The sequence below is a fragment of the Parafrankia colletiae genome (assembly GCF_001854655.1).
GTDB lineage: Bacteria > Actinomycetota > Actinomycetes > Frankiales > Frankiaceae > Parafrankia > Parafrankia colletiae.
On sequence record NZ_MBLM01000144.1, the window covers coordinates 1 to 57,671 of the forward strand.

At 72.0% G+C, this 57,671-nt stretch carries 46 protein-coding genes and 5 pseudogenes (1 of these 51 running past the window's edge); 26 read left to right on the plus strand and 25 right to left on the minus strand.

The genetic code is table 11. From position 1 onward, the window contains the following. From CC117_RS40675 to CC117_RS39335, 3 pseudogenes are all read left to right on the plus strand, one after another. Positions 1–115: pseudogene (locus CC117_RS40675) on the plus strand (IS5/IS1182 family transposase); the annotation flags it as partial. A gap of 119 nt (positions 116–234) precedes the next feature. Further along, positions 235–795 (plus strand): annotated as a pseudogene (locus CC117_RS39330) (acyl-CoA dehydrogenase family protein); the annotation flags it as partial. A 143-nt stretch (positions 796–938) separates the two neighbouring features. Next, positions 939–1,100 (plus strand): annotated as a pseudogene (locus tag CC117_RS39335) (SfnB family sulfur acquisition oxidoreductase); the annotation flags it as partial. Between the two features lie 399 nt (positions 1,101–1,499). Here the strand turns inward: CC117_RS39335 and CC117_RS35270 are convergent. After that, positions 1,500–1,790, minus strand: a pseudogene (locus tag CC117_RS35270) (IS6 family transposase); the annotation flags it as partial. A 311-nt stretch (positions 1,791–2,101) separates the two neighbouring features. On the opposite strand from CC117_RS35270, the gene CC117_RS25245 reads away from it, so the two are divergent. After that, positions 2,102–3,043 (plus strand): polysaccharide deacetylase family protein, encoded by a 942-nt coding sequence (locus CC117_RS25245; RefSeq protein WP_071088369.1) that lies wholly within the window; start codon positions 2,102–2,104, stop codon positions 3,041–3,043. A 776-nt stretch (positions 3,044–3,819) separates the two neighbouring features. Here the strand turns inward: CC117_RS25245 and CC117_RS25250 are convergent. Then, entirely contained in the window at positions 3,820–4,680 is an 861-nt protein-coding gene (locus CC117_RS25250) for a LysR family transcriptional regulator (protein ID WP_071088371.1), read from the minus strand. 98 nt (positions 4,681–4,778) lie between these two features. On the opposite strand from CC117_RS25250, the gene CC117_RS25255 reads away from it, so the two are divergent. Beyond that, a complete protein-coding gene (locus tag CC117_RS25255) occupies positions 4,779–5,624 on the plus strand; it encodes a TauD/TfdA dioxygenase family protein (RefSeq protein ID WP_071088373.1) in 846 nt (281 codons plus the stop codon). A gap of 610 nt (positions 5,625–6,234) precedes the next feature. On the opposite strand, the gene fahA is transcribed toward CC117_RS25255, so the two are convergent. The 6 genes from fahA to CC117_RS25285 form a co-directional block, all read right to left on the minus strand. Continuing rightward, positions 6,235–7,461 carry a fumarylacetoacetase gene (gene fahA, locus CC117_RS25260; RefSeq protein WP_071088375.1) on the minus strand — a complete coding sequence of 409 codons (1,227 nt, stop codon included), beginning with the start codon at positions 7,459–7,461 and terminating at the stop codon, positions 6,235–6,237. After that, positions 7,458–8,438, minus strand: coding sequence for a hypothetical protein (locus tag CC117_RS25265; RefSeq protein ID WP_084132763.1), 981 nt, complete (start codon positions 8,436–8,438; stop codon positions 7,458–7,460). Before CC117_RS25265 ends, fahA begins: the two co-directional genes overlap by 4 nt. Beyond that, entirely contained in the window at positions 8,435–9,637 is a 1,203-nt protein-coding gene (locus tag CC117_RS25270; RefSeq protein WP_071088377.1) for a homogentisate 1,2-dioxygenase, read from the minus strand. Before CC117_RS25270 ends, CC117_RS25265 begins: the two co-directional genes overlap by 4 nt. 59 nt (positions 9,638–9,696) lie before the next feature. Next, positions 9,697–10,902 (minus strand): 4-hydroxyphenylpyruvate dioxygenase, encoded by a 1,206-nt coding sequence (gene hppD, locus CC117_RS25275; protein WP_071088379.1) that lies wholly within the window; start codon positions 10,900–10,902, stop codon positions 9,697–9,699. A 101-nt stretch (positions 10,903–11,003) separates the two neighbouring features. Next, positions 11,004–11,684 (minus strand): response regulator transcription factor, encoded by a 681-nt coding sequence (locus CC117_RS25280; RefSeq protein WP_071088381.1) that lies wholly within the window; start codon positions 11,682–11,684, stop codon positions 11,004–11,006. Then, positions 11,681–13,162, minus strand: a complete 1,482-nt coding sequence (locus tag CC117_RS25285; RefSeq protein ID WP_071088383.1) for a sensor histidine kinase — start codon at positions 13,160–13,162, stop codon at positions 11,681–11,683. Before CC117_RS25285 ends, CC117_RS25280 begins: the two co-directional genes overlap by 4 nt. A gap of 355 nt (positions 13,163–13,517) precedes the next feature. Between CC117_RS25285 and CC117_RS25290 the strand changes: the two genes are divergently transcribed. Continuing rightward, positions 13,518–15,833 carry an MMPL family transporter gene (locus tag CC117_RS25290; protein ID WP_071088385.1) on the plus strand — a complete coding sequence of 772 codons (2,316 nt, stop codon included), beginning with the start codon at positions 13,518–13,520 and terminating at the stop codon, positions 15,831–15,833. Between the two features lie 103 nt (positions 15,834–15,936). On the opposite strand, the gene CC117_RS25295 is transcribed toward CC117_RS25290, so the two are convergent. Beyond that, complete coding sequence (locus CC117_RS25295) at positions 15,937–16,959, minus strand: aldo/keto reductase (RefSeq protein WP_071088388.1); 1,023 nt, start codon at positions 16,957–16,959, stop codon at positions 15,937–15,939. Positions 16,960–17,125: 166 nt separating this feature from the next. On the opposite strand from CC117_RS25295, the gene CC117_RS25300 reads away from it, so the two are divergent. The 3 genes from CC117_RS25300 to CC117_RS25310 all read left to right on the plus strand — a co-directional run bounded on the left by CC117_RS25300 (position 17,126) and on the right by CC117_RS25310 (position 20,343). Further along, the gene (locus tag CC117_RS25300; protein ID WP_071088458.1) at positions 17,126–18,475 is read left to right on the plus strand and encodes a hypothetical protein; all 1,350 of its coding nucleotides are present in this window, start codon (positions 17,126–17,128) and stop codon (positions 18,473–18,475) included. Next, positions 18,472–19,902: an acyl-CoA reductase gene (locus tag CC117_RS25305; RefSeq protein WP_071088390.1), complete on the plus strand. Its 1,431-nt coding sequence runs from the start codon at positions 18,472–18,474 to the stop codon at positions 19,900–19,902. The genes CC117_RS25300 and CC117_RS25305 overlap by 4 nt, the downstream gene beginning before the upstream one ends. Before the next feature lie 72 nt (positions 19,903–19,974). Further along, complete coding sequence (locus CC117_RS25310) at positions 19,975–20,343, plus strand: FKBP-type peptidyl-prolyl cis-trans isomerase (RefSeq protein ID WP_071088392.1); 369 nt, start codon at positions 19,975–19,977, stop codon at positions 20,341–20,343. Here the strand turns inward: CC117_RS25310 and CC117_RS25315 are convergent. Both CC117_RS25315 and CC117_RS25320 read right to left on the minus strand, forming a co-directional pair. Continuing rightward, positions 20,336–20,959, minus strand: a complete 624-nt coding sequence (locus tag CC117_RS25315; RefSeq protein ID WP_116287900.1) for a Maf family protein — start codon at positions 20,957–20,959, stop codon at positions 20,336–20,338. The genes CC117_RS25310 and CC117_RS25315 overlap by 8 nt on opposite strands. A gap of 66 nt (positions 20,960–21,025) precedes the next feature. Continuing rightward, positions 21,026–22,510 (minus strand): MFS transporter, encoded by a 1,485-nt coding sequence (locus CC117_RS25320; RefSeq protein WP_071088394.1) that lies wholly within the window; start codon positions 22,508–22,510, stop codon positions 21,026–21,028. A 55-nt stretch (positions 22,511–22,565) separates the two neighbouring features. Here CC117_RS25320 and CC117_RS25325 point away from each other — a divergent pair, with 55 nt between their 5' ends. Next, a complete protein-coding gene (locus CC117_RS25325) occupies positions 22,566–23,057 on the plus strand; it encodes a winged helix-turn-helix transcriptional regulator (protein WP_071088396.1) in 492 nt (163 codons plus the stop codon). Between the two features lie 125 nt (positions 23,058–23,182). Here the strand turns inward: CC117_RS25325 and CC117_RS25330 are convergent, their stop codons facing one another. Beyond that, positions 23,183–23,626: a response regulator gene (locus CC117_RS25330; RefSeq protein ID WP_071088462.1), complete on the minus strand. Its 444-nt coding sequence runs from the start codon at positions 23,624–23,626 to the stop codon at positions 23,183–23,185. Between the two features lie 89 nt (positions 23,627–23,715). Next, positions 23,716–24,312: a CGNR zinc finger domain-containing protein gene (locus tag CC117_RS25335; RefSeq protein WP_198541980.1), complete on the minus strand. Its 597-nt coding sequence runs from the start codon at positions 24,310–24,312 to the stop codon at positions 23,716–23,718. Positions 24,313–24,342: 30 nt separating this feature from the next. Here CC117_RS25335 and CC117_RS25340 point away from each other — a divergent pair, with 30 nt between their 5' ends. Continuing rightward, positions 24,343–25,053 (plus strand): maleylpyruvate isomerase N-terminal domain-containing protein, encoded by a 711-nt coding sequence (locus tag CC117_RS25340; protein ID WP_084132765.1) that lies wholly within the window; start codon positions 24,343–24,345, stop codon positions 25,051–25,053. Positions 25,054–25,100: 47 nt separating this feature from the next. Here CC117_RS25340 and CC117_RS25345 read toward each other — a convergent pair whose 3' ends face one another. The 4 genes from CC117_RS25345 to CC117_RS25360 form a co-directional block, all read right to left on the minus strand. After that, positions 25,101–25,970, minus strand: a complete 870-nt coding sequence (locus tag CC117_RS25345) for a patatin-like phospholipase family protein (protein WP_071088400.1) — start codon at positions 25,968–25,970, stop codon at positions 25,101–25,103. A gap of 131 nt (positions 25,971–26,101) precedes the next feature. Next, positions 26,102–27,814 (minus strand): alpha-amylase family protein, encoded by a 1,713-nt coding sequence (locus CC117_RS25350; protein ID WP_071088402.1) that lies wholly within the window; start codon positions 27,812–27,814, stop codon positions 26,102–26,104. Further along, complete coding sequence (locus CC117_RS25355) at positions 27,811–28,860, minus strand: TIGR03885 family FMN-dependent LLM class oxidoreductase (protein WP_071088405.1); 1,050 nt, start codon at positions 28,858–28,860, stop codon at positions 27,811–27,813. Before CC117_RS25355 ends, CC117_RS25350 begins: the two co-directional genes overlap by 4 nt. 78 nt (positions 28,861–28,938) lie before the next feature. Further along, entirely contained in the window at positions 28,939–30,075 is a 1,137-nt protein-coding gene (locus CC117_RS25360) for a carboxylate-amine ligase (RefSeq protein WP_071088466.1), read from the minus strand. A 247-nt stretch (positions 30,076–30,322) separates the two neighbouring features. Here CC117_RS25360 and CC117_RS25365 point away from each other — a divergent pair, with 247 nt between their 5' ends. From CC117_RS25365 to CC117_RS25375, 3 genes are all read left to right on the plus strand, one after another. Further along, positions 30,323–30,733 carry an EthD domain-containing protein gene (locus CC117_RS25365; protein WP_071088407.1) on the plus strand — a complete coding sequence of 137 codons (411 nt, stop codon included), beginning with the start codon at positions 30,323–30,325 and terminating at the stop codon, positions 30,731–30,733. A 79-nt stretch (positions 30,734–30,812) separates the two neighbouring features. Then, positions 30,813–31,853: a pyridoxamine 5'-phosphate oxidase family protein gene (locus CC117_RS25370; protein ID WP_071088468.1), complete on the plus strand. Its 1,041-nt coding sequence runs from the start codon at positions 30,813–30,815 to the stop codon at positions 31,851–31,853. Between the two features lie 103 nt (positions 31,854–31,956). Further along, positions 31,957–33,057 (plus strand): winged helix DNA-binding domain-containing protein, encoded by a 1,101-nt coding sequence (locus CC117_RS25375; RefSeq protein ID WP_071088409.1) that lies wholly within the window; start codon positions 31,957–31,959, stop codon positions 33,055–33,057. Here CC117_RS25375 and CC117_RS25380 read toward each other — a convergent pair. Next, the gene (locus CC117_RS25380; protein ID WP_071088411.1) at positions 33,032–34,141 is read right to left on the minus strand and encodes a type III polyketide synthase; all 1,110 of its coding nucleotides are present in this window, start codon (positions 34,139–34,141) and stop codon (positions 33,032–33,034) included. The two genes, CC117_RS25375 and CC117_RS25380, sit on opposite strands and share 26 nt — an antisense overlap. A gap of 318 nt (positions 34,142–34,459) precedes the next feature. Here CC117_RS25380 and CC117_RS25385 point away from each other — a divergent pair, with 318 nt between their 5' ends. The 4 genes and pseudogenes from CC117_RS25385 to CC117_RS25400 form a co-directional block, all read left to right on the plus strand. Continuing rightward, positions 34,460–35,056, plus strand: coding sequence for a DUF6529 family protein (locus CC117_RS25385; protein WP_071088413.1), 597 nt, complete (start codon positions 34,460–34,462; stop codon positions 35,054–35,056). Positions 35,057–35,069: 13 nt separating this feature from the next. Then, the gene (locus CC117_RS25390; protein WP_071088415.1) at positions 35,070–35,519 is read left to right on the plus strand and encodes a Rieske (2Fe-2S) protein; all 450 of its coding nucleotides are present in this window, start codon (positions 35,070–35,072) and stop codon (positions 35,517–35,519) included. 14 nt (positions 35,520–35,533) lie between these two features. Beyond that, positions 35,534–36,139: an FHA domain-containing protein gene (locus CC117_RS25395; protein WP_071088417.1), complete on the plus strand. Its 606-nt coding sequence runs from the start codon at positions 35,534–35,536 to the stop codon at positions 36,137–36,139. A gap of 190 nt (positions 36,140–36,329) precedes the next feature. After that, positions 36,330–37,547: pseudogene (locus tag CC117_RS25400) on the plus strand (MFS transporter); the annotation flags it as partial. A 72-nt stretch (positions 37,548–37,619) separates the two neighbouring features. On the opposite strand, the gene CC117_RS40680 reads toward CC117_RS25400, so the two are convergent. Further along, the gene (locus CC117_RS40680) at positions 37,620–38,552 is read right to left on the minus strand and encodes an MBL fold metallo-hydrolase (RefSeq protein WP_407673584.1); all 933 of its coding nucleotides are present in this window, start codon (positions 38,550–38,552) and stop codon (positions 37,620–37,622) included. 315 nt (positions 38,553–38,867) lie between these two features. Next, a complete protein-coding gene (locus CC117_RS25410; RefSeq protein ID WP_071088420.1) occupies positions 38,868–39,338 on the minus strand; it encodes a VOC family protein in 471 nt (156 codons plus the stop codon). Positions 39,339–39,548: 210 nt separating this feature from the next. Here CC117_RS25410 and CC117_RS38240 point away from each other — a divergent pair, with 210 nt between their 5' ends. The 4 genes from CC117_RS38240 to CC117_RS25430 all read left to right on the plus strand — a co-directional run bounded on the left by CC117_RS38240 (position 39,549) and on the right by CC117_RS25430 (position 44,237). Beyond that, entirely contained in the window at positions 39,549–40,178 is a 630-nt protein-coding gene (locus tag CC117_RS38240) for a hypothetical protein (RefSeq protein WP_071088422.1), read from the plus strand. A 954-nt stretch (positions 40,179–41,132) separates the two neighbouring features. Further along, positions 41,133–42,320, plus strand: coding sequence for a glycoside hydrolase family 26 protein (locus CC117_RS25420; RefSeq protein ID WP_071088424.1), 1,188 nt, complete (start codon positions 41,133–41,135; stop codon positions 42,318–42,320). A 46-nt stretch (positions 42,321–42,366) separates the two neighbouring features. Then, entirely contained in the window at positions 42,367–43,185 is an 819-nt protein-coding gene (locus CC117_RS25425; RefSeq protein WP_241830413.1) for an AraC family transcriptional regulator, read from the plus strand. 116 nt (positions 43,186–43,301) lie between these two features. Further along, positions 43,302–44,237: a glutathione S-transferase C-terminal domain-containing protein gene (locus CC117_RS25430; protein ID WP_071088425.1), complete on the plus strand. Its 936-nt coding sequence runs from the start codon at positions 43,302–43,304 to the stop codon at positions 44,235–44,237. 55 nt (positions 44,238–44,292) lie between these two features. Here CC117_RS25430 and CC117_RS25435 read toward each other — a convergent pair whose 3' ends face one another. The 3 genes from CC117_RS25435 to CC117_RS25445 form a co-directional block, all read right to left on the minus strand. Next, complete coding sequence (locus CC117_RS25435) at positions 44,293–46,143, minus strand: serine/threonine protein kinase (protein ID WP_071088427.1); 1,851 nt, start codon at positions 46,141–46,143, stop codon at positions 44,293–44,295. An 89-nt stretch (positions 46,144–46,232) separates the two neighbouring features. Beyond that, positions 46,233–46,916, minus strand: coding sequence for an adenylate/guanylate cyclase domain-containing protein (locus CC117_RS25440; RefSeq protein WP_071088429.1), 684 nt, complete (start codon positions 46,914–46,916; stop codon positions 46,233–46,235). Positions 46,917–47,040: 124 nt separating this feature from the next. Further along, positions 47,041–48,477, minus strand: a complete 1,437-nt coding sequence (locus CC117_RS25445) for an FAD-binding oxidoreductase (protein WP_084132769.1) — start codon at positions 48,475–48,477, stop codon at positions 47,041–47,043. Positions 48,478–48,682: 205 nt separating this feature from the next. Here CC117_RS25445 and CC117_RS39970 point away from each other — a divergent pair, with 205 nt between their 5' ends. Next, positions 48,683–52,747, plus strand: coding sequence for a BTAD domain-containing putative transcriptional regulator (locus CC117_RS39970; protein WP_071088431.1), 4,065 nt, complete (start codon positions 48,683–48,685; stop codon positions 52,745–52,747). On the opposite strand, the gene CC117_RS25455 is transcribed toward CC117_RS39970, so the two are convergent. Continuing rightward, complete coding sequence (locus CC117_RS25455) at positions 52,672–53,469, minus strand: hypothetical protein (protein WP_071088433.1); 798 nt, start codon at positions 53,467–53,469, stop codon at positions 52,672–52,674. The two genes, CC117_RS39970 and CC117_RS25455, sit on opposite strands and share 76 nt — an antisense overlap. 81 nt (positions 53,470–53,550) lie before the next feature. After that, positions 53,551–54,747, minus strand: a complete 1,197-nt coding sequence (locus CC117_RS25460) for an RNA-guided endonuclease InsQ/TnpB family protein (protein ID WP_071088435.1) — start codon at positions 54,745–54,747, stop codon at positions 53,551–53,553. A gap of 253 nt (positions 54,748–55,000) precedes the next feature. Between CC117_RS25460 and CC117_RS25465 the strand changes: the two genes are divergently transcribed. From CC117_RS25465 to CC117_RS25475, 3 genes are all read left to right on the plus strand, one after another. After that, the gene (locus CC117_RS25465; protein ID WP_084132771.1) at positions 55,001–55,303 is read left to right on the plus strand and encodes a hypothetical protein; all 303 of its coding nucleotides are present in this window, start codon (positions 55,001–55,003) and stop codon (positions 55,301–55,303) included. Between the two features lie 165 nt (positions 55,304–55,468). Further along, positions 55,469–56,719: a malic enzyme-like protein gene (locus CC117_RS25470; protein WP_241830414.1), complete on the plus strand. Its 1,251-nt coding sequence runs from the start codon at positions 55,469–55,471 to the stop codon at positions 56,717–56,719. A gap of 250 nt (positions 56,720–56,969) precedes the next feature. Further along, positions 56,970–57,671, plus strand: partial view of a sulfite exporter TauE/SafE family protein gene (locus CC117_RS25475; protein WP_071088440.1) — the 5' portion only. It continues 183 nt past the right edge of the window; the window shows 702 of its 885 coding nt (coding positions 1–702); its start codon is at positions 56,970–56,972; its stop codon lies off the right edge, out of view.

A 57,671-nucleotide genomic window follows, 5' to 3' on the forward strand; every position in this document is an offset into this window, starting at 1 on the left:
GGGTGGGTACCGCCGGCTGACCGTCCGCTACGAACGCAACGGCCGGAACTTCCTCGGCTTCCTCTGCCTCGCCGCCGCGATCACCTGCTGGAAGAAACTCCCGCACTCGACGTGAGACACGCTCTTAGGCGGCGTCATGGCCGCGCATCACGGGCGGGGCATCACGTGTCGGCGGTCCTGCCGCCTCTCGTGGGGTGATCGTTGCGGATTGGCGGCTCGCCGATGAGGGCTCAGATGGGTACTCCCGTGATCGGATCGGACGCGGAGGCGGTCGCTGTCGCGCGGCGCTACGCGGAGTCGATCGCCGGTACGGTGATCGAGCGGGACCGGTCGGCGGCCGTTCCGGTGGACGCCCTGCAGGCGCTGGATGCCAGTGGCCTGCTGGGCATCACGGTGCCGGTCGATTACGGCGGCGCGGACGTCTCGCCAGTGACCCTCGCCGAGGTCGTCCGGACGATCGCCGCCGTCGATCCGGCCCTCGCCCAGATCCCCCAGGGCCATTTCCTGTTCGTCGACGTGCTGGCTCTGTGGGGGAGCACGACACAGCGGCAGCGGTTGTTCACCGAGATCCTCGCCGGCGCCCGCCTCGGAAGCGGGCTCGCTGAACGCGGTGGCCGGCACGCGCAGGACCTGCACACCCGGCTGCGCACCGATGGGGCCGGACTACGCCTGGACGGGAGCAAGTACTACAGCACGGGGTCGATCACCGCGCGGTGGATCGGCGTCAGCGCGCTTGACGAGTCCGAGCACCTGGCGCTGGCGTTCGTCGAACGCGACGCCCCCGGGGTCACCGTGGACGACGACTGGAACGTCATGGGCCAGCGCGCCACGGTGAGCGGAACGACGACTCTGCGGGCCGTACCGGTCGACCCGGCGCTGGTCATTCCCTACCACCGCGCCTTCGGGGTCCCGCAGCAGCTGGTGCCCGGGCCCAGCTCGTGCACGCCGCGATCCAGATCGGCATCGCCGGTGGCGCGCTGCGGGACGCCGGCGCGTTCGTCCGCACCCGGGCCCGGCCGTTCTTCGAGGCCACCCGTGGTGGCTGGGCGGAATCGGCGGCGCAGGATCCGCACACGATTCTGCGCTACGGGCGGCTGGCCACCAGGGTGCGCGCCGCCGAGGAGCTGCTGCGCTGGGCCGCTGGCCGGTTGCACGAGATCGGACGGCGTCCCGGGGACGCGCGCAGGCCGCCGACGGCTCCCTCGCGGTGGCCCAGGCAAAGGCGTTCGGGAGCGAGGTTGCCGCCGAGGTGGCCGCCGCCCTACCGGCCCCGCGACCGGCCGACGCCTAGCGGACGCGTTGCCCGCTTCGCCGGGCCTGCGCCAAGCGGCGCTTCCGCAGGCCGGCGACAAGGCCCGGTCTGCGCGGGAGACCCAGGAACTCGGGACGAGCGAACCCCAGGACACCCGATCAAAACGGCCCGAGTGAACAGCGGTCCGGTCAGCGGCGGGCCGGGTAAGGAGCGGGTGTGGGGTTCTACGATGACCAGATGCTGCCACTCCGTGCTGGTCAACGGCCCGGTACAGGTAGGTCCGGCGGCCGGCGACCTTCACATACGTTTCATCGACGAACCATCTGTCGCCGGGACGGTGCCGGTTGGGCCGGGCCGCGTCCATGAGCAAGGGCGTGAGGCGCTGTACCCACCGGTAGATCGTGACGTGATCGACCTCGAGGCCGTGTTCGGCCAGGAGCTCCTCGACGTCCCGGTAGGGCTGGGCGTACCGCAGGTACCAGCGGACCGCCAGCCCGATCATCTCGGGCGGGAACCAGAACCCGGCGAACTCCGACACCGGAGCTGACGGAACGACCGCATCTCGACCCATCACTTGATCATGCCCGACCGTCGGCACGAGAACCTGCCCCGGCCGGATGCAGCAGAGCCCTTCAGTTCGATCTTTGTGGTGGGCAACAGTCTGCGGCTGCGGCGATTCAACCCGCAGGGTGCCTGGCGAGCGTCTGTCAGCGCGGCCTGTCAGCGGTCGGATCGAGGCTCAACGGCGTCGATGCGGTCGGCAGTGGCACATTACTGTTACAGCGATGGCCGGGCGACGGTACGACTGATCGCCGTGGAAACGGAGGACGGTTGTCCCTGAGTCGCCGTGTGCTGCTGGCGATCCCGCTGCTCGCGGGTTGCGCCGGCCAGCCAGGCACCGCGAACCCTGCGTCGAACTCTGACGTCCCGCCGAGCCCGACGCCGTTGCTCACCGAGGCGGATCACTCGATGGCCATCGCGTCCTCGGCCAGCAGCCCTGCGCCGACCGCTGGCACGGTGACCCGCAACGAGGTGATCGCCCGCTATGGTCAAATCCGGCCCTCAACGTGGGGCCTGGACGTTCCCGGTGTGACCACGATGTTGCCCACCAGCGACAGGGTGATCGCGTTGACATTCGACGCGTGCGGTGGTCCGCAGGGCAGCGGTTACGACCAGGCGCTGATCAGTTTTCTCCGCCGACACGAGGTGCCGGCCACCCTGTTCCTCAATTCCCGCTGGCTCGATGCCAACCCCCAGGTGTTCCGCGACCTCGCCGCCGACCCACTGTTCGAGATCGCCAACCACGGCACCCAGCATCGTCCGCTGTCGGTGTCTGGCCAGTCCGCCTACGGAATCACCGGTACGCATGATGTTGGCGAGGTTTTCGATGAGATCGACGGAAACCGAGGCAGGCTCAGCGTGGTCCTCGGCCATCCACCGCGGTTCTTCCGATCGGGCACGGCGCACTGCGACGACGTAGCTATGAGGATCGCGGCCGATCTTGGTGAACATGTCGTCAACTTCGACGTCAACGCTGACGCCGGAGCGACCTTCACTCCAGACCAGGTCGCACACGCCGTGCTGACCGCCCGGCCGGGTTCAATCGTCATCGGTCATATGAACCACCCCTCCGGCGGTACCGCCGAGGGGATCGCCAGCGCGATACCCCGGCTAACGGGCTTCGGCTACCGCTTCGTCCGTCTATCCGAATACATCGCCTCCGACGGAACCTTTCCTGAGTCGGCGATCCGTGCCATCAGTCCAACCCGCCGGAACCGGCCCTACGAGTAATCGCGGGCCCGTGCATCCTCCAGGTCACTGGATATCCTGTTATCTGGCAGGCTGACTTCATGGAACCGAGGGCGACAACATCCGCCGCGGACGCTGAGGCCTCCCCGTCCTTATTTCTGGGAGTGACTGGAATGGGCTGGCTGGGCGACGTCGAGTTGGGGTCTCCCGTCCGGTTCCCTATCCGCATGTCGGTCCAGCGAAGTGATTGAAAGCGGGCGGCATCCCACCATRCAATCCCGGTCATCATGGCCGATTCGTTCCCGCTACCCGAGCGTGCCGCCCAACGTGGACGTCCGGGCTGGTGGTCGGGGCCACGGCCTACTGGCCCCGATCACTGGTGTCATCCCGGGGTCGTGGCCCGCGCTCCGTATGCGGACGCACGACGGCGTGGCCGCGCGTTTCCGCTGGTAGACGGCCTGTCCCTGCGGTCGGGGATGGTGATCGTGGGGCCGGGATGGTGGGGTAGCGGTTCGGGTTGTACCCGGTTCTGTCCACCGTCTCCGACCTGCAGCTATACCGTAGAAATGATCTCCATCGGCCAGTCGAAGATCATTGTATGGCAATGGTGTGGCAGCGAGCAGTATGTTTTCGTGGCGGACGGTTATGAGCAAGGATGCCGTGACCTGCGGGAACATGTCGGCCTGACTGCCCGCTTTCAGGCCGCGATCAATCTTTCGTGTGCTGCCGAAAAGGGTTCGTCCACCTGCTAGCTCCCTGTCCAGCAACGTGCTGGTCACTCGGGACACCCGCGTGGCCCCTCCAAACTGTCGAGATTCTCAGGGTGTCAGCATGCGGAAGAACGCCTCAGCGGCGGGGGAGCCGTGGGGTCTGCGGATTGCGGCGAGGTCGGGCCTGATGTCGGGGCGGACCCGGCGAGCCACGACGCCGTCGGTGTTGATGCGGGCGTGGCGTGAGCCTGAGATGAGCGTCGCGCCGAGGCCGCCCCGGACCAGTTCGATTGCGGTGCTGTGGTCGGTGCATTCCGCGGCGATGGTCGGTTGCCGGGCGAGGTTCCGGAAGAACGCGTCATGCCTGGCGCGTGCGGAGGTCCCGGACAACGGAACGACGAGCGGCACCTCCGCGAGGTAGCGCACTGTCACCGATTCGCCGGGGGGCGCCAGTTCGTCGGGGAAGAGCGCGAGTAGTTGCTGGGTGCCGGCTGGGGTGTGTGGGAGGTCGGGTGGTGCCTCGGTGCCATGGATGACACCGATGTCGCATCTGGCGTTGCGGACGGCTTCGACGACGGCCCGGTCGTCGGCTGGCTGTTCGACCAGGATCTGGACGCCAGGGTGACGATGATGGAACCGGACGACGAGATCGGCGGTCTCGACTGCGGCGGTCCGGACTCCTATGACGCTGAGTTGGCCGCTGAGCAGGCCCGCCACCGCCTGTACCGCTGTTCGGGCACTGATCACCTCGGCGAGTGCTCGGCGTGCCGGTGCGAGGAGTGCCTCGCCCGCAGCGGTCAGGCGGGCTCCGGCCGAGTTGCGGTGGAAGAGCCTGGAGCCCAGCTCCTTCTCCAGGCGCGCGACGGCATGTGACAGTGCCGGCTGGCTCAGGTGTAGCGCGTTGGCGGCCTCCGTGAAGGTGCCGCTTTCGGCGATCGCGATGACRCATCGTAACTGATGAAGTTCCATGATCTATAAATATCGTGCATGGACATCGGAGGCAACTTCTATTGGACGAATGGAGTGTGTGGAAGAGACCCTCGGAGCCCAAGACGAAGGAGGCCGATGTGGATGTTCTTCCTGTGTCCGGTGCCCTGGGAGCCGAGATCCGTGGTGTCGACGTTCGTTCCCTGGATCGCGGCCAGATCGCCGAGGTTCGCGACCAGCTACACGACTACGAGGTGATCTTCTTCCGCGGTGCGCGACTGGGGCCCGAGGAGCACGTGGCAGTCGCCGAGAGCTTCGGTGAGGTCGCCGTCTTCCCCCTGTCCCGGTTGCGGGGGGCGACGGAGCCGACCCTCCAGGTGATCAGTGACGGACCCGAAAGCCCGCCCGAGGCTGATTACTGGCACACCGATGTCACCTGGGCGGCGGAGCCCCCGAAGTACGCCCTGCTGCACGCCGAAGTCGTGCCCGAACGTGGTGGCGACACCCTGTGGGCCTCGATGACCGCGGCGTACGAGGCACTGTCACCGACGATGCAGCGCCTGCTAGCCGGTCTGGACGTGGTGCACGACTGCGAGAGTTTCATCGAAGGTATGCGCAGGAAGGGCGCGACTTTCGATACCGAGCTGCTCGCGGGGCGGCTGCGGGAGGCGTTCCCGCCGGTCAGGCACCCGCTGGTACGGACCCATCCCGAGACCGGCCGGCATGCGCTTTTTCTGGGTGGCCGGTTCATGCGACGCATCGACGGGATGAGTGAGGAGGAGAGCGGGGCGCTGCTCGGCCTACTGGCCCGGCACATCGACGATCCCCGTTTCCACTGCCGCTGGCGCTGGCAGCCCGGTGATCTCGCGGTCTGGGACGAGCGCAGCACGAACCACCGCAGCGCCGCCGACCACTTTCCCCAGGTCCGCGTGGTGCGCCGAGTCGAGATCACCGGTGATCGCCCCTTCTTCAAAACCGTGGCATGACTGAGTCCGCGACACGCCGTGGCTCTTTTAGTGCTACAGCCGCACTTGCGGAGATCTTGCTGCGCGTCGGTGGTAGTGGGATGTGCGGGCACGGGCTTGGTGGCGGCGGCGCCAACGGGACCATGCCATCGGGCGAAGGCCGGTGAACAGGATGTGCGGTCGCCATCAAGCATCTGGATGGCGACCGGGTGATCGGAAACCCCTTCGGCAGGGCTGAGGAGGGAGCATCCGATCGACGGCTCTGTTCCATATTCGGTGGTGACGGAGTGTTAGTCGAGGAGGGTGCGGTGGCGGAACAGGGTGAATTCTGCTTGGCCGCGCATCTGGCGCCTGATCCGCTCGGTCCTTGGGTCTCCGTCTGACCGGATTCTGATTCGTCGCTCGTGGCCGGTGCCCTGTCGGAATGTCTCGTGTCGGTCGGGGCGGGAACGTACGTCTACGGACGCTGAAACGACGGCCAGTTCGGTCTGATAGGCGGAAGGTCGGCGGGTGGGCGATCTACGGCAGAGCGCCGCTTGACCTGCGCGGGGTGCCGAGACCGACTGGCCGGGCTGCATGCGCCCGGATTCCGCGCTGTCCGTCTCGCCGCGGAGCACGCGGGTGGCGACTGTCAGGGCATCGGCCGGGGCGGCTGGACCCGGCCGGTGACCGCACCGAGTGAGACGGTCCCGCCGTGAACTCCGGTGGCCGTGGCGGTGATGCTGACGCGGTCGCCGTCCTGCAGGAAGGTGCGGACGGAACCGTCGGGCAGCTCCAGCGGTTCCCGGCCGCCCCAGGTCAGCTCGATGAGCGACCCGCGCTGATGCTGCTCGGGGCCGGAGACCGTCCCGGACGCGAACAGGTCGCCGGTACGCAGCGAGGCCCCGTTGACGGTCAGGTGCGCCAGCTGCTGGGCCGGCGTCCAGTACATCAGCCCGAAGGGCGGGCGGCTGACCACGTGTCCGTTGATCCGCACCTCCATCTGGATGTCCAGGCCCCACGGTGCCGTCGCGGCGTCGTCCAGGTAGGGGAGCAGCGCCACCTCGCGGGGAGGGGGCGGGATCCGGGCCGCCTGCAGCGCCGTGAGCGGCACGACCCAGGGAGAGACCGAGGTCAGGAAGGACTTTCCCAGGAAGGGGCCGAGCGGCACGTACTCCCAGGACTGCAGGTCACGCGCGGACCAGTCGTTGACAAGGCACACTCCGAACACGTGCTGGTCCAGCTCCTCCAGTGCTACCGGCCGGCCCAGCGGCGACGGTGTCCCGACGACGAACCCGATCTCCGCCTCGATGTCCAGCTGCAGCGACGGCCCGAACGTGGGTGGTCCGTCCGCGGCGCCCCTGCGCTGGCCATGCGGGCGGGCCACCGGCGTGCCGGACACCACCACGGTTCCCGAGCGCCCGTGGTAGCCGAGGGGCAGGTGCAGCCAGTTGGGAGTCAGCGGCGCACCGCCAGGACGGAACAGGTGGCCGAGATTCTCCGCATGGTGCCGCGAGCTGTAGAAGTCGACGTAGTCGGCGATCGCGACCGGCAGGTGCAGGCGCGCCTCCTCCACCGGAACGAGGTGCGGTTCGACCAGGGCACGGTGCCGCTCCTCGGTCAGCCACCCGACCAGATCGGCACGTAGCGCCTGCCACCGTCGCGGCCCCAGTGCCAGGAACGCGTTCAGCGATCCCGTGGCGTGGACGGGGTCGTCGGTCAGACCGGCCAGATCCAGCACCCGGTCACCGATCGCCACCCCCGTGCGAGGCCGGCCATCCCGCTGCGTGGAGAAGACGCCGTACGGCAGGTTCTCCAGGCCGAACCCGTTGTCGGCGGGAACGTCGCTGTCCAGCCAGCTCGCGGCGGGCGCTGTCATCCGGCGCTGTTCGCGCTGTTCGCGCCGTCTGACCGCAGCAGCCCGAGGGCGACGAGGTCACCGACCGGCTCGGCGATGCTGCAGGTGCCGAAGGAGGTGAACAGCGCCCGGGCCCGCTCGGCGTCGGCAGCGGACCACGCGCCGATCTCGTCCACCAGCACCGCCCCGTCCCGGCAGCCGAGAAGGTCGGCGACGGCGACACTGCCGGCGCCGGTGACGGCGGCCCGTGCCGCGACGAGGATGTTGAGAAAGCCGTGGTGCTCGAAGCCGGTGGCGGCGTCCGTGTGCCGCACCGCGTGATGCAGCCCGGCTGTGCATCGGAAGCGCAGGTTCCGGGCGGCGCATTCCACGACTGCCCGGGCCAGCTCACCCCCGCCTGGGAAGAGGTCGGCCCGAGGGCCGCCCGTACGCAGCTTGAGCTGACGGCCGGCGGCGGCCAGCTCGTCCAGCGGACGGCCCTGCGCCGCGTCGCAACGCACCTCGATCGACGCGGCGACGCCCGCGGGCAGGCCAGCCGCCGCCAGGAGGGCCAGCGCGTCACGCAGCGACGTCGACTCCGCCCTCGCGCCCGCCCCAACCCCCGCCACGTCGACTCCCGCCACATCGACCCCGACCACCTCGACCCGGGTCGCCCCGGGTGGGGAGAGGTGGGTGAGTGCCGGCGGCCGCAGCTGTGTCACGACCGCGGGTAGCTCGCTTACGGTTGTCGTCACCACGAGCGCCACCGGATCCGGGGACTCCCGTGGCCCCGCCCGCCCCAGCGTCTCGACCAGCTCGCCGAGGCGGGCCGCCGGGACGACGAACCTACCCACCATCGTCCGCAGGGCCGCGGGGCGGGACCGGTACGCGGCGAGCGCCGCGTCCATGGGTGCATCGCCCGGTGGGAACAGGGCGGCGTCGTCGAACAGGCCGGCCAACAGCCGGCTGACGATGCTGCCGCTCGGGGGGCTGGCCAGCCCGGTGCGCGGATTCGTCATGTGTCCGTCCCAGGGCGGGACCAGGACCAGGCGTAGTCCCCGTCGTCGACGGCCAGCGCGCCCTCACCCAGATCGAGCGGGTGGAAGGTGTCGACCATGACCGCGAGCTCGTCGACGTGCTCGACGCCGAGAGAACGCTCGACCGCCCCGGGCGTGGGGCCGTGGGAATGCCCGCCGGGATGCAGCGAGACCGAGCCCCGGCCGATGCCCGATCCCCGGCGGGCCTCGTAGTTCCCGTCGACGTAGAACATCACCTCGTCCGAGTCGACGTTGGAGTGGTAGTACGGCACGGGGACCGCTTGCGGGTGGTAGTCGACCTTGCGGGGGACGAAGTTGCACACCACGAAGTTCCGGCCTTCGAACACCTGATGCGTCGGTGGGGGCTGATGCACCCGCCCGGTGATCGGCTCGAAGTCGGCGACGTTGAAGGCGTACGGGTACAGGCATCCGGCCCAGCCGACGACGTCGAAGGGGTGCTGGGGGAACACGTGCACCGTTCCCGCCAGGCCGTCCCGGCCCAGGCGGTGCCTGACGTGGACCTCGACATCCGTACCCTGCACCAGCATCGGTTCGACCGGCGCCCGCAGGTCACGCTCGCAGTACGGCGCGTGCTCCAGGAACTGCCCGTACCGCGACAGATAGCGGCTCGGCGCCGCGATGTGGCCGCTCGCCTCGAGCGCGTAGAGGCGCAGCGGATCCGGCCCGGTGGGCACCCACCGGTGGATGACGGTCCGGGGCAGCACGACGTAGTCTCCGGGCCCGACGTCCAGCGTGCCGAACGACGTCTCGACCGTCGCGCTGCCGCCCTCGACGAAGACACACTCGTCCCCGACCGCGTTGCGGTAGTACGGCGACGCCACGGAGGCCACCACATAGGAGATCCGGACGTCGCCGTTCCCCAGCAGCAGCCGCCGCCCGGTGACCGCGTCGGCGGCCTTGTGCTCCTGGCCCGGAAAGAGCTCCGGTAGCCGCAGGTGCCGGGGCCGCAGCGGCATGTTCGCGACCAGTGTCTGGTCCGGCAGCTCCCACACCCACGCGCCGACGATCGCCGAGGGAACGAACCGGTGGTAAAGCAGCGAGGAATCGGACGAGAATCCCTCCGCGCCGACGAGCTCCTCGCGGTACAGGCCGCCATCGGGCCGCCGGAACTGCGTGTGACGTTTCGGCGGGACGTCGCCCACCTGCCGGTAATAGGCCATCGGGCCACCTCCCTCCGTCGGTCCTGCCTGCCTGCCCTGACCGCCCCTCCGGCCCGGTCTCAGAAGTTGCCACGCAACTGCTGTTCGCGCTCGATCGCCTCGAACAGCGCCCGGAAGTTCCCCTTCCCGAACCCGAGGGAGCCATGCCGTTCGATCAGCTCGAAGAACACGGTCGGGCGGTCGCCGACCGGTTTCGTGAAGATCTGCAGGAGATATCCGTCCTCGTCCCGATCGACCAGGATCCCGCGCCGCGCGAGCTCCTCGACGGACACCCGGACCGAGCCGATCCGGGCCCGCAACGCCGGGTCCTCGTAATACGAGCTCGGGGTCGACAGGAAGTCCACTCCCGCGGCGACCATCGCGTCATACGCGGCGATGATGTCGTCCGTGGCAAGCGCGACGTGCTGCGCGCCCGGACCGCCGTAGAACTCCAGGAACTCGTCGATCTGCGATCTGCGTTTTCCGACCGCGGGCTCGTTCAGCGGGAACTTCACGCGGTGGTTGCCGCTGGCGACCACCTTGCTCATCAGCGCGGAGTACTCGGTGGCGATGTCGGCGCCGACGAACTCGGCCATGTTCGTGAAACCCATGACCCGGTTGTAGAAGTCGACCCAGTGGTCCATCCTGCCGAGCTCCACGTTGCCGACGACGTGGTCGACGGCCTGGAACAGCCCTCTCGGAGCACCCGGCCGCYGGACCAGCGTCGAGCTCCGCCGTTCGTAGCCCGGCAGGTAGACGCCCTGGTAGCGGGACCGGTCCACCAGGGTGTGCACCGTGTCCCCGTAGGCCGCGATCGTGGCGAGCCGGACGAGACCATGCTCGTCCCGGACGTCGTGCGGATCCTCGACGACCGTCGCGCCGCACGCCCGGGCATGGTCGACGCACCGGTCGACGTCCGGCACCCCGAGAGAGATGTCGACGAGGCCGTCACCATGCCGCCGCTGGTGCTCCACGAGCGGACTGGCTGGATCGTAGGCGCCCTTCACCACGAACCGCGCCGCTCCGGAAAGCAGTACAAAGGCGCGATGGTCGACATTCCCGGTCTCCGGCCCCGAGCAGGCCACCAGCTCCATACCGAAAGCCGACTGGAAGTAGTGCGCGGCCTGCACCGCGTTGCCGACACACCAGACCAGCGCATCCCACCCGGAAACGGGGAACGGGTCCGCGGAACCGTCGTACTCCACCAGGCCGACCAGCTTCCTCAGCTGGTCCAGGTCAAGGTCGGCGAGGCGTTCCAGGTCATTTGTTCCCTGATCAACCGACATGTCGACGACCCCTCGTCCGTGAGCTGCGCCGTCAGGCCATCACAGGTCAGGGGAGTTTTCAAACGCGGCATTCACGCGTGGCGGCGAGGCAGCTCAACTGCTCAGCCGGCGCGGGCGTCGCCGGGCGGCTGGACGAGGTTCGCCTGGTAGGCGATCACCACCAGCTGGGCGCGGTCGCGGGCGCCGAGCTTTGTCATCGACCGGTTGATGTGGGTCTTGACGGTGAACGGGGAGAGGAACAGCGACTCGGCGATCTCGTCGTTGGACAGGCCGGTCGCCACCAGGCGGACGATCTCGGCCTCCCGGTTGGTGAGCCGGTCCAGCGCACCGGCTGCCGGGCTGGCGGACAGCCGGGGCCGGGCGACGTAGTCGGCGATGAGCTGGCGGGTGGCGAGGGGGGAGAGCAGTGCCTCGCCGCGGGCGACGACCCGCACCGCGTTGATCAGCTCCTCGGGCTCGACACCCTTGCCGAGGAACCCGCTCGCGCCGGCCCGCAGCGCCTCGAAGACGTACTCGTCCAGCTCGAACGTGGTCAGCACCAGTACGTGGGTGTTTGCCAGCCGCGGGTCGGTGGTGATCGCCTGGGTGGCGGCGATGCCGTCCACGCCGGGCATGCGGATGTCCATGAGCGCGACGTCGGGCGCGAGCTCGCCGGCCAGCCGGATCGCCTCGGCACCGTCGGCGGCCTCGCCGACGACTGTCATGTCGGGGGCGGCGTCGATGAACACCCGGAATCCGGCCCGGACCAGAGGCTGGTCGTCTGCCAGCAGCACCCGGATCATGCCCTGCCTCCGGAGCGCCCGGTCCGGCCGGCATCCGTCGCGGGGGCGCTGCTCGGCAGTGCGACGACCACCGCGCCCGTGTCGGGTGCCTGGTCTGCGTCGTGATCGGAGCTGGTGCTGGTGCCCCCGCTGGAGTCGGCAGGTGGCGGGAGGGGGAGCCGGGCCGAGATCGTGAAGGAGCCGTCGCTGCCCCGGCCGGCGTGGAGCTGGCCGCCGAGCGCCGCCGCGCGCTCCCGCATGCCGATGATGCCGTGGCCGGCGACGTAGCCGGACTCGGAGACCTGTTCCGTCCCTAGCCTGTGTTCCGTTCCTGCCCGCTGGTCCGTCCCGGGTCGGCGGTCCGGCTCCGTTCTGAGGTCCGTTCCCGGTCTGTGGTCCGTAGGAGGCTGGGGGTCCGCCCCGGCGACGTCGACCGACGTCCACCCACCTGTCTTCGCGAGGTCGGCGGGTGGGTCACCGCTGTGGACCTGGATGCGCAGGCCGTGCTGCTCGTAGGCGAGGCTGACGTGGGTGTGCCCGCCGCCACCGTGCTTGTAGGCGTTGGTCAGGCACTCCTGGACGATCCGGTACGCGGCCAGGTCGACGAGCGCGGGCAGTTCCCGTTCCTGCCCGGTGGCGGCCCAGGTCAGCGGCAGGCCGCTGGTGGCGAAGCCGGCGAGGAGTTCGTCAAGGTGGGCCAGCCCGCGGGCCGGGCGGGTGGCGATCGGCTCGTCCGGCTCGCGCAGCACCCGCACCAGCGCGGACAGTTCGTCCAGGACGGTGCGGCTGGCCTCGCGGACATGGCCGAGTGACTCCTCGGCCCGGTCCGGGTCGGCACGCAGGATGTGCGCGGCCACGGCGGACTGCACCTTGATGAGCGCGACGTGGTGGCCGACGACATCGTGCAGCTCGCGGGCGATGCGCAGCCGCTCCTCGGCGACCTGCCGCCGCGCCTCCTGCTCGCGGCCCTGCTCGGCACGCAGCGCCCGGTCCTCGACGGCGGCGATGTAGTCGCGGCGGCCGCGCACCGAGTAGCCGGTCAGCGTCGCGAGGCCCAGCCAGGTCCACACCGGGGCGATGTCGCCGAACGACGGGCTGTTCGCCAGGCTTGCCAGGGTGGAGGCCAGGCAGGCGAGGACGGCGCAGCACCACACGATCGCGCCGCGCCGCCGCAGGGCGATGGTGTAGACGGCGACGCCCATTGCCAGCGGGTGCACCGGGTTCGCCAGGCCCGCGCCCCAACCGACCGCGAGCAGCGCGATCGCCGCGGCGAGGACCGGTAGCGGCCAGCGTCGCCGCGCAATCAGGGCGAGGGCTGCCAGCATCCCGAGGACGACCGACGGAGCGGCGAGGGCGTCCGCGTCGGCGGAGGGGTCTGCGAGGGTGGCGCAGATGCCGACGCCGAAGGTGGCGACCACCACCAGGCAGTCGACGAAGTAGGGCCGGGAGTGGGCGTACATCCGCAGCGACGCCCACGCCGGTGTGAGGCCGGCGGACATTGTGTTCACGCTACCGGCGGTAGCCGCGCTGTCGACCCGCGTCGAGAGTAGGTCCCGGGTACTGCGGACGCAGTACCCGTCTACCGCGCCGGTCGCTCGGTCGGCAGCCCGCACCACCGCCGCTGGGAGTCCTGCCGGGCCGCAACCCCGCCCACAGTAGGAGAACGGTGGTCGCGGGCCCGGTGGGGCCGGCCCGGCAGGTCCGGGACCGGACCGGTCGCCGGGTCTGCATGCGGCGGAGGGAATCGGCCGATGCTGCTGCATCTGCGGCAGTCGCGTACGCCTGTGGCGGTATGCGCAAGTGACGTCGCTGGCTGGATGTGCCAGGGGGTCGTCCAGAAGCAGGGTTGTTCTCATGGCTCTCTATCTCCAGCGGCTCGGCCGCTTCTCCTTCCGGAGGCGAGGTCTGGTCCTCGGCCTGTGGCTCGGAGTCCTGCTCGTCTCCGGGGTGGGCGCCGCCACCCTGTCCGGGCCGACCCTGGACACGTTCACGATGCCGGGCACCGAATCCCAGCGGGCGCTCGACCTGTTGGAGGAACGCTTCCCCGAGGCCGGAGCGGACGGCGCGACGGCCAGAGTCGTCTTCGCCGCGCCGGACGGGTCACCGCTCACCGCGCAGCGCTGGCAGGACGCTGTCGGCTCGGTCGTCAGTTCCCTGGACGGCACGGACGAGGTCGGCTCCATCGCCGATCCCTACAGCGGACAACTCTCCGATGACGGCAGGGTCGGGTTCGCGCAGGTCACCTACAGTGTCGCCGCCGCCGACCTCTCCGATGAGGCCCGCGACACCCTGGAACAGGCGATCGAGCACGGGCGTGCCGCGGGTCTGATCGTCGAGGCCGGCGGCGATGCCACCGAGGAGGAGGGCGGGAGCGAGGCGACCGAGCTGATCGGTCTGGCGGTCGCGGCACTCGTCCTGGTGATCACGCTCGGGTCGCTGGTCGCCGCCGGTCTGCCGCTGCTGGTCGCGCTGGTCGGTGTCGGCACCGCGGTGGCCGCGATCACCGCCGCGACCGGCTTCGTCGAGCTGTCGTCGAACACCTCGACGCTTGCGGTGATGCTCGGCCTCGCCGTCGCGATCGACTACTCGCTGTTCGTCGTCTCCCGCTACCGCCAGGAGCTCGGGCGGGGCCTGAGCCAGGAGGACGCGGCGGGCCGGGCGGTCGGAACCGCGGGCTCCGCGGTCGTGTTCGCGGGCCTGACGGTGGCGATCGCGCTGGTCGGTCTGGCGGTCGTCAACATTCCGTTCCTGACCGAGATGGGCGTCGCAGCCAGCTTCGCCGTCCTGCTCGCGGTCGTCATCGCCCTGACGATGCTGCCGGCGCTGCTCGGTTTCGCCGGTGCCAGGGTCCACCCGCGCCGCGACCGGCGCGACCGGGCGGCCCAGGGCGGCGACTCCCCGGTGCGGCACCTGCCGAGCACACCGACCCGCGCGCGCCGCTGGGCCGCCTGGATCACCCGCCACCCGGTCGCCGTTCTGGTGGCCACCGTGATGGCCCTCGGCGCCGCCGCGATCCCGGCGCTCGACATGCGGCTCGCCCTGCCCGACGACGGCACCGCCGCGCCGGACTCCTCGGCGCGCAAGGCCTACGACCTGTTGTCGGACAACTTCGGYGCCGGCTTCAACGGCCCGCTCACCATCACCGTCGACACCCACCCGAACGCCTGGTCGCCGGCCACCGACCCGCAGGCCGCGGCGGAGGCCGTCGGAGCCGAGATCGGCCGTCTCGACCACGTCGCGAACGTCAGCCCGGCACAGGTCAACGCGGCCGGTGACACGGCGATCCTCAGCGTCATCCCGGAGACCGGCCCGGCCGCCGCCCAGACCAGCGACCTGGTCCGTGCCATCCGCGACCTGCCCGCACCCGACGGCTCCGAGGTCTCGGTGACCGGAAGCACCGCGCTCGCCGTCGACATCACCGACTCGCTCGGCGACGCGTTGCTGCCCTACCTGATGGTCGTCGTCGGCCTTGCGATCATCCTGCTCTGCCTGGTCTTCCGCTCGGTGCTCGTCCCACTCAAGGCGGTCGGCGGCTTCCTGCTCACCGTGGTCGCCTCGCTCGGAGTGGTGGTCGCGGTCTTCCAGTGGGGCTGGTTCGAGGGGCTGCTCGGGATCGAGGGTCAGACCGGGCCGATCATGAGCCTGCTTCCCATTCTGATCGTCGGCCTTGTGTTCGGCCTCGCCATGGACTACCAGGTCTTCCTCGTCACGGGCATGCGGGAGCAGCACGTCCATGGCGCCGGCGCGACCGAGGCGGTGGTCTCCGGGTTCGACCACGGCGCCCGGGTGGTCATCGCCGCGGCGATCATCATGATCAGTGTCTTCGCCGGGTTCATCCTCACTCCGGAAGCACTGATCAAGCAGATGGGTCTGGCGCTCGCTCTCGGCGTCGCCATCGACGCCTTCATCGTCCGGATGACGATCGTCCCCGCGGTCATGGCCCTGCTGGGGCGCGCCGCCTGGTGGATGCCGCGCTGGCTCGACCGCCTGCTGCCCAACGTCGACGTCGAGGGCGCGCGGCTGGTCGACCACGCGGCACCCGCGCAGGCGGCGCCGGATGGGCTGGCGCCGGAGCTGTCCGGATCTCCGGCCGGCTACGCCGCGGTGATCCGCCAGAACGATGGCGACCACGCGGACACCGGACCGGTCGGATCCAGGCTCGGCCGTTGAGCCATCGGCCGGGATCGTGGGAGGCCGCCGCGGATCGGGCGGCCTCCCCCTTTCCATCCTCCTGCTCAGAACGCCCAGGCGACAGAGCGTGCACGTCGGAGCCTCAGCGGCGGCGCAGGGCCGGCTTGCTGAGGACGGCTGGTGCGTACCCGGCGTCCTCCGGGTTGAGGTTCACCCCGGGCGGGACGATCTCGTCGATGCGGTCCAGTGTCGCGGTGTCCAGGACGACATCGGCGGCGGTGAGCTGGCTTTCCAGATGTTCCATCGTGCGCGGACCGATGATCGCGGAGGTGACCGCCGGGTGGCGCAGCACGAACGCCAGCGCCAGCTCGATCAGCGTGATGCCCGCCTCGGCGGCGAGGTCACCGAACGCGATCGCGGCCTCGACCTTGCGCTGGTTCGCCGGCAGGGACAGGTCGTAGCGGTTGGGGACCCGGGCCGTGCGGGTGCTGGTGACCTCGCCGCCGCCGCGCTTGTAACGCCCGGAGAGGAAGCCGCCGGCGAGCGGGCTCCACGGCAGCACGCCGAGTCCGTACTTCTGCGCCACCGGCAGCAGATCGGCCTCGATGCCGCGGACGAGCAGCGAGTAGGGCGGCTGCTCGGTGACGAACCGTTCGCGGTGGCGCCGCTCGGCGACCCACTGCGCCTCGACCACCTCGTGCGCCGGGAACGTCGAGCTGCCGAAGTAGCGGATCTTGCCGGCGCGGACGAGGTCGGTGAGAGCGCTGAGGGTCTCGTCGATGTCGGTCGACGGGTCGGGGCGGTGTACCTGGTAGAGGTCGATCCAGTCGGTGCCGAGGCGCCGCAGGCTGTTCTCCACCTCGGTGATGATCCAGCGGCGGGACAGGCCGCGCTGGTTGGTGTCCGGACCCATGGGCATGAACAGCTTGGTCGCCAGCACGACGTCGTCACGTCGGCCAACCAGAGCCTTCCCGACGATCTGTTCGGACTCGCCGGCGGAGTAGACGTCCGCCGTGTCGATGAAGTTGATCCCGGCGTCCAGCGCCCGGTGAATGATCTTTGTCGAGTCGTCATGGTCCTGGTTGCCCCAGTCCCCGAACATCATGGCGCCGAGGCAGAGCGGGGAGACCCGCACGCCGGTGCGGCCGAGTACGCGGTGGTCCATGTGACCTCAGTATGGGGGTTGCAGGGCAGGTGCGGACAGCCGTCGCACGTGCCGGGCCCGGCGCTTCCCCTCCTGCCGGCATCCGCGAGGACCGCAGGATCTCCTCTTGACATTCGAAACTAGACTCGCGAGTCTAGTTCTGTCGCGGGCGGAGGGAGAGATGCTGGTGAGCAGTGCAGTGGAGCGCCTGACAGGGCTCGTGCGGTCGGAGAAGCGGTTCGACATTCCGTACGCGGAACTACGCGAGGCCCAGGTCGAGGCCCTGAACGAGCGTTTTCAGGAACGCCGGGACCGTATCCGGCTGCTCGCCTTCCGCGCGAAGGAGGAGAAGGTCACCGAGATCCGGTCGCTGGCCGACGCGGTCCCGTTGCTCTTCCCGCACACCGCGTACAAGAGCTATCCCGAAAGCTTCCTCGCCGAGCAGAAATKGGACCGCCTGGGGAAATGGCTCGGCACCGTCTCGGCCTACCCGCTCACCCCGATAGAGACGTCCGACATCACCGATATCGACGACTGGGTCGCGCGTTACGAGGAGAACCGGCACTACATCTCGTGCTCGAGCGGCACGACCGGGAAGTCGGCGATGCTGATCGCCTCGGAGCGGGACATGGACTGGTCCCGCCTCGACACTGTCGGCGTGTTCTCCTGGGGCTCCGGTGTCCAGCCTGCGCAGGACCGCCGGATGATGGGCCTGGCGCCAAGCGCCAGCGTGMCGAAGAACAACATCATCCGGGACGCGCAGGTCGCCGCTTTCGGTGACCCGCGGTTCAAGCCCTTCCGGCTGCCGATTCCGCCGATCACCATCGGCCAGATGACGAAGATGGTGGTGCTGCGCCGGGCGATGGCGGAGGGCACGGCCCGGCCCGAGGAGATCGCCGACTTCGAGGCGACGTCGCAGGAGCGGGCGGAGATCCTCGACAAGTCCTATGTCATCGCCGCCGAGACGCTGGTCGCGGCGCGCGGGGACAAGCTCATGCYCGCCGGGATGTGGAACGCGCTCTACCACATCRCCAAGCTGGTGCGGGATCTCGGCTACAGCGGCGACGACTTCCACCCCGACAACTGCATCTACGTCGGCGGCGGCCTCAAGCGTGCCCAGCTCCCGCCGGACTACCAGCAGTTCGTCCACGAGACCTTCAACATTCCCGCCACCCGCACCTTCCAGAACTACAGCATGCAGGAGCTCAACTCCGGCATGCCGCGCTGCCGGGAGGGCGGCCGCTACCACGTGCCGCCGTGGGTCGTCCCGTTCGTCCTCACCCGGGACGGCGACGCGCTGCTCCCGGAGACCGGCGGCGAGGTCGAGGGCCGGGCCGCGTTCTTCGACCTGGCACTCGACGGCCGCTGGGGCGGCGTCATCACCGGCGACCGGATCTCGCTGGACCACGGCCCCTGCGCCTGCGGGAACGCCGGGCCGAGTATCCGCGACACCATCGTCCGCTACGCCGACCTGGAGGGCGACGACAAGATCGGCTGCGCCGGCACCGTCGACGCCTACGTGAGGGGCCTGTCATGACCACCACCGAAGMCGAACCGGCCGTCCCCGCCCCCACCCCCGCGCAGGATGTCATCCGGGTCGATCACTTCGTCCGCGGGCAGCTCGTGCGCGGCGGGGCGGTGCGCTACCGCTCCCGTGACCTCGGCGTCGAGTTCGCCACCCCCGAGATCTCGCTGGACGCGCTGGTCACCCCGCGCTCGGAGCTGCCCCCGCTGCTGGACGTCAGCACCGAGGAGATCATCGACTTCCTCGTCGCCTGCGGCGAACGACTCGTCCTGGAGGACAACGTCCACCTGCAGGAGGCGGCCGAGCGCATCATCGCGACGAACCCGCTGCCGCGGCGGGTGGTGGAGAACCTGTTCCGCGTCGCCCGGCACCGCCTGACGAAGCGGGCGCTGTGGGGCAGCATCGAGACCAACTTCGCCGACCCGGCGGCGCTCGACGGCTGGGTCGACCGGGTCGACTTCCACGGCAACCACGGCGCGCTGCGCGCCTTCCCGCCGCGGATGATCCACATGTTGGCGGGCAACTCGCCGACGGGCTGCATCTCCTCGATCGCCCAGGGTGCGCTGGTCAAGGCCGTCAACGTCTTCAAGATGCCGTCCAGTGACCCGTTCACCTGCGTCGCCATGCTGCGCACCATGGCCGAGGTCGACCCGGAGCATCCGGTCGTCCGTTCGATGTCGGCGGTCTACTGGCGCGGCGGTGACGAGCGCATCGAACGCACCCTCTACCGCCCGCAGTACTTCGACCGGATCGTGGCCTGGGGCGGCGGCGACGCGATCAACAACGTCATCCGCTACCTGGGCCCGGGTCTGCAGCTCGTCTCGTTCGACCCGAAGACGTCCATCTCGATGGTCGGGCCCGAGGCTTTCAGCTCCGACACGGTGATCGCCGAGGTCGCCGAGGCGGCCGCTGTCGACGTCTCCGTGTTCAACCAGGAGGCCTGCCTGGCCAGCCGTTTCATCTTCGCCGAGGGCGAGCGGGACGGTATCGAGAAGTTCTGCGCGGCCCTGCAGGAACGCCTCGGCGTCGACCGGGAGATCGCCTCGGCCGTGGCGCTGCCGCTGCCCGTCGACACCCGCGACGAGATCCAGATGCTGCAGGTCATGGACGACGACTGCAAGGTCTGGGGCGCACCCGACGGACGGGGCCTGGTCATCCTGACCTCCGAACCGGTCGACTTCCACCCCAGCAACAAGACGGCGAACGTCGTGCACGTCGACTCGCTCGACGACGCCGTCCGCCACGTCAACGTCGCGACGCAGACGATCGGCATGTACCCGCCGGAACGCAAGCGGGCGATGCGCGACCGCCTCGCCAGCGCCGGCGCGCAGCGGGTGGTGCGGCTCGGCGGCGCGGCGAAGCACGTCGAGGGCGGCCCGCACGACGCGATGTTCCCGCTCCAGCGTTTCGTCCACTGGATGTCCGACGAGGACGCCTGACGAGGCCGAGACCGAGACCGAGGCCCGCGGGGTGCCGGCCGGTCGGCGGTGCGGCGCCCATAGGGTGGATACATGGAAAAGCCCGAGATCGACTTCGTCGACCCGACTCCGCCGACCGACCTGGTCGTCAAGGACCTCACCGAGGGGCAGGGAACTGAGGCCACCGCTGGCCGGACCGTCTCGGTCCACTATGTCGGTGTCTCCCACAGCTCGGGTGAGGAGTTCGACGCCTCGTACAACCGCGGCCAGCCGTTCCGGTTCCGCCTCGGTGCCGGTCAGGTCATCTCCGGCTGGGACCAGGGCGTCCAGGGCATGAAGGTCGGCGGGCGCCGTCAGCTCGTCATCCCGCCGCACCTCGCCTACGGTTCGCGCGGTGCCGGCGGCGCCGTCAAGCCCAACGAGACCCTGATCTTCGTCGTGGACCTRCTCGGCGTCAGCTGACCGCCGGCGGCCGAACCCCCGGCACGACACTGCCGGGGTCGCCGAACTCCCGCAGCAGATCGGTGAGGACGCTGACGGGGAGCCCGACAACGGTGTCGTACTCCCCGTCGATGCGGTCCACCAAAGCCCCGCCGGCACCCTGGATCGCGTAGCTCCCCGCCTTGTCCAGCGGCTCGCCCGATGCGACGTACGCGGCGATCTCGTCGTCGCCGAACAGGCGCATCGTGACCGCGGTGGTCGCACTTCGCCCGTGGCAGYGACCCGTCGCCCCGTGGACCACGACGACACCGGTGGTCACGTGATGCGTCCGGCCGCGCAGTTCCCGCAGCGTCCGCGCGGCGTCCTGTTCACTGTCGGGTTTGACGAAGATCCGCCCGTCGAGACCGACGACCGTGTCGCAGCCGACGACCAGCGCCTCCGGTTCGGAGCGGGCCACGGCCAGCGCCTTGCGGCGGGCCACCTGCACCGTGAAGTCCGACGCTCCGTCATAGTCGTGGAGCGTCTCGTCCACGCCGCTGGTGACGACGGTGAACTCCAGGCCCATGCTGGTCATGATGTCGCGGCGGCGCGGTGAGCCCGAGGCGAGAACGATCCGGTAGGCGGGCACGCCGTTCACGCTACCGGCCCCGGGGCCCCCGGCTGCCCGCCCCGAGCCTGGCCAGCCGCCCGCCCTCGAGCCCGGCTACGCGGCCGGGGCGACAGGTGCGGTCGGAGGGGCCGGTGTGGTCGGAGCGGGCGGAGTCGACGGGTGCGCGGCCCGCGCCGGGCGGCGCAGCAGGAGCACCGCCGGGACGATGCCGACCAGGGCGAGACCTGCCGTCACCCACCAGGCCTCCCGGAAGGCGTGCAGCGGTGTCCCCGTGCCCACCGAGGCCTCACCGAGAATCGCGATGGCGACCGCCACACCGAGCGCGAAACCCGTCTGGCGCAGCATGTTGACCACCGCGGAGCCGGTCGCGAACGACTGCGGCGGCAGCGATCCCGAGGCGGTGGCCATCATGGTGGGCAACGTCAGACCGACACCGATGCCGGTGAGGAGCATGCCACCGAGCACCCCGGACACGTAGTTCTGCTCCTCGGTGACCGCGAGCGCCCACCAGGCCACGCCGCCGCCGAAGACGGCGCAGCCGACCGCGATCACGACAGCCGCTCCGTACCGGGCGATGAGCGCACCGGCCACGCCGAAGGCGACCAGCGGCACCATGAGCGGCCCCGGCGCGATCGCGAGCCCCGCCCGCAGTGGGGACCAGCCCCAGTGCCCCTGCTCCCAGAGCACGATCGACAGCAGCATCGCGGCGAACGACGCCGAGAAGAACAACGCCACCAGGGACGCACCGGTGAACGCCCGCCCCGCGAACAGCGAAGGATGGATCAGCGGGGTCCGGCTGGTCGCGCAGTGCGCCACGAACAGCGCCAGCAGCACCACGGCACCAAGCAGCGTCCCGAGCAGGGCCGCGGACGTCCATCCCCAGTCGCCGCCGCGGACGAGCCCCGCCGTCAGCAGTCCGATGCCGCCGGTCGCCAGCACCACCCCGAGCGGGTCGGGCCGCTCCGTCGGCTGCCCCGCCAGCTTCGGCAGCCACCGGCGCCCGGCGACGAGGGCCGCCAGACCGACGGGGATGTTCACCAGGAAGGCCCAACGCCAGCTCGCGGCGACCAGCAGGCCGCCGATCACCGGGCCGATCGCCGCCGCCATGCCGCCGATGGCCGTCCACGCCCGGACGGCTCCCTGACGGCGGTCGGTGCTGTGGGCCGCGAGCACCAGACCCAGCGAGGTGGGTGTCACGAGGGCGGCGCCGACGGCCTGCGCGAGCCGGAAGCCGATCAGCATCTCGACGTTGCTGGCCGCCGCGCAGGCCGCGGACGCCGCCGTGAAGACCACGACTCCGAGCAGGAAGCCGAGATCGCGGCGGTAGCGGTCCGCCAGCCGGCCGAAGAACACCAGCAGCGCGGCGTAGCAGACCGCGTACCCGTTGAGGACCCAGGACAGCGTGCCCAGGTTGGTCTCACCGAGGTCGCGGGCGATCTGCGGCAGCGCCACGTTGACGACGAACAGGTCGAGGTTCACCAGGACCACGCCGGCGCAGACGATCAGCAGCACCCCGCGCCCGGAAGCAGTCCTCGCCGACTGTGGGGTGGCGCCCCGCTCCACCATGAGTTCCGTCATGGAACTCACCCTAGGAGCTTGCAGTTCTATCAAGCAACCCACTAGCGTTGAGTCCATGGAGCGCAAGAGCTTCGCCGGCATGCACTGCTCGGTCGCCCAGACGCTGGAGATCGTCGGCGAGTGGTGGACGATGCTGATCGTCCGCGACGCCTTCCTCGGGGTGACCCGCTTCGACGACTTCCAGAAGCGGCTCGGCATCTCCCGCAACATCCTCAACCAGCGCCTGGCCGGCCTGGTCGACGCCGGAGTGCTGAGCCGGGTGCCCTACCAGGACAACCCCCCGCGCCACGACTACCGGCTCACCGAGAAGGGCCGTGACCTGTGGCCCGTCCTGACCGCGTTGCGTGAGTGGGGCGACCGGCACGCCGCGCCCGACGGCCCGCCCCTGCAGCTGCGGCACACCGGCTGCGGGGAGGTCTTCCACACCGTGCTCGGCTGCTCCGAGTGCGGCGAGCCGGTAAGCCTGCGCGACGTGCGCGCCACCCCCGGTCCCGGCGACCTCGACGGCATCGTCCGCACCAGGCCCCCACGCCGCGACCCCGACTGACGCATCGGCGGCCCTGGACCGTTGCCCCGGCGCCCGGCCGAGCCCAGCCTGAGGCAGTCTGCGTACCGCCGGCCACCCGCCCGCGTACCTTCGCCGAAGGACGACGACCGCCGGCAGCTCCTGGGCTAAGGGGCCTGATGACCAGGGAGTCGGGCGAGCTCCAGATAGAAGCCGTCGATCGCGCGAATCGCGCCGAAGAACTCGTCGAGCTCCTGCGGCTTGCAGACATAGGCGTTGGCATGCAGCTGGTAGCTGGCTGACACGTCATCCGGAGCCTCGGACGTCGTCAGCACCACGACCGGGATGCTCCGCAGCGCCGGATCAGCCTTGATCGCGGCGAGGGTCTCCCTGCCGTCCATCCGAGGCATGTTCAGGTCAAGGATGATCAGATCCGGCTTTCGCAGAGCCGGGTCATGGAGATACGCCATCGCCTCGACGCCGTCAGCGACGGTCTCCACCTCCTGCCCGAGACCGCGGGCAAGGAATGCTTCGGTCACCAGCATCGCATCGCCCGGGTCATCCTCGGCGAGCAGGACCGAATAGGAAGGGCGGGGCGCGGCGGCGACCATCACCGGCATCTCCATGGCTGTAGGTCGGCGGGTGCGCCCACCGACGCACCGTCATCGTCGCACATCGTTCCGGGTGTCGCGGGCGGCAGTCAGGAACGGCGGGCCCGGTGGTGGGCGGCGCGGGCACGGTTCCCGCAGGCCTGGTCCGAGCACCAGCGGCGTCGGCCGGGCCGGGACGCGTCGAAGAACAGCAGCGCGCACTCGTCGCTGGCGCACTCCCGTATCCGCGCGACGTCCGGGCTGCCCAGCAGCTCGACGGCGTCCCGCGCGACCGTGGCCAGCACGGCCTCGACCGGGGTGCGCCCCGGATGGAGCTCCCGGGTGCCCAGGCCGGTGAGCTGCGGGGCCAGGCCCGCGTGCCGGGCGTGAGTGTTGATCGTCCGGAGATCACTGTCGCCGGCTGCTCCGCCGTCGATCGCGGCTCGCGCGGTGCGGTAGACCGCCTCGCGCAGCCGGCGCGCGGACCGCAGCTGCGTCTCGGTGACCGTCGGCGGCTCCGCCAGCAGGCCCGCGGCCACGAACCAGCGGCCAAGATCCTCACCGGCGCGGAGTCGTTCGAAGCTACGGCGCCAGCGCTCGCCCACCGTCGCCGTGTACGCCAGGCAGAGCCGGCCGGAGAGGAACCGGAACTGCAGCTCCCAGTCGGGCAGCTCGCCCGGCGGGAGCACCCGGACAGCGGTTGCCACGCCCTTCATGTAACGACTATAAGTCGTTACATGCGGAGCATCGACGAACCAGCCGTCAGGACGTCCGAGACTCGGCGTGAGGCCTTCGGCCAGGCCACCGCCGCCTTCACCGCGCTGGTGACGAGGGTCGGCCCGGAGGACTGGCAGCTCCCCGCCCTCGGCCAGTGGACGGTGCGCGACCTGGTGGGCCACACCAGCCGGGCCCTGTCGACGATCGAGGCCTACCTGCCGACAGCCGTGCAGGCCACACAGGAGGTACAGGCCGGTAAGCCCGCTGACCCGGCGCTCGACGCGTACGCGTACGAGTTGGCCGGGCCGGCGGACTACTACCTCGCGGCACGGGCCGGCCTCGGGGATCCCGCCGCGGTGGCCGAACGTGGCCGCGCCGCCGGTCGGGCCCTCGGCGCGGACCCGGCGGGCGCGGTGGGCGCGCTCGCCACCCGGGTGCTGGCCCTGGTGGCCGCCACCGCGGACAGCACCCTGGTCCGCAGCCCGGTCGGCACGATGGCCTTCGTCGACTACCTGCCGACGAGGACCTTCGAACTGACCGTGCACGGCCTCGACCTGGCCCGCGCGCTCCCGGGCGACGGCGGGCCGGGGGCCGGGGCCCCGCTCGGCTCGGCCCTGGCCGCTGGTCTCGACCTTGCCGCGGAGCTGGCGGCCCGCGGCCCCGATGCCGCTGACCTGCTGCTGCTCCTCACCGGGCGCGGTTCCCTGCGCTCCGGCCTGAGCGCTCTCTGATCCCCGGCCGCGTCTGACCCCGTCCGCCTCTGGCGCCGCCCGCCCGACTACCGGTCTGCCCCCACGCCTCGGCCTGCCCGAGGGGCATGGCGTGTCGCCTGCTGTCCCAGTGCCTCGCGGATGCGTGCGGCAGCTGCGGCGGCCTGGTTCTCGCCGGACTGATAGGCGGGCTCCCAGTGGGTCCGGTCACCCAGATCGGTGCCGAAGCTGTCCTGCGCGGCATCGTCGGCGGCGATGCGCACGACCGCGGCCGCGCCGGCCGGCCCGCCGGGCGACCCGACTCTGGGCGCCATCGGTTCGATGACCACCACTGGGTCGGCGCCGACGGCGAGGTGGCTGTGGGACCCGCCGGCGAGAGCACCGTCCATGTAGCGGCGGCCGGCGATCAGGACCGGTGGGTAGGCGGCGGGCATGGCGCAGCTCGCCGCGACGGCCAGGGACAACGGAACACCGCTGCTACCGTCCCAGACGACGGGCTGACCGGTCTCCAGGTCCACGGCGGTGATCAGCAGCCGCCGGGCCGGCCAGGCCTCCGCACCGATCACGAACCTCATGTCGGCGATGTGCGTCGCCTCGGGGACCGTCGGAGCGCTGAGCGCGATGCGGCCCGCGCGGCGCCGGGCATCGGTCGGGTCGATCTCAGGATCGCCGAGGGTGGAGAACACCTCCGTCATGAGGTGCGGGTCCGGCCGCACCTGTGGGCCGGACCGCTCGGGCAGGACGGCGAGGCGCCGAGGGTCGCCACCGGTGGCCAGGACGGCCCCGGCGATCGCGCCCGCCGAGGTTCCCACGATCAGACCGGCATCGGCGAGGTCCACCCCGTCCCGGCGCAGCCCGGCTGCCAGCCCGAGCAGCCAGGCCGTGCCGACGAGCCCACCTGGACCCAGGACAACCGCGGCACCATCGGAAAGCGTCATACCGCGACGATGGAACCTCAAGTCCCGTCGAGGTCAAGCCCGGTCCATCCCTGGAATCGACTCGCGGACGGGAGGCCTGCTGGCGGCGGCGGATCGTCCGGGGCCAGCGGCTTCCGGCCGGCGCGGCCTACTCAGTCGTCGGTGCGTTGCCGGCGGGGGTCCATTCCGGCCGTCGTACGGCGCCGGATGCGTAGCCAGCAGAAGCCGTAGCCGGCCAGGTCGAGGTCGACGGCACCGCCGTCACCGGCAGTCAGGTTGCCCCCGAACCCGTCGGAGCCGGCCAGCTGCGTCAACTGGTCGCCGGACTCGACACCGGCGAGCGGGAGGCACGTGGCGACAGGTTCCCGACCGAGGTTGTGCACCGTCACGACGGACTGGCCGTCCAGGTCGCTGCGGTGGACGAACACGGCGGGGGCACCGGGGCAGTCGAGCACGGCGCCGTCGCCCCAGGCGAGTTCCGGGCAGCGCCGGTAGACGCGGATCATCGCGGTGAACCAGGACAGCAACGAGTCGGGATCGTCCTGCTGGGCCGCCACGTTGACCTTCGCCGGAGCGAAGTCGCCCTCGACGACCGGGCCGACGAGGCTGTCGGGCTCGACGGCGGAGAAGCCGCCGTTCGGGCCGCCCGTCCACTGCATCGGCGTGCGCACGGCGAGACGGCCCTCGGCAGCCAGGTTCTCGCCCATCCCGATCTCCTCGCCGTAGAAGAGAGTCGGGGTGCCGGGCAGCGCGAACAGCAGGCTGTAGACGAGGCGCAGGCGCACCGGGTCACCGCCGAGCATCGGTGGCAGCCGCCGCCGCAGCCCACGGTCGTACAACTGCATCGACGGGTCGGGGCCGAACGCGGCGAAGACCTCCCCGCGCTCGTCGTCGCTCAGCTTGTCGAGTGTCAGCTCGTCGTGGTTGCGGACGAAGGTCGCCCAGTGTCCGTCCTTCGGCGCGGCCGGCCGTTCCCGCAGAGCGGTGGCGAGCGCGGAGGCGTCCTCCCGGGCCATCGCCAGATAGAGCTGCTGCATGCCCGGGAAATCGAAGCACATCGTCAGCTCGTCGCCGTCCTCGTCCCCGAAGAACGTGCGCAGCTCCGGGTACGGAAGGTTCACCTCGCCGAGCAGGATCGCCTCGCCGCTGCGACGGGACAGAAAAGCCCGCAGGTCACGCAGGAAGTCGTGCGGGTTCGGCAGGTCCTCGGCGTCCAGCGCCCCGGCGGTCTCCAGCAGGAACGGAACCGCGTCGACCCGGAAACCGGAGACGCCGAGTTCCAGCCAGAAACCGATGACCCGGGCGATCTCGTCGCGCACGTCGGGATTGGTGACGTCGAGGTCGGGCTGGTGCTTGTAGAACCGGTGCAGATAGTACTGGCCGGCTTCCTCGTCGTACTGCCAGACGCTGTCCTCCTTGTCCGGGAACACCACGTCGGACGGGCCGTCCTTCGGTGGCTCGTCCCGCCACACGTAGAAGTCGCGATAGGGCGAGTCCCGGCTGGAACGCGCGGAACGGAACCAGGGGTGCTGGTCGGAGGTGTGGTTGACGACGAGGTCGATGATCACCCGGATGCCGCGGTCGCGAGCGAGACRCAGGAACTCGACCAGGTCGCCGTGGGTGCCCAGACGCGGGTCGACGCCGTAGAAGTCGGTGATGTCGTAGCCGTCGTCGCGGTCGGGGGATGGATAGAACGGCATCAGCCACAGGCAGGTGACGCCCAGTTCGTGCAGGTGGTCGAGGCGTTGGGACAGCCCGCGGAAGTCGCCGCAGCCGTCGCCGTCGGAGTCGGAGAAGGTCTCGACGTCCAGGCAGTAGACGACTGCGGTCTTCCACCAGAGGTCGCCCGTCCTGGTCAGCCTCATGCGTGCGCCGCCCCCGCACGGGCCACTGCCGGCCGCTCCGCCGGCGGACGGGCCGCCGCGGTGCCGGGCCTGCCAGAGGGGCCAGGGGGGTCGGTGAGCTGTGGCAGGACGGACCCGGCGAACACCTCGATGAACTCGTCCAGGTGCTGGCCGACGTGGTGCAGGAAGATCTCCTCGTAGCCGAGCTCGGTGTACCGGGCGAGCTGTTCGGTGTGCCAGCCCAGGTCGCTGGAGATGTTGACGGACTCGGCGACGACCTCCGGCGGCACGTGCGCGGACACCGCGTCGAACGTGTCGACATGATCGATGTCCCAGCAGGCCGGCGGCGCGAACACGTTCGAACGCCACTGGTCGTGGGCGATGCGCGTCGCCTCGCCGGCGTCAGGGGCGTAGCTGAGGTGCACCTGCAGGCGCAGCGGGCCGCGCCCACCAGCGTCGCGGTAGGCGTCGGCGACCGCGCGCAGCCGCTCCTCGGGCCCGTTGACGGTGATCAGGCCGTCCGCCCATTCGGCGCACCACGCCGCCGTCTCCGGACTGACGGCCGCGCCGACGAGTGCCGGCGGCTCGGCGGGCAGCGTCCACAGCCGGGCCCGGTCGACGGTGACGAGTCCGTGATGGGTGACCTCCTGGCCGGCGAACAGCGCACGCAGGACGTCGACGCACTCCCGCAGCCGCGCCGCCCGCACCGGCTTCGCGGGCCACGGGTCGCCGGTGATGTGCTCGTTGCTGGCCTCTCCGGTGCCGAGCGCGGCCCAGAACCGGCCGGGGAACATGGCGGCGACCGTGGCGATCGCCTGGGCGCTGATCGCCGGGTGGTAGCGCTGGCCGGGCGCGGTGACGACGCCGAACGGCAGGTCCGTCGCCTGCATCGCCGCGCCGAGCCAGGTCCAGGCGAAACCCGACTCGCCCTGCCGGGCGCTCCACGGGGAGAAGTGGTCGGACGACATCGCCGCGCCGAATCCGGCCCGCTCGGCCAGCACGACGGCGCGTACCAGCTCGCCGGGCGCGATCTGTTCATGGGACGCATGAATGCCGAAAAGGGTCACGCCGCGATCTTTGCCCGCTGAGCGCCTCCTAACCATCCGCGACCATCCGCGATCTCGGTGCTCTCCGCGCTGTCCGCACTACACCGGCGACCCGCCCGCTGACTCCGGATCGGTCTCCCGCACGATCAGGTCCACGACGTCGGCGATCTGCCCGCGCCGGCGCAGCATGGCACGCTGCCGGTCGGCACCGGTGCCGCGGGCGAACAGGGTGTCCACCATCCCGCCGACCGCCGCCAGGTCACCTGCCGCGGCGAGCGCGGGGGAGATCCGGTCCACCAGCCGGTCGACCATCGCGCGGGCCTTCACCAGCTCGCCGGACACGGGGTCGACCAGTTCCCCCTGGATGYCGTCGCGGGCCGCCCGCCACGTCGCCGCGCGCAGCACCTCCGGACGGGCGTCGGGCACCGGCCGGCCGTCCGCCCAGTCGGCTGCCGCAGTCGTGACGAGGCCACGGGCGAGCGCCGCGAGCAGGACGGCGTCCTCGACCGAGAGGCAGACGTCCGCGACCCTCAGTTCCAGGGTGGGGTAGCGGCGGGAGAGGCGGGCGTCGAAGTAGATCATGCCGTCGTCCATCGCCGCGCCGCTGCGCACGAGCAGGTCGACGACCCGGTCGTACTCCGTGGCGGAGCCGAACGCGGCGGGGGCCCCGGCCGTCGGCCAGCGTGCCCACACCTGGGTGCGGTAGCTGGCGTAGCCGGTGTCCGCGCCCTGCCAGAGGGGGGAGTTCGCGGACAGCGCGGCCAGTACCGACAGCCAGGGTCGCAGCCGGTCGAGCGCGCCGACCGCCTCGTCCGGTGACTCGATCCCGACGTGAACGTGGCAGCCGCAGGTCAGCTGTTCCCGGGCGGTGAGGCCGAACTCGTCCCGCATCCGCTCGTAGCGCGGTTTGTGGGTGAGGGTCGGATCGCCGCGGGTGGGGCTGGTGCCGGTCGCGGCGAGCATGACGCCCTCGGCGCGGGCCGCGCGGGCGGCGGCGCGCCGCAGTGTGGACAGCGACCCCCGTACCAGCGCGAGCGAGCGGTGCGGCGCGGAGCCGCTCTCCACCTGCTCCCGGGTCAGTTCGACGTCGAGGCCGCCGTCCAGCTCGACGTCGAGGTCGCCGCGGCCGCTGCTCCGGGAGAGCACACGGGGAGCGGCGGCGCGCACCGCGAGGCTGTCGGGATCGAGCAGGAGGAACTCCTCCTCGACGCCGAAGGTGCGAGGGCTGGTGGTCATGAAGCACTGCTTCCCCGGCACGACGATGACTAACTGCCGCGCGGCGAAGGGGCCCGGCCGGGCCGGTGCGGGATCACCCGTTCTGTCCGGTACCTGCGCCATCGGTGGCCGTCACCGGGACACCCACCCCTTTCTTTATATTGTAATCCTTGCTAGGATTACGTCCGGCGGAATCCACGGAGAACACTGGTCCCGGTCGGTCGGGGCTGGTTCGCCCGCCGTTTCCGGGAGAGAGAGGGAGTTCCTCTTGTTCAAGCAGATATGTTTCTTTCGCAAGCGCCCCGACATGACGATGGAAGAGTTCCTCGACTACTACGAGAACCATCACACGCAGTTGGCGACAAAATTAGGGAAGCCGGCCATTCCGAACGCGGTGCGCTACGTGCGGCGCTACCTCACGCCGGTCGAGAACCCGGTGACGGGTGAGATCCATGACAGCGGCTACGACTGCATCATGGAGATCTGGWGGAACTGCCGCGAGGATTTCGAGACCTCGCAGCGGCTCATTCGGGACCCGGAGCGCCTGCCGCACACGATGGAAGACGAGAAGAAGCTCTTCGCCACCCACGAGAACCCGATCTGCATCGTCGAGGAACACGATTCCCCGATGGGTCCCGAGGGTGAGACCTACGACTGGGTGCCGGTCGTCCGGAGCTGAGATTCCACCGGAGCGGYAACCGCCCCACAGGGGCCTGCCGCGTCAGCACCCATCCATATGACAGGAGATGGTCAGCGCGATGAGTGGTCTTCACGATCTCCCCGCGGCGGTGTCAGGTCTCATCGAGTCGGGCGTGGTGGCGGAGTTCTCCACGGTGTCCGCGGCGGGCATCCCGATCGACACGCCGACCTACTACTTCCCGGCCGACGACATGTCGACGATCGACCTGGCGACCGGCCTGCCCAACCCCGCCAAGGCCGAGCGGGTGCGGCGCAACCCGAAGGTCGGCCTGCTGATCGAGGGCAGGCCCGAGGAACCGGTCGTGGTCGTGCGCGCGCACGGCGCGGTCCGCGACAGCGACATCCAGGCGAACGCCGTCCGATACCTCGCCGAGACCGGCTACAAGGGAATCAGCCACGGCATCACCTGGGAGGAGGCACGGAAGGCGGTCACCTACTGGTCCCGCATCATCATCGAGAACAAGCCCGAGCGGGTGTACTGGTGGGAGAACCATGCGGCGCTCGACAGTCCGCCGCAGGTGTGGGCCGCCGAACCCGGAACGGTCTTCCCGGCGTCGGATCCGGCGCCCGCCGGGCGCATGAAGAAGTCCGCCTGGCCGGTCCGCCCCTGGCCGGTCGTGGCCCGGGAGGCCGTGGAGGGCGGGACCCCCGCGCACCTGTCGGTACTCGACGACGACGGGTATCCCCTCCCGATGCGCGCGCTCGACTTCTCCCTGACCGATGACGGATTCCTGCTGCGACTGCCTACGGGAACGCCCTGGCAGCTGAAGGGCCGGGCGTCCCTCACCTTCGCCGGTTTCCGCACGTTCGTCGGCGATGCCGGGCCCGACGGTGACCGGGTCCTGTTCCGGGTCGAGCGGGCGCTGCCGCAGCACCCCGCCACCCTCGACACGAAGCAGGTGCTCCAGCCGAGCGAGGACACCCTCGCCAAGGCCCGCGCTCGTCTCGAGCACGAGGCGTCCCGCCGCGGCCAGTCGCTGCCGGTCATCCCGGCGGACCCGCCGGCCCGCACCCGCCTCGCCCTCGCCCGCCAGGCACGCATCGAGAGCGACGCGCCGATCACGGGCATCACCGAGGACCACGGCAACCGCACCACCTGACCGGCAACAGCACCTGACCGGCAGTCCCGTCCGTGGCGGCCGGGCGCGCCGCCGCGGGCGGGACGGGCGTTTTCTGTCGCACCGGCCGTCTACGGTGTTCGGCATGGTCGACAGCCTCACCCGGGTGGATGTACTCGCTTTCCGGACACGTGCGCAGGGTCTGGATCGCGCGTCCACGCCGCTGGCCGAGGCGACCGTGCTGGAGTTCGGGGTCCAGGACACCGGCCCCGACGGTGGGCGCTGGGCACTGGCGGTCCGGGGGGTGGCTGTCGACGCGCTCGGCGAGGAGGCTCTCGCGGTCGCGTGGACCCTGCGCGGCGCCCCACACCTCTACCGCCGGGCCGACCTGCCCTGCATCGCCGCGGCGACCGAGCCGTTCTCGGACGCCGACGCCGGAAAAAGGATCTTCGATGCCGCCCGGCCGTTGCGGGAGGCGGGCATCAGCCCGATCGAGGCCCTGGAGTCCGTGGCCGCGAGGATGCGCACGCTGGTCACCGGGCCGATGGTCAAGGGCGAGGTGTCCGGTCGGCTGGCGGAGCTGATGGAGCCGCCCTACCTGCGTTTCTGTCGGCCCTGCCAGGCCACCCACCTCTACGAGCAGCCGTTCCGGCTGGCCGCACTGCGGGCCGGCCTGGAGCTGGAGCCCGGCACGTCACCGCCGGTCCTGCGGCCGGTCCCCGGGTTCACCCGGGCCGGCTCGGTGCCCGCGCGCTTCGACGTCATCCGCGGGTATCTGCGGCTGCTCGGCCCGGCGACCCCGAGGCATGTCGCGGAGTTCCTCGACTCCCCGGTGAAGGAGGTGAAGGCCCACTGGCCGCAGGATGCGGTCGAGGTCACGGTCGAGGGCGAGCGCAGATGGGTCCTCGCCCAGGACGCGGCGGGCCTGACGGCCGGCCCGGCGCGCACGACCCGGCTGCTGGGCCCCTACGACCTGTACCTGCAGGGCCGGGACAGGCCGCTCCTGGTCGGGGAGCAGGCCCGGGCGAAGGCGCTCTGGCCGGTCCTCGGCCGGCCCGGTGCCCTTCTCGTCGACGGTGAGATCGGCGGCCTGTGGCGGCCCCGGCAGTCGGGCGGCAGGCTCACGCTCCAGCTCACCCTCTGGCAGACGGCGACCCCGGCGCTGCACGCGTCGATCACCGACCAGGCCGAGCGGCTCGCCGCATACCGAAACGTCCGCCTCACCGGCATCGACGTGGAGGAGTGAGAGCGCGAGCAGCCCGGCTGGGCTGGTGGAGAGGGCTGGGTGGGGCCCAGGTGCCGACACAGGTCTCCGCGGTGATGCCGGGGCCGAACCCGGCGATGACGCCCCGCGCCCCGGGGGCCAGGGCGTCCTCCTCGAACATGCGGCGCAGCGCGTCGAGGACGACGGCGCTGGCGATGTTCCCGTAGTCGGAGAGCGTCGCGCGGCTGTGGCGGAAGAAGGCCGCGTCCACGCCGAGAATGTCGCGCAGGTCGTCGAGGATGCGCGGCCCGCCGGCGTGGATGATGTAGAAGTCGAGGTCGGACGCGTCCCAGCCGTGCCGCCGGGCCAGGCCACGCAGGGCCGGGGCCAGCATCGCCATCGTGGTGGGTACGCGCTTGTCCAGCTGGAAGTGGAAGCCGGTGGCCCGGACGGCGTAGGAGATCCAGTCCTCCGTGCCGGGCACCAGGTAGGAGCCGTTGCGCTCCAGCCGCACGCCGTCACCGCCCTGCCCCCGGACGACCGCGGCGGCGACGGCGTCACCGAAAAGCCCGTTGGACAGGAGCGTGCCCACACCGGTGTCGGTCGGCTGGTAGCACAGTGAGCAGAACTCGCAGGCCACAATGAGAACGTTCGCGTCCGGGTAGGCGGTGCAGAAGTCGGCGGCCCGGTTGATCGCGGCACCGCCCGCGGCACAGCCGAGCTGCGCGATCGGAATCTGCCGGGTGTCGTTCCGGAAACCCAGATTGTTGATCATCCAGGCGGTCATCGACGGCATGAGAAACCCGGTGCACGACACGAAGATGATGGCGTCGACATCCTCGGCACCGATGCCTCCGCTGGCCAGGGCAGCGCAGGCCACCCCCGGGACCCGGCTGCGCGCCTCCTGGGCGTAGGCCGTGTTGCGGGCCTCGAAACCCGGATGCCGGAGGGTCTCGGCGAGGGGGCGGACAAGATGACGTTTGCGGACGCCGGTGTTCTCGACGAGCCRCAGCACGAGGCCGAGCTGCGGATGGTCCGCGTGYAGCCCGYGTRCCAGCTCCAGCGTCTGCTCCTGGGAGATCACGTGTTCCGGTACCGCAACGGCTGGGCGACAGAGAACCGGCATGGCAAGAGCGCCTTCCTGGACGGWGCGCCGTCATCCCCGTGGGGAAGGCGCAGGCCGGAACGTCTGGCACGGTCCCGGCGGATCCACAGCGGCAGCTTCCGCGACCCCGATAACAGTACRTACCCTGCGTAGCCTCTCGTACGCACGCTGTTCGATGGTGTGCTCGGAGCTGGCCGGGAGACGGCCGCGTGGAGACATCGTTCCCAACGGCCGCACCTGTTCTCCCCACGGTCTGTCGGACGGATGACTTTGCTTGATCCACCGTGAACCGTTGCTGGATAGTGCGTCATCACATTGACGGTGCAACGAGGGGGGCGGATGGCGCTCGGAACGCAGAAGTCCGATCGGAATACGGGGTCGGATGCGGCGCTCGCGCGTTCGGCGGGGGCCGGGTTCGCCTTGTCTCTGCTCGTGGGCGTCGCAGTCGCGGTGTCACTGGGTGTGTACGCGCGCGTACATGACCCGGCCGGCCGCCCGCTGCTCACACTCGGTTTCTCCGGAACGCTGCCGATGAAGGCCTGGCTGACGACGGCAGCCACTCTCCTTCTCCTTGTTCAGCTGACCACGGCGCTGTGGATGTGGGGCCGTCTTCCCGGCGCCGGCCGCGCCCCGGCCTGGGCCGCCCCCCTGCATCGGTGGAGCGGCACGGTGGCGTTCGTCCTCACCCTGCCGGTCGCTTTCCACTGCATCTGGGCGCTCGGCTTCGCCAGCAATGAGGCCCGGACGCTCGTGCACAGTCTGGTCGGCTGTGTGTTCTACGGCGCCTATGCCGCGAAGATGCTCGGACTGCGCACCCGCCGGCTGCCCGGATGGGCCCTGCCGGTTCTCGGATCCGCTGTCCTTCTCTCCCTGGTGGTGCTCTGGCTGAGCGCATCGCTGTGGTTCTTCACCCGTCCCGACATTCCGAAGTACTGAAAGAGGCCGGTAGATGGCGCAGGAAACTCCGACGCGACGAGTGGTGGTGCCGGGCATCGTCGTCACCGTTGCCGGTGCTGGGGCCGGCTTCGCCGTCGCGTCGACCAGCAGCGCGGCGGACCCGAAGCCTCCGACGGCCGCGGCCAACGGCGGTGGAGACGCACCCGGCGGCGAGGACGGGCCCCTCGTCCAGCTCTCCGACGTTCCGCCGGACGGCGGGGTCGTCCTCAGTGACGCCGGTATCGTCCTGACCAGGGACAGCGGCGACGGCATCCAGGGATTCTCGGCGGTGTGCACCCATCAGGGCTGCCTGGTCTCGTCAGTGGCCCAGGGCCAGATCAACTGCCCCTGCCACGGCAGCAGCTTCGACGCACGCACCGGCGAGCCCGTCGCCGGGCCTGCCAGGACGAAACTGCCCCCGGTAGCGGTGACGGTCCGCGACAACGCCGTGTTCAGGGCCTGAGGAAGGTGACGTCGATGGAACTGGGCAGCATTCGGGTGACCACCCCCGCAGGCTCGGTGGAACTGGCCCCGGACCGTTCCCATGTGATCGGCCGCGGCCGCGAGGCGGATCTGGCGGTGGCCGACGGGAAGGTCTCCCGCCGTCATGCCGAACTCGTTCCGGGGCCGGACGGCTGGATCGTCCGTGACCTGAGCAGCAACGGCATCTGGCGGGACGGCGTCCAGGCGAAGGAGTTCGCCGTGGACGGCGAGGTCCGCGTCCGCCTCGGCGGCAGCAACGGCCCGGAGATCACCCTGCGGGCACCTCGACCGGTCCGGCGTCCGGCGGTGGTCGACAACTCCGAGGCCCAGACCGTGCTCAGCGGTCAGGGGCGAGGGCCCGAACCGGGCCGCGGGCCGGTCCCCGTCCCGGCACAGGCGGGCCGGGCGGCCGGACCGTCGGCGGGACTGGCGGCGGGAGCCCGGGTGCAACCCGAGGGCGGACCGCCGGCGCCGCAGGGCGCGCCCGAGCACGGGGGAGGCCCGACGCCCGCCCTGGCCGGATGGGCGCGGGTGCTGCCGACCCTGGTCTGGCTCGCGGCGGTCGGTTTCGCCCTCGGTGCCCTGGTGGCGCTTTCCTGACCGGTCCTTTCCTGACCGGTCCTCTGTGGGTGAGATCCTCCTCACCGGTCCTGATCGGGTGAGGTCCTCCGGGTCCGGCCCTCGGGTGCCCGCTGCGCGAGATGCTCAGAGGGCGAGCCGAGGGCCGCCGGGCGATCCCGTGCGCCCGGTGGGGGCCTGGCCGCGTTGACCAGCCGCGGCGAGGAGGACCTTGAACCCGTTCCGTTCACTGCGTGTGCGTAACTTCCGGCTGTTCGTCGTCGGGCAGATCCTGTCGGTCGCCGGGACCTGGATGATGGTCGTCGCGCAGGACTGGCTGGTGCTCGACCTGACCGACGACTCGGCGAGCGCGCTCGCCGTCGTCACCGCCCTGCAGTTCACGCCGTCACTGCTGCTGACACTGCTCGGCGGCCGCCTCGCCGACCGGTACGACAAACGGCTCCTGCTCACCCTCGCCAACATCGTCTCCGGCGGGTTGGCCCTGGTGTTCGCACTGCTGGTGCTGAGCGGCGACGTCACGCTGTGGCAGATCCAGCTGTTCGCGCTGGCGCTGGGTGTGGCGAGCGCCGTCGAGATCCCCACCCGGCTGTCGTTCATCAGCGAGATGGTCGGTCCGGAGCTGCTGCCGAACGCCTCGGCGCTCAGCGCCGCCTACTTCAACCTGGCCCGGGTCGCCGGCCCGGCGCTCGCGGGCCTGCTGATCGCCGCGTTCGGCCCCGGGCCGGTGATGGTCGTCAACGCGGTGAGCTACCTGGCGACGGTGGTGGGCCTGCGCATGATGCGGCCCGCGGAGCTGCTGCGGGCCGCCCGCCCGCCGACTCGGGTGCGGGTGGTGGACGGACTGCGCTACGTCGCCTCCCGCGACGACCTGGCGCTGCCCCTGGTCCTGGTCGCCGCCGTCGGCCTGTGCGCAATGAACTTCCAACTGACGCTGCCGCTGCTGGCCCGGACGGTGTTCCACGCCGACGCGGCGGCGTTCGGCCTGCTGACCGCGGCGTTCGCCGGCGGGTCACTGGTGGCGGCGCTGGTCACGACCGGGCGGCGGGAACGGCCGTCGGCCGGGCTGGTGAACGGAGCGGCTGTCGGCCTCGGTGTGGCGATGACCCTGACCGGATGGGCCCCGACGTTCGCGACCGCGGCGGCCGGCCTGTGCGTCACCGGCTTCGGGGTGATCTACTTCGCCCAGGCCGCGAACCACCGCATCCAGCTGGGCAGCGACCCGGTGTTCCGCGGGCGGGTCATGGCGCTCTACTCGACGATCATGATCGGGTCGACGCCGCTCGGCTCACTGCTGGTCGGCGTGCTCGCCGAGCAGGTCAACGCCCGTGCCGCGATGTGGTTCGGCGGCGTCGCGACGCTGGTCGCGGTCGCGGCCGTCCACATCGCCGACCGGCGTGCCCGGAGTGCCCGGCCGGTCCGTGTTCCGTCGCCGCGCCCGGACGGGCACGTCCTGGCTCCGGACGGGCATGTCCTGGCTCCGGACGGGGCAGCGGCGGCGCGGTCAGGCAGCGAGCCGGAACGAGGTGCCGGAACTGCTCGGGACCCAGGCGTCGGGGAGCGCCAGGGCGAGGGCCGCCTGCGCACGCCAGCCGGTGCAGTGGGCGGAGGCGACGAGGTCGGGTGCCAGCTCGGTGAGCGCGCTGACCGTCGGGGGAATGACCGGCTCGAAGGCGGGGCCGCCGAGGTGCAGCCCGCCGATCAGCGCGTGCAGCCGATCGACCCCGGTCAGCCGCAGGGCGTGCCGGGCGATGTTGACGGCGCCCGCGTGCCCGCAGCCGGTCAGGACCAGGAGACCGCGGCCCCGCACGTGCACGACCAGCGCCTGGTCGTCGAGGACGAGCGGGTCGTGCTGCCAGCCGGAGCCGTTCCACCCCTGGTGCGGGGGCGGCATCCCGCGTTCGAAGTCCGTCGTGCGGTCGACCTCGCCGGTGATGAGAACGTGGCCGTCGACCAGCAGTGACGGCTGGCGCCGCTCGATCACCTGGAAACCCTCGGACTCCAGCGCATGCCGGCTCAGCGTCGGCAGCTCGGACGGGTCCAGGCCGGGCGGAGCGAGCCGGCGGCGCGTCCAGACCTGCGGGTGGACGGTCATCGGCAGGCCGCGCACCCCACGGCGGCCGGCGAGCCCGGCAAGGCCCCCGGCATGGTCGAAGTGCCCGTGGCTGAGAACGACACCCTGGACGTCGCCGAGGTCGACACCGAGCCGGTCGGCGTTGCTCACCATGCCGTCCGGCGAGACGCCGGTGTCGAACAGCAGCGTGGTGACCGTGTCGCCGCGGCGGATGCGGACCAGCGCCGAGAACCCGTGCTCGGCCCGCAGCCCCGCCGTCGTGAGCCCGGCCTCGAACTGCGGTGCCTCGACCAGGCCCACCCCACGCGGCGGGCGGATCACCCGTTCGTCGCCGGGCAGCAGCCCATCGTAGGTGTTGTCCATCAGCGCGGTGACGACGACCTCGTCGACCGGGACCAGCGCGACCGGGTCCACGGCCGCGCCGGGGGCGGGCCGGGGCCGGCTGGTACGGGCACCAGCCAGGTCACCGGACGGATCGTCGTCGCACACACGCGCCTCCTCGGACTGCTTGATCGTGGTCGGGCAGGACTWCGGCACATCCGCCCGGACCCGTGCTGAGACCAGGCGTGGCGCACTGGCAGGCGGTCAGGTCACCGAACGACATTCTGAAGCCGCGTCGGCCTCTTCGCGCGAAGAACCGGAGCCACGGCCCGGACCCACAGCCGCCGCACGGGGTGGCTACGGATGATCGGTTCGGGCCTGATAGCCGGGCGCGGGTGTGCCAGGTGGGTTGTAGACGCCGGGCTTCGCGTCCGGGTTCGGCACGCAGACCTCCGCCTCCAGCCCGTCCGGGTCGCGGAAGAACAGGCTCAGGACGGGGCCGAAGTCGGTGACGAAGCCGTCGGTGGCGCCGCGGGCCATCAGCCGCTCCCGGATCAGGTCGAACGCGTCCGTCGAGGCGGCCTGCAGACCGAGGTGGTCGATGCGGCCGCGGCCGAACATCGGTGTCTGCCGCTGCGCCTCGGTGTTGTCGCTGATCTCGAAGATGTTGAGCTCGGTGAGCGGACCGATGGAGAGAAGCGACAGGGTTCCACCGGGCATCCTCTCCTCGTGGTCCACCGTGGCCTCGAAGACGTCGCGGTAGAACCCGTGCAGCCGCTCGGCGTCGTTCGTCAGGATCGCCACGTGGTTCACGCCGTTCAGCAGCATGGACGTTCGTCCTTCCGGATCCGGGTGGTGCGGGGAGAACCTTGCGGTAGCAGAATCTCACGCGGTCCGCGCACGTCGGGCCGGGTCGATCAGCAGAGCACACCGGGAAACGCCGGACCGTCGTCCGACGGGCCACCAGGACGCGCGGGACCCTGTCGGTTCGGCGTCCTTTCCTCCCGGTGGGCTGGTCGCTCGCGCTACAACGCTGACATGTCGCGTGTGCTCGCCGGCCTGGCCGCTGTCCCGGTGCTGCTGATCGGGGGCGTCCTCACGGTCGCCTTCCTGCTGCCGGCCGACCGGATGTATCTGCTCGGGCCCATGATCGCCGGCGCGATGATCATCACGATGGTCGTGCTCCTCACGCTGCTGCCGCGGGTGATCCGCTGGCGGATGGCCGAGATGTTCGGCGGCGAGCTCTCGCCGCTGCTCGGGCACGGCGGCTTCTCCGGCGGGCGGCGTGGCGGAGCGGGCGGCACGTTCCCGTTCCCCTTTCCCTTCGCGGCCGGCCTCTGGGATGCGCCGGTCGGCGCCGGCGAACCCGGGGGCGCGGACGATGGCGACCTCCGCGGCGGCTGCCGCCACGGCCACCACGACCACGGCGGTCACCACGACCACGGCGGTCACCGGGACCACGGCGGTCACCGGGACCATGCTGGTCACGGCGGTTCCGCCGGCCATCACGGCCACGACCACGGCTGGACGGGGCCGGCTTCCTGGGTCGGCGGCTCGGACAGTTTCGACAGCTCGTCGAGCAGCAGCTCCGGCAGCTCGTCCAGCTGCGGTTCCGACAGTTGGTCGAGCAGCAGCTCCGACAGCTCGTCCAGCAGTTCCTCCTGGTGACAGGCGTCCCTGCGAGAACGGCTCTGCGAGAACGGCTCGGTGAGGGCGCCTCGGTGAGGCGGCGTCGCACAGGCGCTTCTGGGTGGGCGTCTACACCCGCGGCCCGGTGGGCGCCATCCCCGCGCCCGACCTGGATCGTCCGGCGGGGCCGCTGACGGGCGTGCACCGCCCGGTCCGCACGCTCGTAGCCACCTCCTCGCGCGGGTAGCGTCAATAGATGATCTACCGGTTTCCCAGGTAGGAGACCGGTCCTCGTCGTGTCCTCTTCGTCATCGCCCCTGAGACGGGCCACCCGTGGCGTGTCCGGGTGGCCGTCGCAACCCTGCGTCCGCGGGACGAAAGACGTGGCCCGAAGGTGCCATCGGGGGCTCCTCGACCGCCATGCCACGCAGTGGCTCTGCTACCGACCGGTAGATCAACCCGCGCGGAGCCCGCGCGTGGCCCGCGCAGGGCGGCTGTGACGGCGCGCGGATGCCCGATCACCGGTAGCGGAAGGGCTTCTACCGGTTCCGGCTGCCCGCCGCCACCCGGCGGTCACCCGCGGCGCCGGGGTGTGCGGCTCCACCAGAAAACGACGGAAAAACAATGGCGGATGTTTCCCTGTGGTGAGTGTCGTACTGCCGACACGACGATCCGGTCGTCATCGATGCCGCACCGTTGACAGTCCGCCGGCCCTTTTTCTACGTTCGCCCTGCGTCGACGGGATATCGGCTTCGCGGAAACACAGTGAAGAACGATGGGCCGCCGCGCATTGTCGCAAACCTGGGGAGGGGTACATGCAGGGACATCAGAGGAGAAGCGTCGACAATGATGCCGGTACTGAGGAGAAATCGGGCGGCGAAGCCGCCCGCGGGTGCGGCCGAAGAGGGAGCCCCGCCTGCGGGCGGGCCGCGCGCAGCAGCGCCGGCGGCTGCCGGCTCGGCCGCGGGTAGATCGCGGACGGGAGGCAGAACGGTGYTGCCCGGCCGGGCGGCACTGCTCGTCGCGGTGGCCGCGGTCGGGCTGTCCGCCTGCCTTCCGGCCCAGGGCGGCGGCGGGCCCACCGCGCCGACCAGCTCGGCCAGCGCGGCCCCCACCAGCGGCGCGCCGGCGACCGGCACACCCACCACGGCACCTACCGTGGCACCCAGCACCGCACCGACACCCACCACAAGCACACCGCCGGCGCCGGGGACGACCCCGCCCGCCGGGACACCGGTGCCGAGCCCGCCCGCCGGGGGCGGTGGTACGAACCCCGCGGCGCCAGCGCTGAGCGGCACCGGCTACGCCGATCGGGAGGAGTGGGCCCGCTGGCGCGGGTGGCCCGTCCAGATCGCCGAGACGTGGAACGACGCCAAGGACCCCGCGACCGGCGTCACGACGTGGGGGTCGATGAACGGCCTCTACACCGTCAAGCAGTACTACACCGATGCCGGTTGGAAGGGCGGGCTCTCGCTCGCGCAGCCGATGTTCGCCGGTGACCAGAATGTCAACGGATGCGCGTCCGAGTCGCAGATGAGAACGCTGCTGAACAAACTCGTCGAGTACTGGCCGTCCAAGGACGCCTTCATCCGGCTCAGCTGGGAATTCAACGGCAACTGGTATCACTGGAGCGTCAGGCCCGGTGACGCAGCCGCCTTCAAGGCCTGCTGGATCCGGTGGCACACCGTGGTGAAGTCCATCTCGCCGGACTTCAAACTGGTGTGGAACCCCAACGCGGAGAGCTCCGATCCGGCCGTCGACGTCCGGGACTTCTGGCCCGGTGCTCAGTACGTCGACGCCGCCGGCCCGGACTTCTACGCCATCAGTGACAACGGTGCGCTGCGCGACCCGGGCAAGCGGGGTCCGCACGGCGAGCCGGTCGGTATCGGTGCCTGGGCCGACTGGGTCGCTGAGCAGGGCGTTCCGTTCGCGGTGCCTGAGTGGGGCGTGAACGACCAGGCCTGGGGCTCCACCGACCCGGCCTTCATCACCCAGATGCGCACCGTGTTCGAACGGGCCGCCGCGTCGAGGACCGGGCTCGCCTACGAGTCCTACTTCGACGGCTCGACCGGTTACAGCTGCAAGTTCACTCTGCATGACAAGGAGTGCGGCTTCGACTACCACGAGGCTGCGGCCCAGCGGTACAAGGAGCTGTGGACGGGGCCGTACGTCAGATCCTGATCCGCAGTCCTGATTCTCGCCCGGCACGGGCGCCTACGATCTGGTCGTGCCCGATGCGGTCGTGCCCCTGGCCCCGCTGCTGCCGATGCGCCGTCGCCTGACCGTGTCCGCAGGCACCGTGGAGCACCACGCGACCGAGCCGATCTCCTACTGGCATCGCCACGACCTGCACGAGATCGAGTACGCGGTCAGCGGCAGCGCCGAGATCCGGACCCGGTCGACGCACTACCTGCTGCCGCCGCGCTACGCGGCCTGGCTCCCGGCCGGGGTGGAACACTCGCCGCTGCTGCGGGACGTCCACACCGTGGCGGTCTTCTTCGACCCGACCGTGTTCAGCCTGCCCTGCCCGCGGGCGGCGATCATCCCGGTCCCGCCGGTCCTGCGGGAGATGATGCGCTACGCCGTCCGCTGGCCCATCGAGCGGCTCGACGACGACCCGGAGGCGTTCGCCTTCTTCGAGGCGCTGGCCGGGGTCCTCCGCCAGGCGCTCGCGCAGGAGCTGCCCCTGTCGCTGCCCGTCTCCGACGACCCGGTGATCCGGGACGTTGTCGCCTACACCGCCGCGCACCTGGACGACGTCACCGCCGGTGCTGTCTGTCGCGCTGTCGGGATCTCCGAGCGGGTGCTGCGCCGCCGGTTCGCCGCCGAGCTGGGCCAGACCTGGCGCGACCATCTGCAGCACGCCCGCCTGCTGCGGGCGATGTCCCTGCTGAGCAGCACGACCCAGCCGGTCGGTGAGATCGCCGCCGCGGTGGGATTCGGCAGCGCGAGTGCGCTCGCCCGCGCCTTCCGCACCTGGACCGGAGAGGCCCCGACCGCCTACCGCGACCGCTGGCAGTCCACGCGGGCGGAGCTGTCCGCGTAGTCCCGGCAGGGCACCGGCACGGCACCGGCATGGCACCGGCATGGCACTTTCTCGAGTTTCTCGGCCTAAGAAGTAGAGAATGGCGACAGGACGGGGAGAAGTCGAGGAGGTCGCCTGTGCCGACGCACGCCAGCAGCCGAACCGAGAGCAGTGGAACGGGCCTCACCTACGCCAGTCCCATCTACGCCAGTCCCACCGACGTGGCCGCCCACGGTCCGTACGAGATCCGGCGGGACCCCGACGACCCGCGGCCGCTGTACCGCCTCGACGGGCGGATCACCGAGGACGGGGCCAGCGGCCATCGAGCCGAACCGGGGCGTTACCACCTGTACGCCGGCTGGTTCTGCCCGTGGGCGCAGCGTGTCACCCTGCAGATCGAGCTGAACGGGCTGGCGGACGTCATCAGCGTCTCCTATGTGGACGACACCCGCGACGCCCGCGGCTGGGCCTTCCGCGCGGCCCGGGGGCCGGACCCGGTGAACGGCTTCACCCTGCTGCGCGAGGCCTACGAGGCCACCGAACCCGGCTTCGACGGGCACGTCTCGGTGCCGACGCTGTGGGACCGGGAGACCGGGCGGGTCGTCAGCAACACCTACGCCAACATCGGGATCGACGTCGCCACCCGGTTCCGCGCGTGGTCCAACGGCGCGGACACCTATCCCGAGGCGCTGCGCCCCGAGATCGAGCGGCTCGACACCTGGATCGGCCCCGCGGTCAACTGGGGGATCATGCGGGCCCGCGGCGACGCGGCGGCCCGGGCCGCCCTGCTCGACGCGTTCGCCGAGCTGGACCGCCGGCTGGCCGGCTCGCGCTACCTGATCGGCGACACGCTCACCGAGGCCGACCTCCGGCTGTGGGTGACGCTCGTCCGCTACGCCGTGCGCGGGCCGGCCGAGCTGGGCGCGCCTCCGCTGGAGGAGTTCAGCCACCTGGGGGCCTACGCCCGGGATCTCTACCAGCTGCCGGCCTTCCGGGCGACCACCGACTTCTCCTCGTTCACCCGATCCGGAGCCACCCCGCCCCTCACCTGGGACCCGGCACCTGCCCGGTGACCCTCCGCGGCCGGGGCGGGTCGGCGGTGGCGGGTGGGTGGTGGCTGACCGCCGCTCAGACCGGGGTGATCTGGGAGACCCGCCAGCCGGCCGCGGTCGGGACAAGATTGACGTCCTGGACCATGATGCCGGTGGCCTCCTTCCGGTCCAGCACCCGGCCGGAGGCGTTGACGACGGAGAACGGCATCATGTGCGAGGCGAAGCGCAGGACCGCGATGCGCTCGTTCTCGGTCAGCACCTCCACGGAGTCGATGACCTGCTCGCCGCCCTGGCCATGGCCGCCGATCGCGATCATGGCCCGGATCGACTGCTCCTCGGTGGCCCGTGCGCTGCTGGCCTCGGTGTACACCTTGCCGAGCAGATCGATGTTGGCGGCCGCGTAGGCGGCGACCCGGCCCTGGTCGAGGGTCCGCAGCACCTCGGTCCAGTACTGCTCGGTGTGCCGCCCGCCGGCTGGCTCGGGGGCGGGACCCGGCCCGCCCGGGGACCCCGGCACCTCCTCGGTGACGGGCGCCGTGGCGCCGTTCGGCTGGGCCGAGGAGACCTGCACGGGCGGCGGGGAGGCTCCGGTGGTGGCGGGCGGACCCGAGGGCGTCGTCACCCCCGCGGGGACGGGGGTACCTGGCGCCGGGCTCTCGACTGCTCCGGTGATCGAGACGGTCACCGCGGGAGCGTCGAGGGCGCCGGACGAGCCGGCGTCCGGCATGGAGCGGACCAGGAGAAGTGCCACGCCAGCGGCCGCGAGGGCGGCGCTCGCCGCCGCGACGGCGCCGAGCGCGCGTCGCCCTCTCCCGCGTGGACGGCGTCTGCGCCCGGTCCGCGACTGCCTCCCCCACACACCCGTACCGGGCGTGGGGCCGGGGGCCGGGGATGCATCGCGCCCGCGTGCCGCCGGTGCCGGCGCAGGCACGTCGGCCTCGGTCGGCGGTGAGGCCGAAGCCAGCAGCCCCGCTCCTGCCGCCGCCCCCGTCGCCGGCGGGGGTGTGGAGGGTGGTCCGATGCCGGCTGCCGTCTGCATCGGCTCGGCGACCGGCGGCTGGCCGGGCGCGGCCTGGGCCTGGGGCGGCGGCATGGCGGCCATCGGCCGGGTCGAGCCGGTCAGCTGGCTGAGCAGGTCGGTGGCGGTCGGACGCTCGGGCGCCTTCTTGCTCATCGCGGCGCGGACGAGCGGGAGCAGGCGCGTGTCGAGCCCGTCGAGGTCCGGCTCGCCGTGCACCACCCGGTACATGACGGCCGGCACCGCGCCGAGCCCGAACGGCGACCGGCCGGTGCCGGCGAACGCGACGACACCACCCCAGGCGAAGACGTCCGCGGCGGCGCCGGTCGCCTCCCGTGCGGCCTGCTCGGGTGCCATGAACGCCGGGGTGCCGACGGTGTCGGACGCCCCGGTCAGCAGCGAGGCCGACTCGACCGACATCGCGACGCCGAAGTCGATGAGCCGCGGCCCGGTCTTCGACAGCAGCACGTTGCCCGGCTTGACGTCCCGGTGGACGAGGCCGGCGTTGTGGATGGAGGTGAGTGCGGCGGCGATCGCGACGGCGAGCTGGTGCAGGTCGGTGGTGGACAGCGGGCCGTGCTCGTCGACGGCCTCGGCGAGTGTCGGCCCGTCCAGGAACTCGGTGACGATGTAGGGCCGGCCGTCGGCCACGCCGAAGTCGAGGACCTCCGCGGTGCAGAACGGCGCGACGCTGCAGGCGATCCGCGCCTCGCGCTGGAACCGGGCCAGGTACTGCCCGTCCCGGGCCAGGTGCTCGTGGATGACCTTCACGGCCACCCGGCGGCCTTCGGGGGAGCGGCCCAGGTAGACCCGGCCCATCCCGCCGGTGCCGAGGACGCCCTCGAGGGCGTGCGGCCCGAGGAGAGTGGGGTCGGTCGTCAGCAGCGGCGTCACCCCGCCGACCGCCATGCGATCACCCCCGAATCAGCTCACGGCACGTGACCGGTAGGCCGCCGGCCGGCGCATCGCGGCTGATTCTGCCATTGCGGACGAAGTGGTCAGGCGGCCTGGCGGGCCGGGCGACCGGCGGGGACCTCCCGCAGCATGGCCCTGTGCGTGGCCAGCGGCTGCATGGCGGTGGTACCGGTGGCCGCGCCCGCCAGACGGTAGGCCTGCACGAGCGCGACCCGGCCCTTGACGGTCGTGGGCGCGAGCGCCACGACGCCGGCGCCGGCCAGCCCGGCGGCGGTCTGGGCGCAGACGACGGTGGTGCCGGGCTCGCGGGCCATGGTCTGCAGCCGTGCGGCGAGGTTCACCGTGTCGCCGACCAGGGTGAACCCGAGCCGCTCGTCGTCGCCGAGAACGGCGGCGGCGACCTCGCCGGTGCACACCCCGATGCCGAGGCCGAACGGCGCCAGGCCGTGGGCGGCCCAGGTCTCGTCGAGCCGCCGCTGCCGGCGGTGCATGGCGGCGGCGGCCCGGCAGGCCCGCTCCCGGTGGTCAGGTGCGGGCCCCGGGACGCCGAACGCGGCGAGCACGGCGTCGCCCGCGTACTGGATGACGGTCCCGCCGGCATCGAGGACGGCGGCGGCCATCTCCCGCCGGTGGGCGTCGAGCTGGCCGGCGAGCACCATCGGATCGGTGCGTTCCGCGATGCCGCTGTAGCCGCGGACGTCTGACATCAACACGGTGACGACGAGTCGCCGGGCCACCAACGTGGGCCGGGCGTCGATCGTGTTCACGGGTGCAGGCATCCTCGCTGCGTCCTCTCTGCGTCGAGGTGGGGGAAGGGCGGGGGCGACCGCGGGAGCGGCGCGTCAGGCCGGCGGCGCCGGTGCGGCGGCCGCGCGGGTGCCGTGACCGGCACTAGGCGGCCGGGGGGACGGGGTGGTTGGCGACGAACAGCCCACCCGGGTCCACCGCGGCGCGGATCGCGCGCAGCCGGGCCCAGGTCCGCGGGTCGTAGCCGGCGGAGGCGTCGACCTCCGCCTCGACGAAGCCGAGGTACTCCTGGCCACCGGCGAACGGGGCCAGGGCGGCGGCGACCCGGCGGGCGTCCGCGCTGGCCTGGGCGGCCGCCTCCGGCGTGGGGACGACCCCGCAGGAGAACAGGACGAACGCGCCGTCGAGGCAGGCCAGCGCGCCGCCGCCCGGGGCCGGCCGGGCCAGGGCCCCGCCGAGCTGGCGCAGCTCGGCCGGTACCGCCAGGGAGGTCCCCGAGTCGGGCCCGGCGGTGTTCAGCACCGCGTCGATGGCCCCCGCCGGCAGCCCGGCGAGCATGCGGCTGGCGGACACCACCGGCGTCGGGCCCTCCGGGTCCATGTGCAGGCGGATCAGCGCGGGCGCCGGCAGCCGGGTGAAGGTGTCGAGCTCCGGTCCGAGCTCGCGCAGGGGGGCCAGGATCCGCTCGGCGTCAGCGTTGTCGCCCAGCACCGCGCCGTCGATCACCACCAGCTGCCGGCCGCGGACCGGCTCGGGCATCTCCGGAATCGGCGGGACCTGCAGCAGCCGCAGCGAGGTGGTGACCGTCTCCGGCGCGGTGCCCGCCCAGTCGGCCCAGCGGGTGAGCACCCGTTCCGCGTGCCGCCAGTCCCAGGCCAGCAGGCCCGCGTAGGCGGTGTCGATCGGGTGGAGGTCGAACTCCAGCGCCGTCACGACGCCGAAGCTGCCGCCGCCGCCGCGCAGCGCCCAGAACAGGTCGGCCTCATGATCCGCGTCGGCGCGGACGAGGGTCCCGTCGGCGGTGACCAGCTCGATGGCGGTCAGGCTGTTGGTCTGCAGACCCAGTGCCCGCGCGTACCAGCTCAGCCCGCCGCCCAGCGAGTAGCCGGCGACTCCGACATCCGGGGACGATCCGTGCAGCGCGGCCAGCCCGTGTGCGGCGGCCGGCGTCACGACGTCCAGCCAGAGCGCACCGGCGCCCACCCGGGCCCGCCGCGCCCGCGGGTCGATGGTGACCTCGGTCAGCCTGGACGTCCGCAGCAACACGACGTCGTCGAGCGCACCCAGGGACGCCGCGCCGTGGCCGGTCCCCTGGGCGGCGATGCGCAGGTTGCTGGCGGCGGCCATCCGGACCACCGCGGCGACCTCGCCGGCGTCCGCCGGATGGGCGACCGCGGCCGGGCGCTGGTCGACGGCCGCGTTCCACGGCAGGCGGGCGGCCTCGTAGCCGGGGTCGCCCGCGAGAAACAGGCCACCGGCGGGGCCCTGCGGCACCGGCACCGGCGCGGGGGACAGGACGGTGGGCGGGGTTGTCGCGGTGGCGGGCGGGGTGGTCTCGGTGCGGATCTGGTTGATGGTCACGGGTCCTTCTCCCTGGCGTCGGCGGCTGGCGGGACGACAGTGCGTCAGGCGCCTTGCGGTGCACTTGGGAGTGGCCGCTTGCGGACCACTTGAGAACTACTGACGYCCACTGACAAGCCGTCCCAAGAAGGTCGGGTGGCACAGGGCGGCGGGTGTCGTACATTCGCTCGGACGCCGAACGCGGGCGGCGCTGAGGGGGAGAGCTGTGCGGGGTGGTCAGGGCTGGGCAGGACCTGGTGACCCGAACGTCCCGAACGTCCCGAAGGACCTGGACGGCCGCATCGATCCGGCTGGTCCGGCTGGCCCGGGCGGATCGGCCGGGGCCGACCTGCCGCTGATCAGCGTCCTGGGTGATCTGGCGGCATCCCGCCGCGGCGTGCCCCTCGACCTCGGTGGGCGTCGCCAGCGGGCGGTGCTCGGCCTGCTCGTGATCGCCCGGGGCGACGCCGTCGCCGCCGACCAGCTGATCGACCTGCTGTGGGCCGACCGACCACCGTCGGGGCCGCACGGCGCGCTCCAGTCGTACGTGTCCCACCTGCGGCGCGCCCTGGAACCGGAGCGGGCCGCCCGGTCCCGCGGGACGGTGATCGTCCGGATGGGGTCCGGCTACGCGCTGCGGGTCGCGCCCGACGCGGTGGACGCCTGGCAGTTCGAACACCTGGTGCGGCGGTCCGGGGCGGGCGCCGATCCGCAGGTACGGGTCGACCTGCTCACCACCGCGCTGGGCCTGTGGCGGGGTCCGGCGTTCGCCGAGTACCGGGACGAGGCCTGGGCCCGTCCTGAGGCGGCGAGGCTCGCCGAACTGCGGGAGGTCGCCCGCGAGCAGCTGATCGAGAGCCGGCTCGGCGGCGGGGAGACCGCCGTGGTGGTGCCCGAGCTCGAGGCGCTGGTCGCCGAGCAGCCGCTGCGCGAGGAGCGGTGGCGGCTGCTCGTCCTGGCCCTGTACCGGGCGCAGCGGCAGGGCGACGCGCTGGCGGCGCTGCGCCGGGCCCGGCAGGTGCTCGCGGACGAGCTCGGCGTGGACCCCGGCCCGGCCCTGCGCGCGCTGGAGGCCGAGGTGCTCCGCCAGTCGCCGATGCTGCAGGCACCGCCACCGCCACCGCCGCCGCCGCCACCGGCGACCGCCGCCAGGCCGTGGGCCGCGCCCCCGTCTGCTGCTGCCCAGCTGGCTGCCACGCAGTCGTCTGCCACCCAGCTGGCTGCCGCGCCGCCGTCTGCCTCCCGGCCGCCCGCGCCGCCGGGGTTCGCACCGCCGGTCGGCGAAGGACTGGTGGACCGGGACCGTGAGGTCGCCGAGCTGGCCGTCTGTGTGGCCGAGGCGGCGGCGGGCGAGGCCAGSCTGGTGGTCATCGAGGGCCCGGCCGGGATCGGCAAGAGCCGGCTGCTGGCCGAGGCCCGTCGCCTCGCCGCCCCGGAACGGTTCCGGGTGTTCACGGCCCGCGGGAGCCAGCTGGAACGGGAGTACGGCTTCGGCGCCGTCCGCCAGCTGTACGAGGCGGAGGTCGCCACCGGCGCGGCGGGCCGTGGCGTTCTCGTCGGGCCGGCGACGCAGGCCGCGTCGGTGTTCGACGTCCGGCTGCCCGATCCCGACCCCGGTCCTGGTGTCCTGGTCGGCCCGGCGGGCCTGGTGGGCACCGCGGGAACGGCGGGCGCCGTCGGCGGGCCCGGCCTGACGGGGGTGTCTGATCCGACCGTCGGCGGGTACCCGCCGGCCGGGCGGCGGGGTGACGGTTCGCTGGCGGTCCTGCATGGCCTGTACTGGCTGACGGTGCGCCTCGCCGCGGACGGGCCGGTGATGCTCGCCGTCGACGATCTGCAGTGGTGTGACAGCGCCTCGTTGCGCTTCCTGTCGTACCTGGTGCGGCGGGCCGAGGACATRCCCGTCCTGATCGTCGCGACGCTGCGGACCGGTGAGCCGAGTGACGACGAGGGCCTGCTGGCCGAACTGACGCACGACCCCGGCACGGTCTGGATCCGGCCGGCGCCACTCGGCCCGGGCGGCGTCGCCGACCTCGTGCGCGGCCGGCTCGGCGCCGACGCCGAGGACGGTTTCGTGGCCGCCTGCCACCGGGCCACCGCCGGCAACCCGCTCTACCTGCGGCAGCTGTTGCGGGCGCTGCAGGCCGAAGGCGTCCGCCCGCGGAGCGCGCAGGCCGGCACCGTCACCGCCATCGGGGCGCGGGCCGTGTCCAGCCTGGTGCTGATGCGGCTGGCGCGCATGCCGCGGGAGAGCACCACTGTCGCCCGCTGGATCGCGGTGCTGGGCGGCGGCGCGGTGCTGCCGATCGTCGCCGCGCTCGCCGGCCTGTCCGACGCGGCGACGGCGGCAGCTGTCGGCGCGCTGGCCCGGGCCGAGGTGCTGCGCGACGACTACCCGCTCGGCTTCGTCCATCCGCTGGTCGCGGACGCCGTCTACCGCGACCTGCCGCCGGGGGAGCGGCAGCTGCACCACGACCGCGCGGCCCGCGAGCTGTACCGGTCCGGTGCCGCGCCGGAGCAGATCGCCGCGCACCTGTTGCAGGTGCCGCACCGGGGCGACCCGTGGGTGGTCGGCGTGCTGCGGCAGGCCGCGGTCCGGGCCACCGACCGGGGCACTCCGGACGCTGCCGCGTCCTACCTGGTCCGCGCGTTGCGCGAGCAGCCCGAGCCGGAGCTGCGTGCGCAGGTGCTGCTCGAGCTGGGACGGGTGGCCGTGCTCAGCGACGGCGTCGCGGCCGTGACCCACCTGGCCGAGGCGTACGAGGCGCTCGAACCCGGGCCGCGCCGGGCGCTGGTGGCGCAGATGCTGACCCGGGCGCTGGTGTTCGCCGGTTCCCAGGGCGAGGCGACGCGCTTCGGCTACCGGGTCGCCGACGAGCTGCCGGACGAGCTGGGTGACGAGCGCCAGGGCCTGTTCGGCCTGGCCCGCATCGGCGGCTACATGCACGACGTCGACCCGGCGGTCTGGCGCCGGACGCCCGAACCGGCAGTGACCGGCGACGGCCCCGGCGCGCGGATGCTGGCCGCGGCGCTCGCCTGGGAGGCGCTGATCGACGGGGTGAACCGCCCGCGCGCCGTCGAGCTGGCCCGGTTCGCCGTCGCCGGCGGGGTGCTGACCCGTGCGGACGTCGGCCTGCTCTGGGTGGTCGCCGCCGTCGCGCTGCACCTGGCGGACGAGGACGCCGACGCGGTCTTCCAGGACGGCCTGGACCACGTACACCAGCTCGGCTCCGTGTTCGGGGCGCTGGCCGCCAACATCTGGCGGGCCTATGCCCGCTGGGGGCACGGTGACCTGCGCGAGGCCTACCAGATCTTCCAGCTCGCCAGCGACCAGTCGGCGACCTGGGGGCTGGCCTTCGGCTCCGGCCACAGCGACTCGTACGCCGTCGGCGTCCTGGTCGACATCGGGGACCTCACGCAGGCCCGGGCGCTGGCGGACGCCATACGCGACAAGCCGCGCTCGCCCGAGGGCATGCGGCTGTTCGGCGAGATGCACGCCAGCCTGCTCATCGCCGAGGGCCGCCACACGGAGGCGCTGGCCAGCCTGGACGACGTCCGCACCCTGATGGCGCATGCCAGGAACCCGGCCTGGCGGCCCTGGCACTCACTGCGCGCCCAGGCGCTGGCCGGGCTCGGCCAGCGCGACCAGGCCGTCGGCCTGCTCAGGGGCGAGCTGGCCGCGGCCCGGACGTGGGGCGCGCCGACCGTCGTCGGCCGCACGCTGCGCCTCCTCGGCGAGATCCGCGCCGAGGACGCCGGTGACGGCGGCAGCAGCAGCGGCGACGGTGACGGCGGCCTCGCCGAGCTCCGGGAGGCCGAGGCGCTGCTCGCCCCGACGCGGGCCCGGCTGGAGCACGCACGTGCCCTGCGCGCCCTGGCCACCCGCCTCGTCACCCCACAGACCCCGGCGACGCAGGCGACGCCGGCCACCGCGGACCCGGGGGACCGGGAGCGGGAACGGGCCCGGGCGATGCTGGTCCAGGCGGCCGAGCAGGCCTGGCGGTGCGGCGCTACCGGGCTGTACCGGCGGATCAGCGACCAGCTCACCGCCGCCGGGGAACCCCTGGCGATCCGGCCCCCGGCCCTCGGCCCGACGTCCATCGAGCGGGACGTCCTGCGCCGGCAGGCGGCCGGGGCCGACGAGCAGGAGATCGCGGAGGCCCTGTTCGTGACGCCGCACTCGGTCCGGCGGATCCTGGCCTCGGCCCGGGCAGCTCACCCCACCGGCGGCGGGCCCACCGGCGACGGGCCCGCGGGCAGCGCCACGGCGACCTCGGTGCCGAGGCGGTAGCCGTCGGCCAGCGGCAGGTCGTCCCCGCTCCAGAACCGGCCCGGGTCGTACCAGTTCGGACGCCGGCCAGGCGGCAGCAGCCCCATCGCCTCGTAGGTGATCGCGACAACCTCGGCGCAGTAGGCGGACTCCAGCCCCACCTGCGCCGCCCCCTCCGGGGCAGGGCGCTTCTGCGTCGTCATCTCCTGCTCGGGGCCGGGGCCGGGGCCGGGGCTGGGGCTGGGGCCGTCGGGGGCCAGCCGGTGCCGGCGGTGGTCCGCCCAGGCCCGGACCCGGCCCGGTGGGCGCGGCAGCGGCACCCGGCCACCCAGCCAGCGCGCCGCGAGCCGGGCGGTGGACGGGAACGGCGTACCGTCCAGCCGGGCGACGGTGCGCAGCACGGCGTCCTCCGCGGCGCGGCCGACGGTCGGGTCCAGCTGCCGCAACCACGCCCGCTGGCCGTATCGGGTGCCCCAGACGACGACAGCCTCGCGCAGGTCGTGGAGCTGCACGCCGCGATGGTGGCCGCCGGTCCAGACGTCCCGCAGCGACCGGCCGAGCTCCGCGTGCCACATCAGCGGCGGCAGGTCGTCGAGCACGACCGCCATCCCGACATGGTTGACGGGACTGTTCGTCGTCATCTGGATGGCGCGGTCCGCGGCGCTGCGCCCGCGGAAGACCCACAGGTCGCCGGTGCGGGTGAGGTCCACCGCCTGGTCGAGGGTCAGGGGAGTTCCGACCATGACCCCCAGCCTAGGGGGTCGCGGTTCCGTAGCCTGAGCAGTTGACGTCCTCCCCCGCGTGAACGCGGGAGATTCCAGCTCCTACACGCCCACCGAAGAAGGGGGTGCGGAAGGTTGAGGTTCGCGGTTCACCGGCACGGCCAACACCGTGCCTCCCCGCGCAGTCACGGCCCGTCCGGCCGCGATGTTCACCGCTGCGTTGAGGTCGGCGTTGGCTGTGTGTCCGCAGGCGACGCACCGGAACACCGCTTGGCTCTCGCGGTTTCCGGATGCCGTGTGCCCGCAGGTCGAGCAGCGCTGAGAGGTGTAGGCGGCGGGGATCTTCTCGACCCGGCCGGGGGCCTTGTGTTCCAGCCGCTGGACCAGCAGCCCCCAGCCGGCTCCGAGGATGCCCCGGTTCAGCCCGGCTTTCTGCCGCACCTGCCGGCCAGGCGCCTCGACGGTGCCGCGGGCGGAGCTGGTCATGCCCCGGATGTTCAGGTCCTCGACACGGATCAGGTCGAACCGGCGGGCGAGATCGGTGCTGGTCTTCTCGACCCAGTCTTTCCGCCGGTCGGCCTCCCGGGCCTTCAGCCGGGCGATCTGGCCCTTGAGCCGGTCGCGACGATGCGACCCGCGCTTCGCCTTCGCCTGGAACCGCTRCAGCCGCCGCAGCCGCTCGGCTTCTTTCGACCGCAGACCGGGGCAGACCAGCAACTCGCCGGTGGACAGCGCGACCGAGACGGCAACACCCCGATCCACCCCCACCACCCCACCCGTGCCCGGGGCCTCGATCGGTTCGGGTACCACGGCGAAAGAGATATGCCAGCGGCCCGTCCGATCCCGGGTGACCCGGTACGACTTCGCCGCCGCCGGAACCGGGCGGCTGCGACGGAACCTGACCCAGCCCACCTTCGGGACCAGCACCGACGACCATCTCCGGCTCTCGACGCGGACCCGCCCGGCGGCCTGGCCCACGACCCGGAACCCCTCATGCACCCCCTGGCGGCGGAACCCGGGCCGCCGGTGGGTGCCGGCGAAGAAGTTCCGCCACGCCTGATCCAGATCACGCAAAGCCTGCTGCTGCACCGTCTGCGACCCGGCCGCCAGCCAGCCGAACGTGCGCCGGGCCTCGGTCAACTGCCGTGCCTGCTCGTGGTAGCCGGGTGTAGGCCCACGCCCGGCCCGGTACGCGGCCCGCTGCTCCTGCCCCAGGTTCCACACGAACCGGGCATACCCACACTGGGCAAGCAGGGCCTCGGCCTGCGTCGCGTCGGGAGACAACCGGAAACGGGACACCCGACCAGCCTAGATCGCCACCAGGCCGACACTGGTGAACCTTCCGTAGCCGGACGACCCGCCCACCCACGTCACGGAGGCTGCGACCCGCGATGAACGATCGAGACAAACCGAGATCCCGTGGCTGGTCAAGCGCGCCTTGGCTTCGACGAACGGCGGTCCGCCTGACGGCGAATCGCCTACCCCTGACCCGCTCCGCGGGAAACCGGATTCCTCCCCGGCCTGAAGGCCGGCGTCTCCTCCGGAGGCAGAGATGACGAGCTGGAGGCCGGCGCTGCCCGGACCGGGCGGGGGACGCTGGTGGAAGGTGCTGGGGCTGGCGAGTGTCGTCGGCGTCGCCGCGGGTGGCGCGGCGCTGGCACGATCCGAGCGCGCCCGCCGGGCCTACACCCCGGACGAGGTCCGGGCACGGCTGATCTCGCGGCACGCCGAGGCATCGGACGAACAGGCAGACGAACAGGCATCGAACGGGCCAGCATCGGACGGGCCAGCGCCGAGCGACCAGGGGTCGGCGAGGCCGGCGGGGTCGGCGGCGGGCCTGCAGGATCGTCCTTAGCGCGGGTTCGGGGTGCGGCCGGGTTGCCGGCTTGGTAATTTTTCAGGTGGCAAGATGGTGACCTGTGGGGTTGGCCGGGTGGGCGGATTCCCGGTGAGCGCGAGGTGGTCGAGCCCGTGAGTCGTTCGTACCGGCGCTGTGCCGGCCCGCCGCGGGGTGGCCGCCGTGCCCTCTGAAGCCGCCGGTGTGCGCGGGACGAGCGCCGCCTTCAGCGTCACGGTCCTGGTGCCCGGCCGAGTGCGGGCCGACATCGACGCCGTGATCGCCTCCGCCCCCGGGGTCGTGGTCTGCTACGCGGACGAGGCCGACGAGGCCGACGCCCGCGACCAGCGCCGCATCACCCTCGACGCAGACAGCGGCTCGACGCTGGCCTGGCTGACCAGCGCCCTGCGGGCACGGCTCGGCGCCGACCTGCTGCAGACCGAGGATCCCGTCTTCACCGTCGCGTCGACCGGCAAGCTCACCCAGTCGCTGTGCGCGTCGGTCACCACCGGCCACGACCTGGCCCTCTTCGACGCCGAGGCGGACCGCCGGGTCATCCGGTACCTCTCCGTCCACCCGAACCACACCGACCGGGTGACGGGACGACCCCGCCGGATCGCCCTGCTGACGGACGCGAGCGCCGTCCTCGACTTCGAGCCGCTCGCAGCCGAGGCGGCCCTGCCCGCGGTCGAGTCGCAGGCCGCACACCTGCACCGGGCGACGGGCCTCGATGTCATCCCGATGCCGGTCGACGCGCACGAACCGGCCGACCTCGCCCGGCTTGTCGGCATGCTCGCCCCCGGCTTCGCCGCGATGGTGCTGGTACACACGCACGTCCGGAGGATCGACGCGGTGCGTGCGGCGATGCTCGCCGCGGCGCGGCCGACGTCCCCCCTGCTGCTGGACTCGATCAACGACGGCCTGGCGGTCGCGGCGACCGCGGCGATCCTCAACCACCTGCGGGCGCACGGCATCGAGCCGGCCCGGGCCCGGGTCGCCATCGTCGACCCCGGTCGGGGCGGCGACCTCGCCGGCCTGGTGGTCGGCGCCGGCGTCCGGCAGGTGACGCTCTACGACCCGGTGCTGTACGGGGTGCAGCCGCTGCACGGGCTCGCCGCGGACCTCGACCTGATCGTGGACCTGATCGGCCTCGCCCGGCCGCCGGACGGCGTCGCCGTGCTGCGGACCCGCCCGGAGCTCCCGCCGCCGCTGGACTCGGCGAGCCTCGGCCCCCGCCCGCTCCACGCCCTGCCCGGCCTGCTGCAGGCGGCGGTGACGATGCGCCGGCCGATCACCCCGGCGGCACGGCTCGCCGCCGTGCGTGCACTGACCATGCAGACCCCGCCCGGGATGCTGCTGCCCCCGCTGGACCTGCCCCGGCTCACCCCCGCCGTCGCGGCTGCGGCCGTAGAGGCACTCTCCGCGCGGGAGTAGGGCCCGGCTGGCGGCGGGGAAACGTTTCCCGCTATTTTCGGCTGATGTCGCCGAGCCCGGAGGAGTATTTTTCCCGGCCAATCCGGCGCTTTTCGTGCGGGTTCCTCGGCCGTACCGGGAAGGTCTTCGGTAAAAGCGGAGAAAAGCGGGTTTCCGGATCCGAATGCGCGGAGATGTCCGCGCAGTTCCGTCGGGCCGGCGGCACCACTCGCCTCCGCTCCGTGTCAGCGGCTGACGCCCCTCCCGTGCGATGACGATCGTTCTGCTCGGCTTCGTCGCAGGCTTCCTCATCGCCGCGGTCACCGCGCCGGTCGGGGTGTCCGGCGCGGTGTTCATGCTGCCGGTTCAGCTCGACGTGCTGCACACCCCGAATCCCGCCGTGACCCCGACCAACCTGCTGTTCAACGTGGTCGCCACCCCCGGCGCGCTGCTCCGCTACCGGGCGCGTGGGCAGGGCGCCGGGCCGCTCGCCCGCAGGCTCGTCGCCGGCACCCTGCCCGGGGTGGTGCTCGGGGCCGTCCTGCGCGTGCATGTCGTGCCCGGCGCCCGCCTGTTCCGCCTCCTGCTCGGGCTCTTCCTGCTCCCGCTCGGCGTCTGGCTCCTCCTGAGCACCGCGCGCGCTCGCCGGCAGGCCACCACGGCGGTGTGCGGCAGCGACTGCCGGAGCGGGGCCACGTGCGGGAGCGCGGGCGAGAACGCGTGTGGGAGCGGGAACGGAAGCGCCAGTACGGTGGGAGGGAAGGCGCCGGCGCCCGGGYCCGCGCCACGCACCATCACCGCGCTGGCCGTGGCTGTCGGGCTTGTCGGCGGCGTCTACGGCATCGGTGGCGGTTCCCTCCTGAGCCCGATCCTGGTCGGTCGGGGCCTGCCGGTCGCCACCGTCGCACCCGCCGCCCTCACGGCCACGTTCACCACCTCGGTCGTCGGTGCGGTCACCTACGCCCTGCTCGCG

Bases quoted from the DNA above. Each gene is read 5' to 3' on its own strand.
- CC117_RS25325 (WP_071088396.1), top strand. From the start codon at position 22,566: ATGGAGCGCAAGAGCTTCGCCGGCATGCACTGCTCGGTCGCCCAGACG.
- CC117_RS25465 (WP_084132771.1), top strand. From the start codon at position 55,001: ATGACGAGCTGGAGGCCGGCGCTGCCCGGACCGGGCGGGGGACGCTGG.
- CC117_RS40680 (WP_407673584.1), bottom strand. From the start codon at position 38,552: ATGGACAACACCTACGATGGGCTGCTGCCCGGCGACGAACGGGTGATC.
- CC117_RS38240 (WP_071088422.1), top strand. From the start codon at position 39,549: ATGTCGCGTGTGCTCGCCGGCCTGGCCGCTGTCCCGGTGCTGCTGATC.
- CC117_RS25265 (WP_084132763.1), bottom strand. From the start codon at position 8,438: ATGACGAATCCGCGCACCGGGCTGGCCAGCCCCCCGAGCGGCAGCATC.
- CC117_RS25390 (WP_071088415.1), top strand. From the start codon at position 35,070: ATGGCGCAGGAAACTCCGACGCGACGAGTGGTGGTGCCGGGCATCGTC.
- CC117_RS25280 (WP_071088381.1), bottom strand. From the start codon at position 11,684: ATGATCCGGGTGCTGCTGGCAGACGACCAGCCTCTGGTCCGGGCCGGA.
- CC117_RS25435 (WP_071088427.1), bottom strand. From the start codon at position 46,143: ATGGCGGTCGGCGGGGTGACGCCGCTGCTGACGACCGACCCCACTCTC.
- CC117_RS25340 (WP_084132765.1), top strand. From the start codon at position 24,343: ATGCGGAGCATCGACGAACCAGCCGTCAGGACGTCCGAGACTCGGCGT.
- CC117_RS25375 (WP_071088409.1), top strand. From the start codon at position 31,957: ATGGTCGACAGCCTCACCCGGGTGGATGTACTCGCTTTCCGGACACGT.
- fahA (WP_071088375.1), bottom strand. From the start codon at position 7,461: ATGACAGCGCCCGCCGCGAGCTGGCTGGACAGCGACGTTCCCGCCGAC.
- CC117_RS25320 (WP_071088394.1), bottom strand. From the start codon at position 22,510: ATGACGGAACTCATGGTGGAGCGGGGCGCCACCCCACAGTCGGCGAGG.
- CC117_RS25330 (WP_071088462.1), bottom strand. From the start codon at position 23,626: ATGGTCGCCGCCGCGCCCCGCCCTTCCTATTCGGTCCTGCTCGCCGAG.
- CC117_RS25285 (WP_071088383.1), bottom strand. From the start codon at position 13,162: ATGTCCGCCGGCCTCACACCGGCGTGGGCGTCGCTGCGGATGTACGCC.
- CC117_RS25385 (WP_071088413.1), top strand. From the start codon at position 34,460: ATGGCGCTCGGAACGCAGAAGTCCGATCGGAATACGGGGTCGGATGCG.
- CC117_RS25410 (WP_071088420.1), bottom strand. From the start codon at position 39,338: ATGCTGCTGAACGGCGTGAACCACGTGGCGATCCTGACGAACGACGCC.
- CC117_RS25370 (WP_071088468.1), top strand. From the start codon at position 30,813: ATGAGTGGTCTTCACGATCTCCCCGCGGCGGTGTCAGGTCTCATCGAG.
- CC117_RS25295 (WP_071088388.1), bottom strand. From the start codon at position 16,959: ATGGACCACCGCGTACTCGGCCGCACCGGCGTGCGGGTCTCCCCGCTC.
- CC117_RS25270 (WP_071088377.1), bottom strand. From the start codon at position 9,637: ATGGCCTATTACCGGCAGGTGGGCGACGTCCCGCCGAAACGTCACACG.
- CC117_RS25395 (WP_071088417.1), top strand. From the start codon at position 35,534: ATGGAACTGGGCAGCATTCGGGTGACCACCCCCGCAGGCTCGGTGGAA.
- CC117_RS25455 (WP_071088433.1), bottom strand. From the start codon at position 53,469: ATGGTCGGAACTCCCCTGACCCTCGACCAGGCGGTGGACCTCACCCGC.
- CC117_RS25345 (WP_071088400.1), bottom strand. From the start codon at position 25,970: ATGACGCTTTCCGATGGTGCCGCGGTTGTCCTGGGTCCAGGTGGGCTC.